Origin of the sequence: Ancylobacter crimeensis (genome assembly GCF_023016805.1) — a bacterium.
Lineage (GTDB): Bacteria > Pseudomonadota > Alphaproteobacteria > Rhizobiales > Xanthobacteraceae > Ancylobacter > Ancylobacter crimeensis.
The window spans coordinates 1-56863 of the sequence record NZ_JALKCH010000004.1 but is presented as its reverse complement, the minus strand read 5'-3'; the positions used below and the strand labels follow the sequence as shown (position 1 = coordinate 56863).

50 protein-coding genes, 1 tRNA gene, 3 pseudogenes, 1 riboswitch and 1 other annotated feature (1 of these 56 cut by a window edge) are annotated in these 56863 nt (G+C 66.0%); of the genes and pseudogenes, 23 read left to right on the top strand and 31 right to left on the bottom strand.

The features are described 5' to 3' along the window. A protein-coding gene (locus MWN34_RS06430; protein WP_247027757.1) for a coiled-coil domain-containing protein crosses the window boundary here: on the top strand, nt 1–472 show its end. The gene continues 677 nt to the left of window position 1, outside the view; 472 of the gene's 1149 nt are visible here — the last part of the coding sequence; the start codon falls outside the window, past its left edge; it ends in the stop codon at nt 470–472. Nucleotides 473–502: 30 nt separating this feature from the next. On the opposite strand, the gene MWN34_RS06425 is transcribed toward MWN34_RS06430, so the two are convergent. After that, nucleotides 503–1342: a DUF2865 domain-containing protein gene (locus tag MWN34_RS06425; protein WP_247027755.1), complete on the bottom strand. Its 840-nt coding sequence runs from the start codon at nt 1340–1342 to the stop codon at nt 503–505. 252 nt (nt 1343–1594) lie between these two features. Further along, nucleotides 1595–1650, top strand: a sequence feature (sul1 is cis-regulatory element that is thought to sense ions involved in sulfur or methionine metabolism; They are found in Alphaproteobacteria). A 68-nt stretch (nt 1651–1718) separates the two neighbouring features. Here MWN34_RS06425 and MWN34_RS06420 point away from each other — a divergent pair. Further along, entirely contained in the window at nt 1719–3200 is a 1482-nt protein-coding gene (locus MWN34_RS06420; protein ID WP_247027753.1) for a SulP family inorganic anion transporter, read from the top strand. Between the two features lie 379 nt (nt 3201–3579). Here the strand turns inward: MWN34_RS06420 and MWN34_RS06415 are convergent, their stop codons facing one another. The 7 genes from MWN34_RS06415 to MWN34_RS06385 form a co-directional block, all read right to left on the bottom strand. Continuing rightward, nucleotides 3580–4185, bottom strand: coding sequence for a thiamine phosphate synthase (locus tag MWN34_RS06415; protein ID WP_247028347.1), 606 nt, complete (start codon nt 4183–4185; stop codon nt 3580–3582). Between the two features lie 365 nt (nt 4186–4550). Beyond that, nucleotides 4551–5354 (bottom strand): thiazole synthase, encoded by an 804-nt coding sequence (locus MWN34_RS06410; RefSeq protein WP_247028346.1) that lies wholly within the window; start codon nt 5352–5354, stop codon nt 4551–4553. Between the two features lie 16 nt (nt 5355–5370). Beyond that, complete coding sequence (gene thiS, locus MWN34_RS06405) at nt 5371–5568, bottom strand: sulfur carrier protein ThiS (RefSeq protein ID WP_247027751.1); 198 nt, start codon at nt 5566–5568, stop codon at nt 5371–5373. Further along, nucleotides 5546–6559, bottom strand: a complete 1014-nt coding sequence (gene thiO / locus MWN34_RS06400) for a glycine oxidase ThiO (RefSeq protein ID WP_247028345.1) — start codon at nt 6557–6559, stop codon at nt 5546–5548. The genes thiS and thiO overlap by 23 nt, the downstream gene beginning before the upstream one ends. Nucleotides 6560–6613: 54 nt before the next feature. Next, a riboswitch (TPP riboswitch) is annotated at nt 6614–6748 on the bottom strand. 79 nt (nt 6749–6827) lie between these two features. Continuing rightward, nucleotides 6828–9164, bottom strand: coding sequence for an MHYT domain-containing protein (locus MWN34_RS06395; protein ID WP_247027749.1), 2337 nt, complete (start codon nt 9162–9164; stop codon nt 6828–6830). A 98-nt stretch (nt 9165–9262) separates the two neighbouring features. Continuing rightward, nucleotides 9263–9454, bottom strand: a complete 192-nt coding sequence (locus MWN34_RS06390) for a DUF3008 family protein (RefSeq protein WP_247027747.1) — start codon at nt 9452–9454, stop codon at nt 9263–9265. A gap of 21 nt (nt 9455–9475) precedes the next feature. Next, nucleotides 9476–9631, bottom strand: a complete 156-nt coding sequence (locus MWN34_RS06385) for a hypothetical protein (protein WP_247027745.1) — start codon at nt 9629–9631, stop codon at nt 9476–9478. 173 nt (nt 9632–9804) lie between these two features. On the opposite strand from MWN34_RS06385, the gene MWN34_RS06380 reads away from it, so the two are divergent. The 3 genes from MWN34_RS06380 (at nt 9805) to MWN34_RS06370 (ending at nt 11418) form a co-directional block, all read left to right on the top strand. Beyond that, nucleotides 9805–10470, top strand: a complete 666-nt coding sequence (locus MWN34_RS06380) for a phosphatase PAP2 family protein (RefSeq protein WP_247027743.1) — start codon at nt 9805–9807, stop codon at nt 10468–10470. A gap of 97 nt (nt 10471–10567) precedes the next feature. Beyond that, complete coding sequence (locus MWN34_RS06375; protein WP_247027741.1) at nt 10568–10780, top strand: hypothetical protein; 213 nt, start codon at nt 10568–10570, stop codon at nt 10778–10780. A gap of 95 nt (nt 10781–10875) precedes the next feature. Next, complete coding sequence (locus MWN34_RS06370; RefSeq protein WP_247027739.1) at nt 10876–11418, top strand: NUDIX hydrolase; 543 nt, start codon at nt 10876–10878, stop codon at nt 11416–11418. A gap of 73 nt (nt 11419–11491) precedes the next feature. On the opposite strand, the gene MWN34_RS06365 is transcribed toward MWN34_RS06370, so the two are convergent. Then, nucleotides 11492–11899 (bottom strand): DUF1236 domain-containing protein, encoded by a 408-nt coding sequence (locus MWN34_RS06365; RefSeq protein WP_247027737.1) that lies wholly within the window; start codon nt 11897–11899, stop codon nt 11492–11494. 178 nt (nt 11900–12077) lie between these two features. Beyond that, a complete protein-coding gene (locus tag MWN34_RS06360; RefSeq protein WP_247027735.1) occupies nt 12078–13277 on the bottom strand; it encodes a multidrug effflux MFS transporter in 1200 nt (399 codons plus the stop codon). A 322-nt stretch (nt 13278–13599) separates the two neighbouring features. On the opposite strand from MWN34_RS06360, the gene MWN34_RS06355 reads away from it, so the two are divergent. Further along, nucleotides 13600–14520: an SDR family NAD(P)-dependent oxidoreductase gene (locus tag MWN34_RS06355; RefSeq protein WP_247027733.1), complete on the top strand. Its 921-nt coding sequence runs from the start codon at nt 13600–13602 to the stop codon at nt 14518–14520. Nucleotides 14521–14523: 3 nt separating this feature from the next. On the opposite strand, the gene hydA is transcribed toward MWN34_RS06355, so the two are convergent. From hydA to MWN34_RS06335, 4 genes are all read right to left on the bottom strand, one after another. After that, entirely contained in the window at nt 14524–15981 is a 1458-nt protein-coding gene (gene hydA / locus MWN34_RS06350) for a dihydropyrimidinase (RefSeq protein WP_247027731.1), read from the bottom strand. Between the two features lie 11 nt (nt 15982–15992). Then, on the bottom strand, nt 15993–17255 hold the full coding sequence (locus MWN34_RS06345; protein WP_247027729.1) for a Zn-dependent hydrolase: 1263 nt from the start codon (nt 17253–17255) through the stop codon (nt 15993–15995). Nucleotides 17256–17367: 112 nt separating this feature from the next. Beyond that, nucleotides 17368–18780: a TRAP transporter large permease gene (locus MWN34_RS06340; RefSeq protein WP_247027726.1), complete on the bottom strand. Its 1413-nt coding sequence runs from the start codon at nt 18778–18780 to the stop codon at nt 17368–17370. Between the two features lie 72 nt (nt 18781–18852). After that, nucleotides 18853–19392 (bottom strand): TRAP transporter small permease subunit, encoded by a 540-nt coding sequence (locus MWN34_RS06335; protein WP_247027724.1) that lies wholly within the window; start codon nt 19390–19392, stop codon nt 18853–18855. Nucleotides 19393–19575: 183 nt separating this feature from the next. Here MWN34_RS06335 and MWN34_RS06330 point away from each other — a divergent pair, with 183 nt between their 5' ends. Next, a complete protein-coding gene (locus MWN34_RS06330) occupies nt 19576–19797 on the top strand; it encodes a hypothetical protein (RefSeq protein ID WP_247027722.1) in 222 nt (73 codons plus the stop codon). Nucleotides 19798–19818: 21 nt separating this feature from the next. After that, a complete protein-coding gene (locus tag MWN34_RS06325; protein WP_247027720.1) occupies nt 19819–19992 on the top strand; it encodes a hypothetical protein in 174 nt (57 codons plus the stop codon). Nucleotides 19993–20047: 55 nt separating this feature from the next. Here MWN34_RS06325 and MWN34_RS06320 read toward each other — a convergent pair whose 3' ends face one another. Then, on the bottom strand, nt 20048–20293 hold the full coding sequence (locus tag MWN34_RS06320; RefSeq protein ID WP_247027718.1) for a hypothetical protein: 246 nt from the start codon (nt 20291–20293) through the stop codon (nt 20048–20050). A gap of 620 nt (nt 20294–20913) precedes the next feature. Between MWN34_RS06320 and MWN34_RS06315 the strand changes: the two genes are divergently transcribed. The 11 genes from MWN34_RS06315 to MWN34_RS06265 all read left to right on the top strand — a co-directional run bounded on the left by MWN34_RS06315 (nt 20914) and on the right by MWN34_RS06265 (nt 36570). Then, nucleotides 20914–22347: a basic amino acid/polyamine antiporter gene (locus MWN34_RS06315; protein ID WP_247027716.1), complete on the top strand. Its 1434-nt coding sequence runs from the start codon at nt 20914–20916 to the stop codon at nt 22345–22347. Nucleotides 22348–22372: 25 nt separating this feature from the next. Then, nucleotides 22373–23608 (top strand): arginine deiminase, encoded by a 1236-nt coding sequence (locus MWN34_RS06310; RefSeq protein ID WP_247027714.1) that lies wholly within the window; start codon nt 22373–22375, stop codon nt 23606–23608. Between the two features lie 74 nt (nt 23609–23682). Beyond that, on the top strand, nt 23683–25113 hold the full coding sequence (locus tag MWN34_RS06305) for a basic amino acid/polyamine antiporter (protein WP_247027712.1): 1431 nt from the start codon (nt 23683–23685) through the stop codon (nt 25111–25113). 23 nt (nt 25114–25136) lie between these two features. Then, nucleotides 25137–25460, top strand: coding sequence for a hypothetical protein (locus MWN34_RS06300; protein WP_247027710.1), 324 nt, complete (start codon nt 25137–25139; stop codon nt 25458–25460). A 146-nt stretch (nt 25461–25606) separates the two neighbouring features. After that, nucleotides 25607–26725: an efflux RND transporter periplasmic adaptor subunit gene (locus MWN34_RS06295; protein ID WP_247027708.1), complete on the top strand. Its 1119-nt coding sequence runs from the start codon at nt 25607–25609 to the stop codon at nt 26723–26725. Further along, complete coding sequence (locus MWN34_RS06290; RefSeq protein ID WP_247028344.1) at nt 26725–29766, top strand: efflux RND transporter permease subunit; 3042 nt, start codon at nt 26725–26727, stop codon at nt 29764–29766. Before MWN34_RS06295 ends, MWN34_RS06290 begins: the two co-directional genes overlap by 1 nt. Nucleotides 29767–29939: 173 nt before the next feature. Next, nucleotides 29940–30347 (top strand): (R)-mandelonitrile lyase, encoded by a 408-nt coding sequence (locus MWN34_RS06285; protein WP_247027706.1) that lies wholly within the window; start codon nt 29940–29942, stop codon nt 30345–30347. 29 nt (nt 30348–30376) lie between these two features. Then, nucleotides 30377–31426 (top strand): NAD(P)-dependent alcohol dehydrogenase, encoded by a 1050-nt coding sequence (locus MWN34_RS06280; protein WP_247028343.1) that lies wholly within the window; start codon nt 30377–30379, stop codon nt 31424–31426. 127 nt (nt 31427–31553) lie between these two features. Then, nucleotides 31554–33740 (top strand): histidine kinase dimerization/phosphoacceptor domain -containing protein, encoded by a 2187-nt coding sequence (locus MWN34_RS06275; protein WP_247027704.1) that lies wholly within the window; start codon nt 31554–31556, stop codon nt 33738–33740. Between the two features lie 207 nt (nt 33741–33947). Next, on the top strand, nt 33948–34400 hold the full coding sequence (locus MWN34_RS06270) for a (2Fe-2S)-binding protein (protein ID WP_247027702.1): 453 nt from the start codon (nt 33948–33950) through the stop codon (nt 34398–34400). 10 nt (nt 34401–34410) lie between these two features. Continuing rightward, on the top strand, nt 34411–36570 hold the full coding sequence (locus MWN34_RS06265) for a xanthine dehydrogenase family protein molybdopterin-binding subunit (RefSeq protein ID WP_247027700.1): 2160 nt from the start codon (nt 34411–34413) through the stop codon (nt 36568–36570). A 99-nt stretch (nt 36571–36669) separates the two neighbouring features. Here the strand turns inward: MWN34_RS06265 and MWN34_RS06260 are convergent, their stop codons facing one another. The 3 genes from MWN34_RS06260 to MWN34_RS06250 all read right to left on the bottom strand — a co-directional run bounded on the left by MWN34_RS06260 (nt 36670) and on the right by MWN34_RS06250 (nt 40966). Then, nucleotides 36670–38667 (bottom strand): pyrroloquinoline quinone-dependent dehydrogenase, encoded by a 1998-nt coding sequence (locus MWN34_RS06260; protein WP_247027698.1) that lies wholly within the window; start codon nt 38665–38667, stop codon nt 36670–36672. Next, the gene (locus MWN34_RS06255) at nt 38664–39044 is read right to left on the bottom strand and encodes a hypothetical protein (protein ID WP_247027696.1); all 381 of its coding nucleotides are present in this window, start codon (nt 39042–39044) and stop codon (nt 38664–38666) included. Before MWN34_RS06255 ends, MWN34_RS06260 begins: the two co-directional genes overlap by 4 nt. 338 nt (nt 39045–39382) lie before the next feature. Then, nucleotides 39383–40966 (bottom strand): malonate--CoA ligase, encoded by a 1584-nt coding sequence (locus tag MWN34_RS06250; protein ID WP_247027694.1) that lies wholly within the window; start codon nt 40964–40966, stop codon nt 39383–39385. A 304-nt stretch (nt 40967–41270) separates the two neighbouring features. Here MWN34_RS06250 and MWN34_RS06245 point away from each other — a divergent pair, with 304 nt between their 5' ends. Next, complete coding sequence (locus tag MWN34_RS06245) at nt 41271–42485, top strand: CaiB/BaiF CoA transferase family protein (RefSeq protein WP_247027692.1); 1215 nt, start codon at nt 41271–41273, stop codon at nt 42483–42485. Between the two features lie 75 nt (nt 42486–42560). Here the strand turns inward: MWN34_RS06245 and MWN34_RS06240 are convergent, their stop codons facing one another. The 9 genes and pseudogenes from MWN34_RS06240 to MWN34_RS19765 form a co-directional block, all read right to left on the bottom strand. Beyond that, nucleotides 42561–43364: an enoyl-CoA hydratase gene (locus tag MWN34_RS06240; protein WP_247027690.1), complete on the bottom strand. Its 804-nt coding sequence runs from the start codon at nt 43362–43364 to the stop codon at nt 42561–42563. A gap of 9 nt (nt 43365–43373) precedes the next feature. After that, entirely contained in the window at nt 43374–44465 is a 1092-nt protein-coding gene (locus MWN34_RS06235; RefSeq protein WP_247027688.1) for an ABC transporter ATP-binding protein, read from the bottom strand. After that, the gene (locus MWN34_RS06230; protein ID WP_247027686.1) at nt 44462–46216 is read right to left on the bottom strand and encodes an ABC transporter permease; all 1755 of its coding nucleotides are present in this window, start codon (nt 46214–46216) and stop codon (nt 44462–44464) included. Before MWN34_RS06230 ends, MWN34_RS06235 begins: the two co-directional genes overlap by 4 nt. Before the next feature lie 116 nt (nt 46217–46332). Beyond that, nucleotides 46333–47286 carry an ABC transporter substrate-binding protein gene (locus tag MWN34_RS06225; RefSeq protein ID WP_247027684.1) on the bottom strand — a complete coding sequence of 318 codons (954 nt, stop codon included), beginning with the start codon at nt 47284–47286 and terminating at the stop codon, nt 46333–46335. A gap of 125 nt (nt 47287–47411) precedes the next feature. Next, nucleotides 47412–48120 (bottom strand): annotated as a pseudogene (locus MWN34_RS06220) (SDR family oxidoreductase). 32 nt (nt 48121–48152) lie between these two features. Then, nucleotides 48153–48605, bottom strand: coding sequence for a MaoC/PaaZ C-terminal domain-containing protein (locus MWN34_RS06215; RefSeq protein WP_247027682.1), 453 nt, complete (start codon nt 48603–48605; stop codon nt 48153–48155). Next, nucleotides 48502–48870 (bottom strand): Zn-ribbon domain-containing OB-fold protein, encoded by a 369-nt coding sequence (locus MWN34_RS19775; protein WP_425532063.1) that lies wholly within the window; start codon nt 48868–48870, stop codon nt 48502–48504. The genes MWN34_RS06215 and MWN34_RS19775 overlap by 104 nt, the downstream gene beginning before the upstream one ends. Before the next feature lie 19 nt (nt 48871–48889). Beyond that, a pseudogene (locus tag MWN34_RS19770) lies at nt 48890–49240 on the bottom strand (thiolase C-terminal domain-containing protein); the annotation flags it as partial. 88 nt (nt 49241–49328) lie between these two features. After that, nucleotides 49329–49511, bottom strand: a pseudogene (locus tag MWN34_RS19765) (thiolase); the annotation flags it as partial. Nucleotides 49512–50369: 858 nt separating this feature from the next. Here MWN34_RS19765 and MWN34_RS06205 point away from each other — a divergent pair. After that, the gene (locus MWN34_RS06205; RefSeq protein WP_247027678.1) at nt 50370–51299 is read left to right on the top strand and encodes a LysR substrate-binding domain-containing protein; all 930 of its coding nucleotides are present in this window, start codon (nt 50370–50372) and stop codon (nt 51297–51299) included. Between the two features lie 476 nt (nt 51300–51775). On the opposite strand, the gene MWN34_RS06200 is transcribed toward MWN34_RS06205, so the two are convergent. The 4 genes from MWN34_RS06200 to MWN34_RS06185 all read right to left on the bottom strand — a co-directional run bounded on the left by MWN34_RS06200 (nt 51776) and on the right by MWN34_RS06185 (nt 54200). Then, nucleotides 51776–52369 carry an IS5 family transposase gene (locus MWN34_RS06200; protein ID WP_247027676.1) on the bottom strand — a complete coding sequence of 198 codons (594 nt, stop codon included), beginning with the start codon at nt 52367–52369 and terminating at the stop codon, nt 51776–51778. 174 nt (nt 52370–52543) lie between these two features. Continuing rightward, on the bottom strand, nt 52544–53530 hold the full coding sequence (locus MWN34_RS06195) for a DUF6538 domain-containing protein (RefSeq protein WP_247027674.1): 987 nt from the start codon (nt 53528–53530) through the stop codon (nt 52544–52546). Nucleotides 53531–53618: 88 nt separating this feature from the next. Continuing rightward, nucleotides 53619–53693, bottom strand: a tRNA-Glu gene (locus MWN34_RS06190). Nucleotides 53694–53801: 108 nt separating this feature from the next. Beyond that, nucleotides 53802–54200, bottom strand: coding sequence for a hypothetical protein (locus MWN34_RS06185; RefSeq protein ID WP_247027672.1), 399 nt, complete (start codon nt 54198–54200; stop codon nt 53802–53804). Between MWN34_RS06185 and MWN34_RS06180 the strand changes: the two genes are divergently transcribed. Further along, entirely contained in the window at nt 54199–55209 is a 1011-nt protein-coding gene (locus MWN34_RS06180; RefSeq protein WP_247027670.1) for an RluA family pseudouridine synthase, read from the top strand. The genes MWN34_RS06185 and MWN34_RS06180 overlap by 2 nt on opposite strands. Nucleotides 55210–55375: 166 nt before the next feature. Beyond that, a complete protein-coding gene (rpoH, locus tag MWN34_RS06175) occupies nt 55376–56284 on the top strand; it encodes an RNA polymerase sigma factor RpoH (RefSeq protein WP_247027668.1) in 909 nt (302 codons plus the stop codon). The last annotated feature ends 579 nt before the right edge of the window (nt 56285–56863 follow it).

Below are 56863 nucleotides of genomic sequence, written 5' to 3'. Positions count from 1 at the left end.
CGCCGCCCGCGAGGAAGCCGCCGAACTCGCCCGCCGGCTCGGCGAGGCGCACCGCCAGCAGCAGGAGGAACGCGCGCCCGCCTTGCCCGATCCCATGGAATCGGCACGGTTGCGCGACACCATCGGCCACATCGCCGCCGAAGTCGCCCGCATGACCGCGACGCTGGAAGGCGAAGGCTCGCCGATCACCGCCATCCTCGACGGCGCCTCTCCGCCCCCCTCGGCCCGCAAGCGCGGACGCGGACGGGGCAAAACAGCGAACAGCGTGGCGGCGAATGGCGCGGCGGCGGACGCCACCACCGACCCGACGCAGGTTGCGCGTCCGTTGAACCTCGTCGAGCGCATCCGGGCTCTCCAGATCCGGGCGGCGCAGGGCATCCGGCCCCCGCATAACGTCGCGCTGCCGGACGAGCCGCATCGCCTCATGCCGCGCGAGGACGAGGCGGCGGCGCCGGCAAAGATGGACATGTGAGCGCCGGCCGGACCCCGGAACGCGGGTCCGCTATGGCTTGAGGCTGGTGCCGCCCGGCGGCACCGGCGTGGAAGGCGCCGAAGTCGGCGCGCCGGAGGGCCGCCCGGCCAGCTTAAGCGCCTCCAGCTCCTTGCGGGTCGAGGCCGAGAGACGGGCATCGCCGTCGGCGGACACGAAATCACCCGGCTGGTGCGGCACCACGGGCGTGCCCTGGAACACCATGGGTCCGGTCTCGGTCATCACATAATCGCCGGGCCGCAGCGTCGCATCCATGTCGACGTCGACGCTGGCGACGCCGAACGGGCTGGTGCCGGTGCACGTGCAGGCGGGATTCATCGCCGTGCGATAGGCGAAGGCTGCCGGCAGCGAGGCATAGGGCCGCCCGTCCGAACCACGCGCGCCGTCGATGCCCGCCTCGCGGCTGTACGACACATAGACCGCCGTTTCGGCCTGCGGGCAGAAGGCCTGGCAGCGCCCCTCGGCAGCTATTCGGGTGTCGCCGCTCACCGGCGTCAGCGGGAAATAGTGGCCGTCGCAGGTGCGCACGCAATAGGCGATGCCTCCGCCAATGCCGTTGGACACCGGCTGCGGTCCGTTGTCCGGCACCATGACCTGCGGCTGCGGCGCCTGCCCGGCGCCATAGCCGCTGGAATCGGGCGCCACCGCGCCATTGCCGCGCCCGAAGAAGCCGCCGCCGCGCGAATTCTCGCGCCGGTTGGGCACTTGCTGGGAACCGCCCGAATCGCCGCCACCACCGAACACGCCGCGCAGGAAATCGGTGAAGGGATTCTGCGCGAAAGCCGGTGCCGAAAGGCCGATCACCAGCCCCACCGCCATCACCGCCCCGATACGCCTTGCCGCCATGCTCATCAAATGTCCCATCCGGCTGCCGTTTCCCGGAGCATCCTGCGATCCGACCGGAAGCCCTCCGATCGTCCCTGACCGCGCTTTAGCCCAAATGCCCGGCGAGCACATCTCTCCCCCGCGCTCGCCGGCCCCGCGCCAAACGCCAACGCCGACCGGCGGCATTCGTTCGCCGTCACGTTCCGTCACGCTGCCCCGGCCCCGGAGTCCTGTCCACATTGCACTGCAGCGAACCTTCGGTTAGGTGTAGGTCATTCGTCAGGACCCGGTGCGATTCCGGGTGGCTCTTCCGGCCGCCGATCCGCCGGACAATGCATGTGCGCCCGTCCCGTCATCCGACACCGCCTCCGGCGGGCGCTCTGCCTTGCGATTTTCCCCGCACATGATCCACCGCTCCCGTTACGTTCGAGACTGGGTCTCGAACATCCGTGCCGATGTCCTCGCCGGCATCGTCGTCGCCCTCGCCCTGATCCCGGAGGCCATCGGCTTCACCGTCATCGCCGGGGTCGATCCAAAGGTCGGGCTCTATGCCTCCTTCGCCATCGCCTGCGTCTCCGCAATCCTCGGCGGCCGGCCGGGCATGATCTCGGCGGCCACCGCCGCGACCGCGGTCGTCATGGTCAGCTTGGTGCGCGACCACGGTGTACAATACCTCTTCGCCGCGACCGTGCTGATGGGCCTCATCCAGATCCTGGGCGGCGCCCTGCGGGTCGGGCGGCTGATGCGCTTCGTCTCGCGCTCGGTCATCACCGGCTTCGTCAACGCCCTCGCCATTCTCATCTTCCTGGCGCAGATGCCGGAACTCGTCGGCGTGCCGTTCGAGACCTATCCGATGATCGCCGCCGGCCTCGCGATCATCTATCTGTTCCCCCGCCTCACCCGCGCGGTACCCTCGCCGCTGGTCGCCATCGCCGCGCTCACCGCCTTCTGCTGGTGGAGCGGCCTGCATCCGCGCATGGTGGGCGATCTCGGCGCGCTGCCCTCCAGCCTGCCGCACTTCGCGTTGCCGGACGTGCCGTTCACGTTGGAGACGCTGAAGATCATCCTGCCCTATTCGATCACGCTCGCCGCGGTCGGCCTGCTGGAATCGCTGCTCACGGCGCAGATCGTCGACGACATGACCGACACCAGCAGCAGCAAGAGCCAGGAGTGTGTCGGACAGGGCGCCGGCAACATCGCCTCCGCGCTGATCGGCGGCATGGGCGGCTGCGCGATGATCGGGCAGTCGGTCATCAATGTCAGCTCCGGCGGGCGCGGCCGGCTCTCCACCTTCGTCGCCGGCGCGTTCCTTCTGTTCCTCATCCTGGTGCTGGACGATCTCGTGCGCATCATCCCCATGGCCGCCTTGGTCGCGGTGATGATCATGGTGTCGATCGGCACCTTTTCCTGGCGCTCGCTGATCGATCTACGCCGCAACCCCGCCTCGTCCTCGGTGGTCATGGTCGTCACCGTGGTCACGGTGGTCGCCACGCACAATCTTGCGCTGGGCGTGCTGGCCGGTGTGCTGCTGTCGGGCGTGTTCTTCGCCGGCAAGGTGGCCCGCCTCGTCGCCATCGAGCGCGACATCGACGAAGCGACGGAGCGCGTCGTCTTTCGCGTGCGCGGCCAGATCTTCTTCGCCTCGGCCGAACCCTTCCAGCGCGGCTTCGAGCTGGACGTGGAGCCGCGGGAGGTGCTGATCGACCTCACTCACGCCCATCTGTGGGACATCACCGCAGTCGGCGCGCTGGACAAGGCGGTGGAGCGCCTGCGCAAGGGCGGCGCGCGCGTCACGGTAGAAGGCCTGAACGAGGCCAGCGCCACCATGATCGACCGCTTCGCGGTGCACGACAAAGGCGTTGCGGGGGCCGGCCCGGGCCACTGAAGCGGCGCAGAGGACGAAACGGCGCGGGCGGGTGGACGGGTGACATCGCCGCCGGCCCGCGCGGCCGGTCACGGCATGGCCCTTCGCTTCTGCCATGCACCGGCGTCACGCATGCCGGAGCCTCGGGGCGGATCGGGTCGAGACGCGATCATGCCCCTGCCCTCGCTCAAGCTTCCGCTGTGGAGGAAGGCGGCGCGTATCTTCGCTGCGATCGCAAGCGCGCCCGCGCCACGCGAGGCTTCCTCGCAGTCCCACGACCCGCCCGCGACACAGCCCTGCCGATCCGGGGTGCGGGCTCCTCGGCCACGAATGACGGGGAAACGCCGGGAGCTTCCTTCCGCAGGTTACGACTTTCCGCAGCTCGGGAAGCGACGTGGGTTCAGGCCGCCACCCGCGTCGCCGCGATCCATTCCCTTGCGCGCTTTTCGGGATCGGCATTCAGCAGCACATCGGTGACCGCACACACGGTATCCGCGCCCGCCGCGAAGCAGCCGGCGGCGCGTTCGATGGTGAGGCCGCCGATGGCGACCAGCGGCACCGCACCGATGCGCGCCTTCCACGCCGTGATCCGCTCCAGCCCCTGCGGCGCCCAGCGCATCGCCTTGAGGATGGTGGGATAGACCGGGCCGAGGGCGACGTAGTCCGGCTCGCAGGCCAGCGCCGTCTCCAGCTCCGCCTCGTCATGGGTGGAAAGGCCGAGCCGCATCCCGGCGCGACGGATGGCGGGAAGGTCCGCGACCTCCAGATCCTCCTGCCCGAGATGAACGAAGTCGCAACCGGCCTCGATGGCCAGCTTCCAGTGGTCGTTCACCACGAGCTGCGCGCCATAGCGCTCGCAATAATCGCGAGCCGTGGCGATCTCGGTGCGCAGGGCGGCTTCGTCCATCTCCTTGGCGCGCAGCTGCACCAGCTTCACGCCCTGCGGCAGCAGACGCGGCAGCCAGGCCGCGCGATCCACGATGAGATAGAAGGGGTCGAGCGTGATATGCGCCATCGGGCCTCTCATGCTGTGCACTCTGCCGGGAACGCTCCCGGCACCGTTCTGGGTCCCGTGCCGGGGTGCCCTGTCCTTCACCCGCCGCCTGGCCGGATGCAAGCCTCACCAGCCCCTTTCCCCGAAGGGTGAGGGCCGGGACCAGGGATCATGGCCACCGGCCATTCCGACACCGCCCTCACCCGAGCGCCGCGCCGGCCTCGTGCCTGAGCCGGCCTCGTGCCTACGAGGCGCCCCCCGTCGCAGGGCGTGCTGCACCGGACATGCCCCTACCTGCCGGCGCAAACGCCCCCTGCCCAATGGGGAGCGGCCGGGTAAGGGGTCGCGTCCGGCACGGACACGCCCCCCGCTCCGGCTCAATCCGCCAGTACCGCCCGCCCCATCACCGGGGTGGAGGGGGCCGCCATGTCGCGGGCTTCCATCGGGTCGGCGACGAAGGCCTCGCGGCCGGCCTCGATGGCGCGGGCGAAGGCGCGGGCCATGCGTGCGGGATCCCCGGCCTTGGCGACGGCGGTGTTCAGCAGCACGGCGTCATAGCCCAGTTCCATCGCCGCCGCGGCGTGGGAGGGCAGGCCGATGCCGGCATCCACCACCAGCGGGATGCGTGGGAAATGGGCGCGCATGGAGCGCAGGCCATAGGGGTTGTTCAGCCCGCGGCCGGAGCCGATCGGCGCCCCCCATGGCATCAGCACCTCGCAGCCGGCGGACACGAGCTTCTCCGCCACCACGAGGTCTTCCGTCGTGTAGGGAAACACCTCGAAGCCGTCGCGGCACAGGATGCGCGCGGCCTCGACCAGGCCGAACACGTCCGGCTGCAACGTGTCGTCCTCGCCGATCACCTCGAGCTTCACCCAGGGCGTGCCGAACAGCTCGCGCGCCATTTGCGCCGTGGTGACGGCTTCCTTCACCGTCTTGCAGCCGGCGGTGTTGGGCAGCACCTTCACGCCGAGATCCTTGATCAGCGACCAGAAGCTCTGCCCCGCCTTGCTGACCCCGGACTCGCGGCGCAGCGACACCGTCACGATCTGCGAGCCGCTCGCCCGGATGGCGTCGGCCAGGATCGCCGGCGAGGGATATTGCGCCGTGCCCAGCAGCAGCCGGGACGAGACCTGCGTGCCGTAGAACTCCAGCGGATCGGCGCCGGGGGTGCCGGCATTCATGTTCATCGCGTCCATCTCATCCTCCCTGCATGGGAGCCAGGATCTCGACCCGGTCGCCGGCGGCGAGCGGGGTCGCAGGTCGGGTCACCGCGCGCACCATCGCGCCGTTCAGAGCGGTGGCGACGATCGCGTCGGCAAGGCCGCGTTCGGACAGAAGCTCGGCGAGGGTGCGCGCCCCCGTTTCCGAGGCCTCACCATTCACGACGATCTTCATCCATCACCTCCGGGAAATAGGCCCCTTCGAACGCCACCTCCGCAGCCCTGCGGGCAAGGGCCGGGGCAGCGAGGAAGCCGTGGCGGTAGAGGCCGTTCACATAGATCGTGCGCCCCCGCTTGCGGATGCGCGGCAGGTTGTCGGGGAAGGCGGGCCGCACATCGGCGCCGATCTCGGTGATCTCCGCCTCGCCGAACGCCGGGTGAAGCTGGTAGACGGCCGAGAGCAGCTCCAGCATGGAGCGCCCGGTAACGCGGCCGCGCTCGTCATTCTCGATCGAGGTGGCGCCGATCATGAAATGCCCGTCGCCGCGCGGCACCACATAGACCGGGATGCGCGGGTGCAGCATGCGGACGGGCCGCTTCAGCGCGATCTCGCGGGTGAAGAGCACCAGCATCTCGCCCTTGACCCCGCGCAGGTCAGCGAGCCGGTCGCGCGCGGCCAGCCCCCGGCAGTCGACCACGATGTCGGCATCGGCGGTGAGGCTGGACTCATCGTCCACCACATCGGACTCATAAGCCATCCTCACGCCGAACTCGCCCGTGAGCTTGGTGGTCAGCGCCGCGAGCGCCTTGCGCGGCTCGAGATGCGCCTCGGTGGGGAAGAACAGGCCCTGATCGAAGCGCCCTTCGAGGTCCGGCTCCAGCGCCGCGATGCGGGCGCCGTCGATCCACTCATAACCTTCGGTGCGGCGGGAAAAGCGTTTCAGATCAGGCAGATCGCGTGGGGGGGCGAGCACGAGGCTGCCTTCCTGCGGCACATCCGGCACAGTGCGCCGCCAGTAGTCGAGCGATTCGAAGCCGAGCTCGGCGATCAGCGGCTCCGCGCTCTCGCGCTCGCACCACGGCGCGAGCATGCCGCCGGCAAACCACGAGCAGCCCTGCCCCGTCGCCGCGCGACGTTCGATCAGGGTAACGCGGGCCCCCCGCTGCGCGAAGGCATGGGCGCAGGTGAGACCGGCCACGCCGCCGCCAACGACGGCAACACGCATCTCATTGGCGACATTGGCCTTTCCGGCCTGGGTCGATTCGGTGTCGTAGCTGTTCGGAGATGTCATCACCCCTCCCTCCGCCAGTCCAAACTGGATCAGGTTCAAAGGGTCGCCATGCCGCTGGGCGTGGGAAACGCCGTCGCGCCGATGGCCTCTCAGCCTCCTGACGAGGCTCCCCCGGACGCGACTGATATAATGTGTTGCCGCCCGGATGTCACCGTGGGCGAAGATGATCGCGTACAAAAACCGCGCAAACCCGGCAGACGGGCTAGTCGCCGCGCCTGAGCTTCTTCTGCAGGCTCACGACATTGTCGCCAAGCGGCCGGCAGGCCTGCAGAATCGCCCGCTCCAACGCATCGCGGCTGAAGGGCTTTGAAAGGCGCGGCTGGGCCGGATCCGCATTCTCGGGCAGTTCGGCATAGCCGGTACCAAGCACGGCCGGGAGCGTCGGGCGGCGCTCGCGGATGGCCGCGACGAGTTGAAGCCCGGTCATGCCCGGCATCGCCTGGTCGGTCAGAACGACATCGAAGGGCGCGCCGGCATCGATGAAGCGCAGGGCCTCCATGCCCGACGACGCCTCCGTCACGGTGTAACCGAGATCCTCAAGCATCGCAGCGGTAGAGGTCAGCACCAGCACGTCATCGTCAACCACGAGCACCCGGACGCCTTGCCCGTCGGGCATTTGCGAGGTCGCGACCACCTCGATCTCCGGCTCCGCGGCCGGCTCCACGATGGCGATGGGCAGGAATATCTCCGCCGTCGTTCCTTCCCCACGCACGCTGGACATCACCAGGCGGCCACCTGATTGCGCCGCAAGGCCGTGGACCATGGCAAGGCCGAGCCCGGTACCCTTTCCTACCCCTTTGGTTGTGAAGAAAGGCTCCGTCGCCCGCGCCAGCGTGTCCTCATCCATCCCTTCCCCGCTGTCGGTGATCGACAGGCAGAAATAGCGGCCGGGCGCCAGAACCGGGCCTTCGGCTGCAGGGTCCCCGGCAAGCTCGTCGCCCGACCCGATCTCCACCTCCCGGGCGCCGATGACGATGGTGCCGCCACCCGGCATCGCATCGCGTGCATTCACCGCAAGGTTGAGGAGAGCCAGTTCCAGTTGGTTGGCATCCGCCCGCGCGAGAGGCAGTCCAAGCGGGAACCGCATCTCGATCCTCACCGTCGGCCCGATGGAACGGCGCAGGAGATCGGCCATGCCGAGCACCAGTTCCGGCACGTCCACCGGCTCCGGCTTCAGATCCTGCCGCCGGGCAAAGGCAAGCATGCGCTGGGTGAGGGCGGCGCCGCGCTGCGCGCCCTGGATGGTATTGTCGATCAATCGGAGCAGCCGCGGGTCGTCCGGCACACGCTTGCGGGCGAGTTCCAGATTGCCAAGGATGACCGCCAGCAAATTGTTGAAATCGTGGGCAACTCCGCCCGTGAGCTGACCAACCGCCTCCAGCTTCTGCGCCTGCCGCAGCGCCGCCTCGGCGCGTCTGCGCTCCGTGACATCGACCAGGCCGCAGAGCGTCGAGGTGATGTGCCCGTCCGCGTCACGTTCGGCCACGGCCGAAAGCATGCAGTCGTGCACCCGCCCGTTCTTGGCCACCAGACGGTATTCCGCCTCGCGCAACTCGCCTTCGTTGAGAAGGCGGGGCCAGTGCTGCTCGTTGCGCTGGCGGGCGGACTCAGGGGTCATGAACTCGGTGAGAGCGTGGCCGATCACCTCGTCCCGCCGATATCCGAACAGTGCCAGCCAACGGTCGCTTACCTGCTCGATCCGGCCTGCGGCGTTGAGTGAATGAAGGGGCAACGGGGTGCGGGCATAAAGATGGCGGAAGCGTTCCTCGCTCCGGCGCAGCGCGTCCGCCTCGCGCCGCGCGAAAACCGAGATGCGGCGGTCATACATGGCTGCCAGAATCGCCGCGCCGAGTACCAGCAGCGTGGCCGCCGTGATGGCGATGCCAAGCAGAACATGATCGAGTGGCATTCCATCGGCTATGACGGGCGGAGCTGACGTAGCCACGTCGAATCGGGTGCCATGCATCGCCATGTAGTGCATGCCGATGACCCCGAACCCCATTGCCAGGGCCGCGGCGCCTTTTTGCAGGAGCGAATTGGCGCGAAATGCCAGCCAGAGCGCCGCCGTAGACGCGCCGGCCGCAATGACCAGCGCTGCGATCACATGCAGGGGCTCATAGAACACCTGGGCTTCCACGCGCATCGCACTGATGCCGAGATAGTGCATGCCGCAGATGCCGAGCCCCATCAGCACGCCGCCAAGGGCATAGGACAGCTGGCCCGCACTGGCCCGACCGGCAATCAGAAAACCGGTGCCCGTGGCCGAGATGGCAACCAGAAAGGAGCCAAGGGTCAGCGTGCCGTCATAGGGTACGTCCCGTCCCATCCGGAAAGCCAGCATCGCGACGAAATGCATCGCCCAGATGCCGCCACCCATGACGACTGCGGCAGCGGCGATCCATCCGAAGCGCGAGGCACGTTCGGCGTCGCGGATCCGGCCGGCCAGATCGAGCGCGGTGTAGCCCGCCGCGATCGCGATGACCGCCGACAGAACCACAAGCAGGGGATCATGAGCCGCGCCGCCGACCATTCTTTCCATGCCCGCAGGATCATGCAGCAGGACGCCGCCCGGCTGTGCGAGCGGCGTCCCGGATTATCCATCAACCACGGCAGGATGCCGCAGTTTGAACCATGTGCCTAGCTGGCCGCCTTCACGTGTTCAGGCTTGCCCTTGCGCTTGGTGGAGGCCAGTTCGTCGAGTTGCTTCTCGCTCATCGATTCGTACATCGATCGGGAAGCACCTTTGAGATCGGAAGGCTTCTCATCGCCCCGCTTGGCGGCGAGCGCGGCACCAGCCGCCTTTTGCTGCGCCTTGGATTTCGCGGGCATGGCCATTCCTCCTCGACAGGATCAGGACAGATAACCCAGCAGCCAGAGGCCGAGAATGATCGGCAGCGGGATGCCAATGAGCCAGAGAAGTCCACCCTTCATCATTTGGTCGTCCCTCCATTGATGTGATGCTGTCTCAACGGCAGACAACGGAGTTTGGTTCCCCATACTGGCCATGGCGATATCCTGTTCCAGATTGAGGTGGGATACATCACGAGAAGGACCTCGCCTTGCCACCCCGCTCCGCGCCACCGTTGTGCGACACCACACCTCCGCACCCTCCGTCTGCCCGGTCCTCGGAAAGCCTGATCCGGCGCTACCTTCCGAACGAATGGGGCCCTCTGCTCGGATTGCTGGCGGCGGCAGGTTTCCTGTTTGGTTTCGCAGTGATCGCGAACGCGGTGATCGAAGGCGACACCCATGCTTTCGACGAGCGCCTGCTGGTCGCCTTCCGCAACCCGGCCGATCCGGCCGACCCGCTCGGGCCGCAATGGCTGAAAATCATGATGCTGGACATCACCGCGCTGGGCAGCGTTTCGGTGCTCAGCCTGACCACTCTGATCGCGATCGGCTATCTTCTGATCGACGGCAAGCGGGCCGTCGCAGGCTTCATCGCCGTCGCGATTGCCGGAGGCGCAGGACTCAGCTTCGCCTTGAAGAGCGGCTTCGACCGCCCGCGGCCGGATCTCGTCTCGCATCTCGTCGACGTGCACACGCTGAGTTTTCCCAGCGGCCACGCGATGCTGTCGGCGGTGACGTTCCTCACCCTCGGCGCCCTGCTCGCCCGCACGCAGGATTCGCGACGACGGCGGAGCTACATCGTGGGCACGGCCATCTTCCTTACGCTTCTGGTCGGCTCCAGCCGCATCTATCTCGGCGTGCACTGGCCGACCGACGTGCTCGGCGGCTGGTGCGCCGGCAGCGCATGGGCGCTGGCCTGCTGGACCCTGGCACTCGCACTGCAGAGGCGCGGCCGGATCGAGGGCCAGGCTCCGGCGGACACTCTGCCGGTCTAGTTGCGAAGCATGTGCACAGACAGTTGTGGACGCTCTCGCCCGCGCTATGATCACCTCCGTGCCGGGGCAACACGGCGGGTCGAGTGGGAGTGAAGGCATGTCGAGGAAGGCACCGGAGGGTCTGCTCATCGCCGAAATGGGCGTGATCGAGACGATCGAGTCGGATAACGTCCTGCGGTGGGACGGCGAGATCCTGTATGTCGAGCAAGACATCTACCACAATGGCCAGCTCGTTCACCGCAAGTACAAGCGCCGCGTAACCAAGGACGTCGCGCGCGCGATCCTGGCAATGGCCGGCCCCACGCATTGAGCAAGGTTGCTGGCGGAGAACGACGCGCGGTGCGGCGGTTCAGGTGACTGTGCGCGATCCGCCGGTTGGCGACCGGGGAAGGACAGAACAGGGATATGAAGTCGAAGCTGCAAAAGGCAGCTGCTCAGGGCGGAAGGCGACAGGTTGCGGCATTGCCATATCGTCTGGATGCGAATGGCAAGGTCGAGGTGCTCGTGCTGAGCTCCCGCGAGACGCGCAGGGCCGTCATCCCAAAAGGATGGCCCATGAGGAACGTCAAGGACTGGAAGGCCGCCCAGATCGAGGCGCGTCAGGAAGCCGGTGCCGTCGGCAGCGTCTCGCGCAAGAAATTCGGCGAATATGAATATTGGAAGCGACTCGAGCAGATCTTCCTGCTGGTCAAGGTCGCCGTCTATCCGATGAAGGTTACCCGCCAGCTCGCCGACTGGCCGGAGCGCCATGAGCGCTCACAGCAATGGTTGCCAGCGCGCGATGCGGCCTTGCTGGTGGAGGAACTGGACCTCTCCAGCCTGATCGTCGACTTTGCCGAGCGGCTGGAACACGGCAAGAAGGAGCCTTCGCCCGGCTCCGGCAAGCACAAGCGCAGTTCGAAGCTGCGCAAGACGAACGCCGAAAAACGGGACCTGCAGACGAGCTGACCGCGCCGCCTTGGTCCCGGCAGAGGGAAGCGATGCCCATCCCGACCCTTCCGCCGGGATGGGCATTCACAGGTCAGTTGATAATCTGGACGATGCGGTGAGTCCGCGGATCCACCAGCACGGTCTGGTCGTTCACCACCGTGTACCGATACTGGGTCTGGCCGTAGTCCGCGGGAACATCGTAATAGCGCACGCCGCTCGCGGGCAGTTCGGAGCCTACGACGACCTGGCGGTCATAGGTGTAGGACGGTACCCGCTCCTCGACGACATAGGTATGGAAGCGAGAGCGCTGGTCGTCGGAAATACCGCCGACAACGGCGCCGGCTACCCCGCCGACAACCGCGCCCACCGGACCGCCGACCAGAGCACCGCCGACAGCCCCGGTCGTCGCCCCGGCAGCAACACCTGCGCCGTCCTGTGCATTGGCGGCCACGGGAATCGCGAGAAGGATCGCACTGGCGAAGATGGCTTGGCGTATCATGATCATCTCCTTGTGAACACCAATTCGGTTCCGCCAATCAACGTCGATCCAACTTCTCCGTTCCATTGACACAAAACAAATCGGCGACGTCTATTTGAAGACATCTTCTCGCCACAAGGAGAACACGAGGGCATTATTTCAGGAACATTCCACCCTGGTCCGCGTTATCGGCCTCCACTCATCGGGGGGGTTGGCCGGCGTGAAACAGCCGGCCCCGCTCAGCAATGAGCACCATCGCCAGCGCACAGCATCCCAGCACGCCGAACCCCACTGTCAGCGGCAGGGTCGTGCCGTCAAAATGCTGGCCGAGCGCAAAGCCGAGCAATGCGCCGCCTACCGTGCTGGCAAAGCCGATGAGCGAGGAGGCGGTGCCCGCCACATGGCCGACCGGCTCCATCGCCACGGCATTGAAGTTCGAGGCCATCAGGCCGAAGCAGAACATCATCGCCGATTGCAGAACGGCGAAGGTCCACAGCGTCTCATAGCCGGCAACCGCCACCGCGCCATGGGCGACGGCTGCGATGATGAAGCCGAAGAGCGCGGTGTGCGAAACCTTGCGCATGCCGAGCCGGCCGACGATGCGCGCATTGAGCAGCGAGGACAGCGCCATGAAGAGGGCGATCAGCGCGAACACCGTCGTGAACAGGTGCGGCGCCTTGAAGGTTTCGGCGAAGATCTGCTGCGCCGAGTTGATGAAGCCGAACAGGCAGCCCATCGCCATGGTCATGGCCAGCGTATAGAAAACCGTCACCCGGCTGCCGAGCACGAGGCCGACCGCATGGCGGATTCCGGCGAGGGAAATCGGCGTGCGGTCCTCAGGGTGCAGCGTCTCCGGCAGGCGCATCACCACCCACAGCAGCGTCACCACCCCGAACAGCACCAGCAGGCCGAAGATGCCCCGCCACGGCGCAACCAGCAGAATGATCTGCCCGATCGACGGCGCAAGGATCGGCACGGCGAGGAAGACGATGAAGGCGAGCGACATCACGCGCGCCATCTGCCGCCCGGAATAGCAGTCGCGCACGATCGACATGGCGAGCACCCGCGTCGCCGCGGCGCCGACGCCCTGCACCACCCGCGCCACCATCATAACCTCGAAGGAGGGAGCGGACATGGCGAGGAGTGATGCAAGAACGAACAGCACCAGCCCGACGATCAGCACCGGACGCCGACCGAAGCGGTCCGACAGCGTGCCATAAATGATCTGCGCGGCGCCGAAGCCGAGCAGATAGGCGGTCACGACGAGCTGGACATGGTTGCCAGCCTCGATGCCCAGCGCCTGCCCGATCTGCGGCAGGGCCGGCAGCATCGAGTCGATGCTGATCGCATTGGTCGCCATCAGCATGGCGATGAAGGCCACGAACATGCGGAAGCTCATGCCGTGGGCCGGGGGCGGCGATCCGCTGGTATCGGGCGTTGCGGCAGCGGCGGGACGGACGATCTGGGAACGGACAGCGGACACGGGCGCGGGACTTTCTGTGACGGCAGGCGACGGCCCAACAGCCGGCGATCGGCGCCTTATGCCGCAATTCGCGCGGAAACCCTATGCCCGCTGCGCCACATCCGCGTAGATCGGCAGGAGACGGGCGCAGGAGATGGGCACAGGACAGGGGCTCGCTTCCCGCAGGCCGCGCCCCATATCCTTCCCCGATACCGCCCGCGCTTCGCCTGTCCGCGTCGCCGTCCAAATGGAGAGTTCCATGGCCCATCCCGCGCTGTCCCCCTCGCATGTCGCCGTCGTCACCGGCGGCGCTTCCGGCATCGGGCTTGCCGCCGCCAAGGCCTTTGCGGGCGTCGGAATGAAGGTCGTGCTGGCCGACCTGCCGGACGCGGCGCTGGAACGGGCGCGGATCGAGGTGGCGCGCGCGGCGCAGGGCGAGGAAGCGGCCGTGCTCGCGATCGCAACCGATGTCGGCAACCGCTCCAATCTCGAATGGCTGCGCACCCAGGTCGAGGCGGCGTTCGGACCGGTGCATGTGCTGATGAACAATGCCGGTACCCAGCCCGGCAGCGACATCTTCGGGCCTTCGGAGAACTGGGAGAAGGTGCTGGGCACCAATCTGTGGGGCGTCATCCATGGCACGCAGGTTTTCGGCCCGGCCATGGCGGCCTCCGGCCTGCCGGGGCTCATCATCAATACCGGCTCCAAGCAGGGCATCACCACGCCGCCTGGCGATCCCGCCTACAACGTCTCGAAAGCTGGGGTGAAGGCCTTCACCGAGGCGCTGCAGCACGAATTGCGCAACACCCCCAGCTGCCAGGTAAGTGCGCATCTGCTCATCCCCGGCTTCGTGTTCACCCCGCTCGCCGCCAAGGGACGCACCGAAAAGCCGGCCGGCGCATGGACGCCGGAGCAGACGGTGGATTTCATGCTGGGCGCGCTGGAGCGGGGCGACTTTTATATTCTGTGCCCCGACAACGAGGTCGACCGCGCGCTCGATGAGCGCCGCATCCTCTGGGCGGCGGGGGACGTGGTGGACAATCGCCCCCCGCTCTCGCGCTGGCACCCCGACTATCAGGGCGACTTCGCCGCCTTCGCCGCCTTCGCCTCCGCCGGCCCGTCGACAAGGCCGGACGAAGGCACGCCCGTCGAGCAGCTGAACGCTTCCAACGACGACTGACGCCTATACGCCGATCGGCATCAATGCCGGATCCCGCACCACGGCCCGCGGTGCGACGATCTCCTTCCACGTCGACAGCGCGCGGTGCGGCGCAGGAAAAGAGGGGCGCGGCACGAAGCGCCCACGCCCGGGCCGGGGCGCCTCGTTGCGGCCGGCGGAATGTACCACCTCGCCGCGCGACAGCGTGTAGCGCGGCAGCCCCCGCACCTCGACGCCCTCGAACACATTGTAGTCGATGATCGAGGCCTGTCGCGCCGCCGAGATGGTCTTGCCGAGCTTCGGGTCGAGCACGACGAGGTCGGCATCGGAGCCGGGAAGGACGGCGCCCTTGCGCGGATAGATGTTGAGGATCCGGGCGATATTGGTGGAGGTCACTGCCACGAACTCGTTGGGCGTCAGCCGGCCGGTTTCGACGCCCTTGGTCCACAACACCGGGAGCCGGTCCTCCAGCCCGCCGGTTCCGTTCGGGATGCGGGTGAAGTTATCGAGCCCCATGCGCTTCTGCTCGGCCGAGAAGGCGCAATGGTCGGTCGCCACCACCTGGAGCGAACCCGCCGCAAGCCCGGCCCACAAGCCGTCCTGATGTGCCTTGTCGCGGAAAGGCGGCGACATCACGCGCTGTGCCGCGTAATCCCAATCGGCATTGGCATAGACGCTTTCGTCGAGCACTAGGTGCTGGATCAGGGGCTCGCCATAGACCCGCATCCCCTTCTGCCGCGCTCGGCGGATGGCTTCATGCGCCTGCTCGCAGGAGGTGTGGACGATGTAGACCGGCACTCCCGCGGCGTCGGCGATCATGATGGCACGGTTGGTCGCCTCGCCCTCCACTTCCGGCGGGCGTGAGAAGGCATGCCCTTCCGGCCCGGTGATGCCATCCGCCAGCAGCTTCTGCTGGAGCGCGGCGACGATGTCGCCATTCTCGGCATGGACCAGCGGCAATGCGCCGAGCTCGGCGCAGCGCTGGAACGAGGCGAACATCTGGTCGTCATTGACCATGAGCGCGCCCTTGTAGGCCATGAAGTGCTTGAAGCTGTTGACGCCACGCGCCACCACCTGCGGCATCACCTCGAAAATGGCCTGCGACCAGCCGGTGATGCACATGTGATAGGAATAGTCGGAGGAGGCCTGCCGGGTTGCCCTTTCCTCCCAGATATTCAGCGCGCCAAGCAGATCGTCGCCTTCGGGTATGACGAAGTCGACCACCATCGTGGTGCCGCCCGCCAGCGCCGCTGCCGTTCCGCTTTCCCAGGTCTCGGCCGCCGTGGTGCCCATGAAGGGCATTTCGAGATGGGTGTGCGGGTCGATGCCGCCGGGCATGATGAAGGCACCCTCGGCATCGAGCACGGTGTCACCCGCAAGGTCCGGCCCGATCGCCGCGATGGTCTCGCCCTCGATCAGCACGTCGGCGGCATGGGAGCGGTCGGCGGCGACGACCGTGCCGCCCTTGATCACAATGGACATGGCCCCCTCCCTCAGACAATGCCGGCGGTCTCGATGGCGGCGTGCAGCAGAACCTCGGTTCCGGCCGCGGCCCATTCCGGGGTGATGGCCTCGTCCTCATTGTGGCTCAGGCCGTCCACGCAGGGGCAGAAGATCATCGCCGAGGGCACCACCTTATTCATCCAGCAGGCATCGTGGCCCGCGCCCGAGACGATGTCGCGATGGGAGTAGCCGAGCCGGCCCGCCGCATCGCGGATGCTTTCGAGCAGGGCCGGGTCAAAGGCGACGGGATCGAAGCCCTGCACATCGTCGATGGCGAGGCCGAGTCCCATCTCCTGCGCGATCGCCGCCGCGCCTTCACGCAACTCGGCCTCCATCGCCCTCAGCACGGCGAGGTCGGGATGGCGGAAGTCGACGGTGAACACCGCCTTGCCCGGAATGATGTTGCGCGAATTGGGCGAGATATCCAGCCGGCCCACCGCACCGACGCCGAGCGGCGCATGGCTCCAGGCAATCCGGTCGACCAGCTCGATGATGCGCGCCGCGCCGAGCCCGGCATTCACCCGCTTCGGCATTGGGGTGGAGCCGGTATGCGCCTCCTTTCCGGTCAACGTCACCTCGATCCAGCGCAGCCCCTGGCCATGGGTGACCACCCCGATGTCGATGCCTTCATCCTCGAGGATCGGTCCCTGCTCGATGTGGAGTTCCAGATAGGCATGAGCCTTGCGGGCGCCGACCGGCTCCTCGCCCTTGAAGCCGATGCGCTCCAGCTCCGCGCCCAGCGTCTTGCCCTCCGCATCGGTGCGCCCATAGGCCCAGTCAAGTCCATAGGCGCCGGCATAGACGCCCGAGGCGACCATGGCCGGGGCAAATCGGGCTCCCTCCTCATCGGTCCAGTTCACCACCTCGATCGGCCGGCGGGTACGGATGCCGAGGTCGTTCAGCGTGCGCACCACCTCCAGCGCGCCGAGAACGCCGAGCACGCCGTCGAACCTGCCGCCCGTCGGCTGGGTGTCGAGATGCGAGCCCAGCATCACCGGCAGGGCGTCGGGATCCGCTCCTTCGCGGCGGGCGAACATCGTGCCCATCTGGTCGACGGCGAGCGTCAGTCCCGCCTCCTCGCACCAGCGCGCGAAGAGAAGACGTGCCTCGCGGTCGGAATCGGTCAGCGTCTGGCGGTTGTTGCCTCCGCGCAGGCCGGGGCCGATGGCCGCCATCTCCATGAGGCTGTCCCACAACCTCTCCCCGCGAATGCGGAGATTGTCGCGGGGCGCGGGCGGGCTGGACGCGGACATGAAGCACTCCTGAACCGATTGCCGCTGATTTGGGCGTGGGCAGGAGATTGGCAAAGGCAATGGGAAGCCGGCAAGCCCCCCATTGCTCGAAGAATGGATATGCACCGTCCCGTCAGAACTTCGGCGGCTCCATGTCGAGCGGCGGCTGGTCCATGGCAGGCAGGTTCAGCTCGATCGTGGCGGGATCGACCGTGGGACCGCTGCTGATCCAGTAGGTCACCGATTCCGGCCACATGATAACGATCACCACGAGGATAAGCTGCATCACCAGCCACGGGATCGCACCCCAATAGATCTGCGAGGTGCGGATCGAGGCCGGGGCGATACCGCGCAGATAGAACAGCGCGAAGCCGAAGGGCGGGTGCATGAAGGCGGTCTGCATGTTCACGCAGAGCAGCACGCCGAACCAGATGAGGTTGATGTCGAGCTTCACCGCCACCGGCACCAGCAGCGGAATGATGATGAAGGCGATCTCGAAGAAATCGAGGAAGAAGGCGATGAAGAACACGAAGACATTGACGAAGACCAGGAACCCGACCCGTCCTCCCGGAAGCTGGGAGAGCAGATGCTCGATCCAGCGCGAGCCGTCCATACCCTGGAATACCAAGCTGAACACGGTGGCGCCGATGAGGATGAACACCACCATCGCGGTGAGCCGCATGGTCGAGGCCATCGCCTGACGGATCAGCGGCCAGGTCAGCCGCCGGTGCATCGCCGCCAGCACGATGGCGCCGACCGCGCCCATGGCACCAGCTTCCGTCGGCGTGGCGAGGCCCAGAGCCAGCGTGCCGAGCACGAGCGCGATGAGCACGACCGAGGGAATCATGCCCCACAGGACCTGCCGGATCAGCGGCCATCCGCCCTCCCCGATCGCCTCGGGCGGCAGTGGGGGCATGGTGCTCGGCTTGACCACCGAGAGGATCGCGACATAGGCGAGGAACAGCAGCACCTGCAGGATCGAGGGGCCGATGGCACCGAGATACATGTCGCCGACCGGCTTGCCGAGCTGTTCGGCCAGCACGATGAGGACCAGCGAGGGCGGGATGAGCTGGGTGATCGTGCCGGACGCTGCGATGACGCCGGTGGCGAGCTTCTGGTCGTAGCCATAGCGCATCATCACCGGCAGCGAGATCACGCCCATCGCGATGACCGATGCCGCCACCGTACCCGTGATGGCCCCAAGGATGGCGCCCACGATGATGACCGCATAGGCAAGGCCGCCCGGCACCTTGCCGAACAGCTTGCCGGTGCCTTCGAGCAGATCTTCCGCCAGCCCGCACCGCTCCAGGATCGCGCCCATGAAGGTGAAGAAGGGAATGGCAAGCAGAAGGTCGTTCGAGATGATGCCGTAGAAGCGCAGCGGCAGCGCCTGCAGGAAGCTCGGGTGGAAATGGTCGGTCATTATGCCGATGCTGCCGAAGAACAGGCCGACGGCAATGAGCGAGAAGGCGACCGGGAACCCGGCCAGCATGAAGCAGATCATGCCGCCGAACATCAGCGGGGGCATTATGCCGTGTGAAAACATGCGCGGGCTCGCTGAAATGTCCGGGAAGGGTCGGGCGAGAGGCCGGGTTACGGGCCGGTCGATGGAAGGCCGTTACTGCAGCGGCTTTTCGTAATCGGTCTCGATCTCGATCGCTCCGCACAGACCGGCGATGCGCTTGATCAGTTCGGAAAGGCCCTGCACCGTGAGCAGCGCGAAGCCGAGCGGCAGCAGCAGCTTTGCCGGCCACAAAGTGAGCCCGCCGGCGTTCTGCGACACTTCGTTCGAAACGAAGGCCTGCCAGAAGAAGGGCCAGCACAGAAATGTGAGATAGATGCCCGCCGGGATCAGGATGAGAAGGAAGCCGGCGGCATCGAGCAGCAGCCGGCCGCGCGGGGGCAACATCATGTAGACGAGGTCGACGCGCACATGCTCGTTCATCTTGAGCGTATAGGGCGCACCGAGCAAAACGACCGCGCCGAACAGGTACCACTGGATTTCCAGCAGTCCGTTGGTGCTGTAGCTCAGCAGATAGCGGACGGTCGCGTTACCTGCGCTGATCAGGCAGGCGGCGAGCACGCAATAATCGGCGATCCGGCCGAAGCGTTCGTTGAACCAGTCGATACCCCTGCTCAGCGCAAGCAGCGCATTCATCCCGGCGCTCCCCCAGCGTCATTATCGTTGGCCTGTTGCATCAGGCTTGTCTATCGCTGCAGCAAGATAGACGATCGTCGCACCGGCGATAAGCCGCGCGATGCGGTTTCTGCGCACACATGCGGAAACATCCTGCGCCGGCCGCGTTCTCCTCGGAAGCTGCACCGAACGAGGAGCACGGTCATGAGCGCCCGATCCCCTGAGAAGGATCTCCAGCACCTCAAGGCGGACGAGACCCCACCGATCGCGGGCTCGCCCTTTCCTTCAGCCGCCAAAGCCGCACCGAAAAGCCGGGACGAGAAAAAGCGGGAGGATGAGGCGGTCGACGAGGCACTCGAAGACAGCTTTCCTGCCAGTGACCCGCCAGCCTTCACCCGCACGACCGGCGTCAAGGTCGATGACTGAGGAAACAGAGGAAGCGATGCGATGAAAGACGAACTGAATGGCCACAAGGGCAACGACGGCACCTTCAGCGACGACAAGGATCGCGGAAAGGAGGCGGGCGCAAAGGATGAGGGCAAGAAGTCGCCGAAATCGGTTCCGGCGGGCAACCCAACCAATAGCGGCGAACAGACAAAGCCTGTCGGCTCCAGCCGCTGATCAAGGCACGATCGATGAAGCAAGGCGCGCCCGGCCCGGCGCGCCTTGCTTGCGTTCAGGCGGCGCGACGCGCCGGATCTGACTGATGACCGCCTACGACCTCTTCTTCGATATCGACGACGACCGTCCGACCCTCATCACGCTGGTCGCTGAACCAGCGCGGATCCGGGGCGAAGCTGCCCTCGCGCGCCATCTGGCGGGCAATGAGCTCGGCGGCCCCGAAATCGGCGGCCTCGACGCTGATCTCGGCGCGCTGGCGAATCGTGATGGTGCGCTCGAGCGTCACGGTGAAATTCGGCATGGGACTTTTCCTTCAGGTCTCTACCGCGACGACGCCGACGAATGGCATGCGACGCGTCTCCCGTCTTTCCGCAGGATGGCCGCGTCAGACGGCCACGTACCGACTCCATGCCCCAGGGAATCGGCACTGAAACGGGATGTGAACAAGGCGCCGCAACGGGCGCCGGCATCTCTATCGGTGGAATTCTCGTGAGTCCGGGCTTGCGGGTCTCCTGCGCTGGTCATTGGGCCGCGCTGCTATAGGGCGAGCCGTGCCGGGCTGTCCACATGACGTTACGGAGCGTCAAAATCCGGCCACATGCAGGCTGGTACGATGATGCGGCGCAATATGAGCACCCTCAACCCGCCATTCGGACGGATCGTACATCCCCTTCCAGAATCGCGACGTCGCGCCTGTTTCCGGTTCGAAAGGCCGCCAAGCTCGGCAAGCCCTCGACATGCGGCAGCGCAATATCATTTGCCGGCACCCTAATTATTTCAAATATTTAACCAAGAAACGAATGGACTGAGGCGAAATTTCTGAGATGGTCCTAGGACAAATCGCCGGCGCGCATCGCCGCGCGCTGCCGGCCGCCAGGGCCGGTAATGACAAGAATCATCCTTGCGCCTGAGGGATCAGCCATGGCGAACGTCTCTTCCGACAAGATGTCGCTGCCCGCATTGACGGCCATGGTCGTCGGCTCGATGGTGGGTGCCGGCATCTTCAATCTGCCGGGCCGCTTCGGCGCGGCCACGGGCCCGTTCGGCGCCATTATCGCCTGGGCCATCGCTGGCACCGGCATGTACATGCTGGCCCGCGTGTTCCAGTCCCTGGCGGAACGCCGCCCCGACATCGACGCCGGCGTCTTCGCCTACGCGAAGGCCGGGTTCGGCGACTATATGGGGTTTCTGTCCGCCTTCGGCTACTGGCTGGGAAGCTGCCTCGGCAATGTCTTCTATTGGGTGCTGATCGGCTCGACGCTCGGTCGCTTCTTTCCCCAATGGTTCGGCGACGGCAGCACGGCGTTCGCCATCATCGTTTCGCTGGTCGGCGTGTGGGCCTTCCATTTCATGATCCTGCGCGGCGTCGAGCAGGCCGCCTTTATCAATGCCATCGTGACGATCGCGAAGATCGTGCCGATCGTGGTGGCGGTGCTCGCCTTCATCGTCTTCTTCAAATACGACCTGTTCCGCGAGAATTTCTTCGGCGGCGTCGGCATGCCGGACAAGTCGCTCATCTCGCAGGTGCGCGACACCATGCTGATCACGGTGTTCGTGTTCCTCGGCATTGAAGGCGCGAGCGTCTATTCCCGCTTCGCGAAGAAGCGGTCGGACGTCGGAACGGCGACCATTCTCGGCTTCGTCGCGGTGACCGGCCTTATGGTGGCCGTCACGCTGCTGCCCTATGCGAACCAGCCGCGCGCTGCCATCGCCGGCATGCAGCAGCCCTCCCTCGCCGGTGCGCTGGAAGCGGTGGTCGGCCACTGGGGCGCTGTCTTCATTTCCATCGGCGTGCTCGTCTCGGTGCTCGGCGCCTATCTCGCCTGGTCGCTGATCTGCGCCGAGGTGCTCTTCGCCGCCGCCAAATCAAAGGACATGCCGAAGCTCTTTGCGGCCCAGAACGGCAACCGGGTGCCGGCGAACGCGCTCTGGCTCACCAACATCGTCTGCTCGATCTTCGTCATCTCCACATATTGGTCGCGCGACGCCTTCAACTTCATGCTCGACATGACCAGCGTGACCGCGCTGCTGCCCTACCTTCTGGTTGCCGGTTATGGACTGCTTCTGGCGCGCAGCGGGCAGGGCTATGAGGGGGTGCCGGAGAAGCGCGGCCGTGACCAGATCTTCGCCGGCATCGCCGTCGTCTACACGCTGTTCATGTTCATCGCCGCCGGCCTGAAATACGTCCTCCTCGTCGCGGTTCTCTTCGTGCCCGGCACCATTCTCTATGTCTGGGCGCGGCGCGAGCAGCAGGCGCGACTGTTCAGTCCTGTCGAGACCATTATCTTCGCAATCACTGCGATTGCCGGTCTCATCGGTTTCTACGGTCTCCTCTCCGGAACCATAACCCCCTGAAGAAACAGGCTCGGGAGCCCTCGTCATGCAAACCCAATTCGGCGTCCATTCGGAGGTCGGCCAGCTCCGCAAGGTCATGGTCTGCGCGCCGGGACGCGCTCACCAGCGGCTGACCCCCAGCAATTGCGACCAGTTGCTGTTCGACGACGTGCTGTGGGTCGACGTCGCCAAGCGCGACCATTTCGACTTCATCAACAAGATGCGCGAGCGCGGCATCGACGTGGTGGAGATGCACAATCTGCTCGCCGAGACCGTCGCGGTGCCCGAGGCCAAGAAGTGGATCCTCGACCACCAGGTCGTGCCGAACCAGATGGGTCTCGGCTTCGTCGACGAGGTGCGCTCCTATCTGGAAGGCCTGTCGAACCGCGAACTCGCGGAAACCCTCATCGGCGGCCTGTCGACCTATGAGTTCCCCGAGACCATCGGCGGCTCGACCCTGCAGCTCATCCGCGACGCCGCAGGCGTGAACGAATATCTGCTGCCGCCGCTGCCGAACACCCTCTACACCCGCGATACCACCTGCTGGATCTATGGCGGCGTGACGCTGAACCCGCTCTACTGGCCGGCGCGTCACGAGGAAACCATCCTCACCACCTCGATCTACAAGTTCCACCCCGACTTCGCCGGCAAGGTGAATGTGTGGTGGGGCGACCCCACGCAGGACTGGGGCCTCGCCACGCTCGAGGGCGGCGACGTGATGCCGATCGGCAAGGGCAATGTCCTGATCGGCATGAGCGAGCGCACCTCGCGCCAGGCGATCAGTCAATTGGCCGCCTCGATCTTTGAGAAGGGCGGAGCGGAGCGCGTCATCATCGCCGCCATGCCCAAGCTGCGCGCCGCGATGCATCTGGACACCGTCTTCACCTTTGCCGATCGCGACTGCGTGCTGCTGTATCCAGACATCGTCAACAACATCGAATGCTTCTCCTACCGCCCCGACGGCAAGGGCGGCATCGAACTTTCCAAGGACAAGGGGCTCGTCGAGACGGTGCGCGAAGCGCTCGGCCTCAGCGAGATCCGCGTCGTGGAAACCGGCGGCAACGACTATATGCGCGAGCGCACCCAGTGGGATTCCGGCGCGAACCTGGTCTGCGCATCGCCGGGCGTCGTCTTCGCCTATGACCGCAACACCTATGCCAACACCCTGCTCCGCAAGGCCGGCATTGAGGTCATCACCATCGACGGTTCGGAGCTCGGCCGCGGGCGTGGCGGCGGCCATTGCATGACCTGCCCGATCATCCGCGATCCGGTGGATTTCTGATCCACCGCGCTCATTGCGCGTGAGGGGCCGCATGACGGCCCCTCACCGCTCGTCTCCTGCCTGTCGGTAATGAAATGGCTGAAACGGCGCCGTCGAAATTTGCCCTGCCCACCCTCACCGCCATGGTGGTGGGGTCCATGGTGGGAGCGGGCATCTTCTCGCTGCCGCAGACCTTCGGACGAGTGACCGGCGGGCTCGGCGCGCTCATCGCCTGGGCGATCGCCGGCGGCGGCATGCTGATGCTGGCCTTCGTGTTCCAGAGCCTGTCGCGCCGCAAGCCGGAGCTCGATGCCGGTGTCTATGCCTATGCCAAGGCCGGCTTCGGCAATTATCCCGGCTTTCTCTCGGCGCTGGGCTACTGGACCGTCTGCTGCCTCGGCAACGTGTCCTACTGGGTGCTGATCAAGTCGACCCTCGGCGCGCTGTTTCCCGTCTTCGGGGACGGCAACACCATTCCCGCCGTCGCGATCTCCTCTGTTGGCGTATGGGTGGTGCACTTCCTCATCCTGCGCGGGGTAAAGGAAGCCGCCTTCATCAACACCCTCGTCACTGTCGCCAAGATCATCCCCATCCTCATCTTCCTGGTATTCGTCGGCATCGGCTTCAAGGCCGATGTGTTCGCCGCGAATTTCTATGGCGGGCCGGGACTGGAAGATGCGGGCCTGTTCTCGCAGGTGCGCGGGACCATGCTGGTGACGGTGTTCGTGTTCGTCGGCATCGAAGGGGCAAGCGTGTATTCGCGCTATGCCCGCCGCCGCGAGGATGTCGGTATTGCCACGCTGCTCGGCTTCCTCGGCGTGCTGTGCCTGCTGGTGCTGGTCACCATGCTGTCCTACGGCGTGATGCTGCGCCCTGATCTGGCGGCGCTGCGCAACCCGTCCATGGCCGGCGTACTGCAGGCGGTGGTCGGACCGTGGGGCGCGGTCTTCGTCAGCGTCGGGCTGATCATCTCGGTGCTGGGCGCCTATCTGTCGTGGTCGCTGCTGGCCGCGGAGGTGCTGTATTCGGCGGCGCGCATGGAAAGCATGCCGGCCTTCCTCGCCGCGGAAAACCGGAACAAGGTGCCGTTCGCGGCGCTGTGGCTGACCAACCTTCTGATCCAGACCTTCCTGATCCTGACACTGTTCGCCGAGCAGGCCTTCCTTCTCGCGTTGAAGCTCACCTCCTCGATGATCCTGCTGCCCTATCTGCTTACGGCGGCCTATGCGCTGAAGCTGGCATGGACCGGGGAGAGCTATGGCGCGCGGACCAAGGGCCGATCGACGGATCTGATGCGGGCAACGCTTGCGACGGTCTATACCGCCGGGCTCATCTATGCCGGCGGCCTTTCCTTCCTCCTGCTGTCGCTTACGATCTACGCCCCCGGCACCGTGCTGTTCGTCATCGCCCAGCGCGAGCGCGGACACCGGGTGTTTCAGCCCTCCGAGATGCTGCTGTTCGCCGTGGCCGCGGCCGGAGCCGTCGTGGCGGTGGCAGGCCTTGTCACCGGCCGCATCCTCATCTGAATGCGTTGCCCAAGGAGTTGCCCATGATTGATCGCCGTTCCCTCCTGGCTGGTCTGCTGGCAGCCGGGGCCCTTGCTCCCCTCGCCTCGCTTGCCATCTCGACCGACGCCGAGGCACAGGGCCGTCCCCCCGGAGCGCCCCCCGCACCGCGCCGCGAGCCGGTTCCGCCGCGCCGCCGCGGCTATACCTGGGTGCCGGGCCACTGGAACTGGAGCCACGGCCAGTGGCGGTGGTCGGACGGGTATTGGGACCGCAACCGCGCCGGCCATCATTTCGTCGGCCCCCGCTGGGTCCTGCGGCGTGGCGCCTGGGTCTATGAGCCCGGCCGCTGGGTCCGGACGCGCTGAAGACGACGCTCACCAGTGGCGGCATCCACGCATCCGGGTCATCTGGATTGCGCATGCCATCCTGCGTTAAATGGGTGCAATATGACGGTTCCATCGTAGGGACGATGGTCACCGATGCCGCGCCGGCGAATCTGAGCAGGACTTACATGAACGAGATATCCCGCCTTCCGTCCGGTTCGTTTCGGCCGGCCACCCGGCTGCCTGCGGGCATCGTGCTTGCTCTTGCATTGCTGGGAGCCGGCTGCTCGGACAACCAGGAGGCGGCCAAGCCCGATCCCCGCCCGGTACGAACCGTCACCGTGGAACAGGGGCACAATGGCGACACTGTCTCTCTCACCGGCGACGTGCAGGCCGAGGACGAGGTGTCCCTGGCATTCCGCGTTTCGGGACGCATGATCGAACGGCTGGTGAATGTCGGCGACACGGTGAAGGCCGGTCAGGTCATCGGCCGCCTTGATCCCCAGAATGCCCAGAACAGCCTGCGCTCGGCGCAGGCCGCGATCAGCGCCGCCGAAGGACGGCTGGTGCAGGCGCAGAATCATTTCGACCGCCAGCAACGCCTGCTGAGCAGCGGGTTCACCACGCGGGCGAATTTCGACGACGCGCAGCAGGGCCTGCGCTCGGCGACCGCGGCGCTGGACGATGCGGCCGCCCAGCTCAAGATCGCACAGGACAATCTCGGCTACACCGAATTGCTGGCCGACGCTCCCGGCGTCGTCACCGGCAGGGGTGCCGAACCTGGCGAGGTGGCGCAGGCGGGCCAGATGATTGTCCAGCTTGCGCGCAAGGACGGCCGCGACGCGGTCTTCGACGTTCCCGCCTCGCTGCTCCGCGCCGCCCCCGCCGATCCGGTGGTCACGGTTTCGCTCACCGACGATCCCTCGGTGAAAACGACCGGGAGGGTGCGGGAAGTGTCCCCGCAGGCCGATCCCGTGACCCGCACCTTCCGCGTCCGCGTCGGTCTCGACAACCCGCCGGCCGCGATGCGCCTCGGCGCCTCGGTGGCCGGCCGGGTGGAGCTCGAGGGCAGCGCCGGCATTTCCGTCCCCGCCTCCGCGCTGACCGCGGTGAATGATCGCCCCGCCGTCTGGGTCGTCGATCCCAAGGCGAACACGGTCGCCCTGCGCAACGTGGAGATCGCGCGCTTCAACCCGGCCACCGTCAGCATCGCCTCCGGCCTTGCGCCCGGCGATGTGGTGGTGACGGCCGGCGTGCAGGCGCTGCATCCGGGCCAGGCGGTCCGCCTTCTCGGGGCGGGTTCGTGATGCGCTTCAACCTGTCGGAATGGGCGCTGCGCCAGCGTTCGCTGGTCGTGTACTTCATGCTCGTCGTGGTGGCGGCGGGCGTCATGTCCTATGTCCGGCTCGGCCGGAGCGAGGATCCGTCCTTCATCATCAAGACCATGGTGGTGCAGGCCGCGTGGCCGGGCGCGGGCATCGACGACACGCTCCAGCAGGTGACGGAACGGCTTGAGCGGACGCTGCAGGAAACCCCGCAGCTCGATTTCCTGCGCAGCTATACAAGGCCGGGCCTGACCACGATCTTCGTCAACCTGAAGGGTTCCACCACGGCCGACGAGGTGCCGGACATCTGGTACCAGGTGCGCAAGCGCGTCGCCGATATGCGCCGGACCTTGCCCGCCGGCGTCGTGGGGCCCGGCTTCAATGACGAGTTCGGCGACACGTTCGGCCTGATCTATGGCTTCACCGCCGACGGCTTCACCCAGCGTGAACTGCGCGATCAGGTGGAAGCGGCGCGCGACCGCCTGCTGCACGTTCCCGATGTCGAGCAGATCCAGATCCTCGGCGCGCAGGACGAGCGCATCTTCGTCGAGTTCTCGAACCAGCAGCTCGCCGCCATGGGCATTGACCGCACGGCGCTGATCGCGGCCCTGCGCAGCCAGAACGTGGTGCAGCCCTCCGGCGTCATCCAGACCGGCGACGAGAAGCTCGCCCTCGAAGTCTCGGGCGCCTTCGGTTCCGAACAGGACATCGCGAACATCAATTTCGCCGTCGGCGGCCGCATGCTGCGGCTCTCGGACATCGCGACGGTGCGGCGTGGTTTCGTGGATCCGCCGCAGCCCATGTTCCGCGTCAATGGCCAACCGGCTCTCGGCCTCGCCATCGCGATGAAGGAGGGCGGCGATATTCTCGCGCTCGGCGCCAACATCGAACGCGAGATGGCTGCCATCACGGCCGATCTGCCCATCGGCATCGAGCCCCACCTCGTTGCCGATCAGGCCGTCACGGTGAAGGGCGCGATCTCCGAATTCATGGAATCGCTCTGGCAGGCCATCGCGATCATTCTCGTCGTCAGCTTCATCGCACTCGGCGTGCGGCCCGGCCTGATCGTCGCGCTGTCGATCCCGCTCACGCTCGCGGCCGTGTTCTCGATCATGGAGCTGGTCGGCATCGACATGCAGCGCATCTCGCTGGGTGCGCTGATCATCGCCCTCGCCCTCATGGTCGACGACGCGATGACCACGACCGACGCCACGATCAACCGGCTGGCACTCGGCGAGCCGCCGGAAAAGGCAGCGACCTACGCCTTCAAGGCCTATGCCTTCGCCATGCTCGCGGGCACGCTGGTGACCATCGCCGGTTTCGTCCCGGTCGGCTTCGCGAAGAGCTCGGCCGGCGAATACACCTTCTCGCTGTTCGCCGTGGTCAGCATCGCGCTGCTGGTGTCCTGGCTGGTGGCGGTGCTGTTCGCCCCGCTGATGGGCATCATGATCCTGCGCCCGCCCAAGGCCGGGGCCAGCAGCGAGCCCGGCCGGATCATGCGGGTCTACCGGTCCTTCCTGTCGAAGGCGATTGCCGCGCGCTGGATCACCATCGCCGTCACGGTTGCGGCCTTCGTCGGCTCGGTGCTGCTCATCCCGCTGATCCCTTCGCAGTTCTTCCCGTCCTCGGACCGGCCGGAACTGCTGGTCGACCTCAGCCTGCCGCAGAATGCCTCGATCCACGCGACGCAGACCGCCGTCGAACGCTTCGACGCCGCGCTGAAGGGCGATCCGGACATCGAGCGCTGGAGCGACTATGTCGGCGAGGGTGCGATCCGCTTCTACCTGCCGCTGAACGCGCAACTGCCGAACGACTTCTTCGCCCAGGCCGTGGTTGTGGCGAAGGATCTGCCGGCGCGCGAGCGGCTGCACAAGCGGCTCGAAACCCTGCTCGCCGAGCAGTTCCCCAATATTGTCTCCCGCGTCTATCCGCTGGAGCTCGGGCCGCCGGTCGGCTGGCCGGTGCAGTATCGCGTGCTCGGCGCCGATCTCTCGCAGGTGCGCGACATCGCCTACAAGCTCGCCGCGGTCATGGCGTCAGATCCGCGCGCCGTGCATGTGAACTACGACTGGATCCAACCGTCCCGCGAGATCCGCATCCGGGTGAACCAGGACGAGGCGCGCCGCCTCGGCCTCTCTTCGGAAGCGATCGGCACCGTGCTCAATACCATGGTGACGGGCGTGCCGGTGACGCAGGTGCGCGACGGCATCTATCTGGTGGACGTGATGCTTCGCGCCACCGGGGAGGAGCGCGTCTCGCTCGAGACGCTGCGCTCCGTGCAGGTGCCCGTTGCGGGCGGCCGGACGGTGCCGCTCAGTCAGTTCGCCACCTTCGACTATGAGCAGAGCTATCCGCTGGTCTGGCGTCGCGACCGGGTACCGAGCCTCACGGTGCAGGCCGACGTCGCCCCGGGCGTTCTGCCGGACGAGGTGGTGAGCACGCTGCAGCCGAAGATCGACGCGCTCGCCGCCACCCTGCCGCCCGGCTATCGCATCGAGGTGGGCGGTACGGTGGAGGAGAGCGCCAAGTCGCTCGCCTCGGTCGTCGCCGTGGTGCCGCTGATGCTCTTCATCATGCTCACCGTCCTGATGTTCCAGCTCCGCGGCTTCACCCTGCTCAGCCTCGTCATCTCGGTCGCTCCACTCGGCCTCATCGGCGTGGTGCTGGCGCTGCTGGTCTCGAACCGCCCGCTCGGCTTCGTCGCCATCCTCGGCGTGCTGGCGCTGATCGGGATGATCATCAAGAACGCGGTGATCCTGATCGGGCAGATCGAGGCGGAACGGGCCGACGGCAAGAGCGTGCGCGATGCGGCGATGGATGCGAGCCAGTCCCGCTTCCGGCCCATCATGCTCACCGCGGTCTCCACCGTGCTGGGCATGATCCCGATCGCGCCGACGGTGTTCTGGGGTCCGATGGCCTTTGCCATCATGGGCGGCCTGCTCGTGGCGACCCTGCTGACGCTGATCTTCCTGCCGGTGCTGTATGTGACCCTGGTGCGCGAGAAGGAGCCGGCCTCCACATAAGGCGCGCGATGCCCCGCTTCACGGCTACATCGGCCATTCATGAAAGTGCCGCATAAGTCCATGCGCCGTGCTGCGGCTAATCCCGCGGCGCGGTGCCCGGTAGAGTGCGCCCTGCGCCATCAGGCGACAGATCGGCCATCAGGCGACAGATCGAAAGCGTGCGGAGCTTGATCATGAACATCACACGCAGCGGCACCGAATCGTCCAGGTCCGGTCCGGAGGCCTACTTCACCGGCACCGTGCGGATCGACGCACCCTTCACCGGAAGCGGAGCGCTCAGCGGGGCGACGGTCACCTTTGAACCGGGCGCCCGTACCGCATGGCACACCCATCCGCTCGGCCAGACCATTCTGGTACTCTCCGGCGTCGGCCGTGCCCAGCGAGAAGGTGGTCCGGTCGAGGAGATCCGGCCCGGCGACATCGTCTGGTTCGCGCCGGGCGAAAAGCACTGGCACGGCGCCGCCGCCCACTGCGCCATGAGCCACCTCGCCATCGCCGAGATGAAGGACGGCAAGGTCGTCGACTGGTTGGAGAAGGTCGCCGACGCGGACTATCTGGGCGAAACGGCGCCCCGTTCCTGATCATGGCCTGAAAGCACGGGATTCAGATGATGAAGACATTCGGCTTTGCCGCCCAGAGCAACACGACCCCTCTCGCCCCGTTCGAATTCGAGCGCCGCGACCTGCGCGCCAATGATGTCGCGATGGAGATCCTCTATTGCGGCGTCTGCCATTCGGACCTGCACCAGTCACGCAATGACTGGGGATTTGCGACCTATCCGCTCGTGCCCGGCCATGAGATCGTCGGCCGGGTGACCGCGGTCGGCTCGGATGTGAGCCGCTACAAGGTCGGCGATGCGGTCGCGGTCGGGTGCATGGTGGATTCGTGCCTTGAATGCGACCAGTGTCGCAAGGGCCGCGAGCAGCTCTGCCGCAAGGGCATGACCCAGACCTATGCCGACAAGGACCGCATCACCTGCGAGCCGACCTATGGCGGCTATTCCAAGCATCTCGTCTGTCGCGAGGAATTCGTGTTGAAGGTGCCGGATGGCCTCGACATCGCCAAGGCCGCACCCTTGCTCTGCGCCGGCATCACCACCTATTCGCCGCTGCGCACATGGGGCGTTGAAGCCGGCAACCGGGTCGGCGTCGTCGGGCTCGGCGGCCTCGGCCACATGGCGGTCAAGCTCGCGGCCGCCATGGGCGCGGAGGTCACCGTGCTGAGCCGCACCAAGGACAAGGAAGCCGACGCGCTGGCGCTGGGCGCCACCCGGTTGCTCGTCTCCTCCGACCCCGAGGCGATGATGGCGGCGGGGTCGAGCTTCGACCTCATCATCGACACCGTGCCGGTGAAGCACGACATCAACCCCTATCTCCCGCTGCTCGACATCGACGCGACTCTGGTGCTGGTCGGCCAGCTTGGGCTGCTGGACGAGCCCAGCACCCTTCCTTTGCTGTTCGGTCGTCGCCGTATTGCCGCCTCCCCGATTGGCGGCATCGCGGAAACGCAGGAAATGCTCGATTTCTGCGCCGCGAAGGGCGTGCTGCCCGAGGTGGAGATGATCCGCATGGATGAGATCAATCACGCCTTCGAGCGGATGGAGCGCGCCGATGTGCGCTACCGCTTCGTGATCGACATGGCGACGCTGGCCGGCGCCTGATCATCTTTTCACGCCGCCGCGCCTCCCGCGCGGCGGCGTCGACCTGCGTCATCGCTCTGCGAACAGCCATCGCGCTTCGCCTGCGAATATGCGAAGAGGTGAAAAGCCCGAGCTGCGTGATGATGGGATGACGACGCAAACGGACGACATGGCACCATCGGCCCCGGCGCTCCTCGCCTCGGCCTGTGACCGCGAGCCGATCCACATTCCCGGCTCGATCCAGCCACACGGCCTTCTGCTTGTTGCCGACAGCGCGACATTGCGCATCTTCGCCGTGGCCGGCGACGTCGAGGGACGGCTGGCGACGGACTGGTTCAATCAGCCTTTGTCACGCCTTCTCGGCCAGAGCGTCGAAGCCATCGTGCAGAAGCTTCCGCCGGGCGTCGGCCAGCGGCTCGCCGGAATACGCGGTTCGCGCGAGATGTTCGACGCCGTGCTGCGCCGGACCTCGCAGGGCATCGCGGTCGAGCTGGAACCCGCTCCCGCCGAACGGCTTTTCGCCGCCGAAATGCTGGGGGAACTCGACACGGCGGCCATGCTGTTCGAAACCGCGCCGGATCTGCCCAGCCTGTGCGATGAGGCTGCGAAGGCGTTCCGCACGCTCACCCGCTTCGATCGGGTGATGATCTATCGCTTCCTCGACGATGAATCCGGCGTGGTGCTGGGCGAGTCGCTCGGCGGCGAACTGGGCTCGTTCCTGAACCATCACTTTCCGGCTTCCGACATTCCGGCCCAGGCCCGCGCGCTCTATCTGCGCAACCGCGTCCGCGCCATTCCGGACGTGAACTACGCGCCCTCCCCGCTGCGTACCGCTACGGCAGTCGGCAGGCCGTTCGACATGAGCGACATCGCCGTGCGCAGCGTGTCGCCGATCCACCTGCAATATATGCGCAACATGGGCGTGGGCGCCTCGGCGTCGATCTCGATCGTTGTGAACGATCGGCTGTGGGGTCTTGTCGCCTGCCACAACCGCACGCCCCGCGCGCTGGCCTATGAGTGGCGCCTCGCCGCCCAGACCCTCGCAAGCGGCTTTGCCCGGCAGCTGCGCATACGCGACGAACAGGCAGAACCGCAGGAGCGCAACGCGCTTCGCGCCATTCTCGATCTGCTCGATCGCGATCTCGGCGGCGACATGTCGATTCTCGACATACTGCTACAGCAAGCCGAGCGGCTGTGTTCGGCCTTCGAAGCCGACGGGTTCGTCATCGTCACCCGGGATCAGGTCCATGCCACCGGCCATGTGCCGGATGTCCAGGCGCTTCGGGAACTGGCGGATTGGGTCGCTCGGGCTCCCGAGGGCGAGATCGTCTGCAGCCATGAACTTCCGCAGCTCCATCATCCCGCCGCCGCCTATGCGACGCATGCCAGCGGGCTGCTCGCGACGAAGATTGCCGGGCATGCGCCGCTGACGCTGCTCTGGCTGCGCGCGGAAAGCCCGGAAATCGTGAAATGGGCCGGCAACCCGCACAAGGCGCTGCAGGTCGGCCCGGGTGAAATCCTCAATCCCCGCGCGTCCTTCGAAGCGTGGAGCGAAATGGTGCGCGGGCGCTCCCGCCCATGGTCCACCGTCTCCCGCGAAGGCGTGGCACGGCTGGTCGAAGCGCTCGTCGAAGCACAACGCAACCGCTGCATGCGCGAACTGAACCGGCAGCTCACGGCCACGGTGGCGGAGAATGAGCGGCTGCTGCAGCACAAGGATTACCTCATTCGCGAAGTGAACCATCGCGTTCAGAACAGCCTGCAGCTCGTTTCCGCCTTCCTGCGGCTGCAGGCGCGCGGCGCGGGCACGAGCGATGTTCATGCGGACCTGGAAGAGGCCCAGCGGCGCGTCGCGGCAGTCGCGCTCGTTCATCGCCAACTCCACAGCTCGCATGCGCTCGAAGAGGTCGATCTCGCCGACTATCTCGGTGAGCTGGCGCGGGAGCTGGCGTCATCCATGGGCGGGGAATCGTGGCTGGACCATCTCACCCTCGCCCTCGAGCCGATCCACCTCAATCCCGATCGCGCGGTGAAGCTGGGCCTCATCGTGACCGAGCTCATGCTCAATACCGCCAAATACGCCTATGGCGGGGCGCCCGGACCGGTGCGGCTGGATCTCGGCCTTGAGGGCGAAACCGTCGCGCTCAGCGTCAGCGACCAGGGGGGCGGCAAGCTGGGCACCCGCGAGGGTTTCGGCAGCCGCATGCTGCGCGCCATGGTCGGCGATCTTCAGGGCACCATGGACGAAAAGGCCAACGCACCGGGGCTGACGACCTGCATCACGCTGCCGCTCGAACAAGAGCGTTATAGCCGACCAAATATAGCCGAAGCATGAGATAGACTAAGCGATTCCTTACGCAACCGCCCGCTTCTCGCGATCAAGTATTCGTTCCCGACCTCTTGGTTGCCATGCAAAGACGGTCTGTGCCACCATGGAATGGAAACATTCAAAGGTGTTGCTCGCGACCCGCCCCTGGCGCCTTTCCTCGCCATTGCCCTCCAGAAGCGCGGCCGGCCCGGGCGAATGCCATGGGAGAAACAGATGACGACCCTCACCATCAATGGACAGGATCATCAGTTCGACGTGCCGGACGACATGCCCCTGCTCTGGGTCCTGCGTGATGTTGCCGGCCTCACCGGCACCAAGTTTGGCTGCGGCGCGGGCCTGTGCGGGGCCTGCACCGTCCATCTCGACGGGCAGGCAGTGCGTTCCTGCCAGACCCTGGTGAGCGATGCCGTCGGCCACAGGATCGCAACCATCGAGACCGTGGGCCAGACCCCGGCCGGCGCCGCCGTGCAAAAGGCGTGGCTGGATCTCGAGGTGGTGCAGTGCGGCTACTGCCAGTCCGGGCAGATCATGCAGGCGGCGGCTCTGCTCGCCGGCAACCCCAAGCCGTCGGACGGCGACATCGACAGCGCGATGAGCGGCAATATCTGCCGATGCGGGACCTATCCCCGCATCCGGGCCGCCATCAAGCAGGCCTCGGCCGCGTGAGGAGCCGAACATGACCCGTATCCCCGATCCCGCCGGTTTCCGCCCCGATCGCCGCTCCTTTCTCACTGGCAGCCTCGCGCTGGTGGTGGCAGCCTCCCTGCCGCTCGGCTCGCGCATGGCCCGCGCCGCGGCGGCCGGCCCGTTCGCACCGAATGCCTTCATCCGCATCAGCGAGGACGGCCGCATCGTGCTCATCATGCGCGATGTCGAGATGGGCCAGGGCATCTGGACCGGCGCCTCGATGCTGATGGCCGAGGAACTCGATGTCGGCCTCGACCAGGTCGAACCGGACTTCGCTCCGCCGGACGACAAGCTCTATGCCAATCCCCTGCTCGGCCAACAGGCCACGGGTGGCTCGACCTCGATCCGCGCCGACTGGGAAGGCCTGCGCAAACCCGCGGCCATTGCCCGGCGCGCTCTGGTGGAGGCTGCGGCGCGCGAATGGAAGGTGGCGCCCGCCGACTGCACGGTCGAGCGTGGCGTGGTGCGCCACGCCGCCTCCGGCCGCAGCGCGTCCTATGGCTCGCTGGTCGCGCTCGCCGCCACGTCGCCGCTCCCGCAGGACGCCCCGCTCAAGGACCGCAAGGACTGGAAGCTGATCGGCACCAGCCAGAAGCGCGTCGACACCCGCCACAAGGTCGATGGTGGCGCCACCTATGGCATCGACGTGAAGCTGCCGGGCATGAAGATCGCCCTGCTGGCCCGCTGCCCGGTGCTGGGCGGCAAGCTGGTATCGGTGGACGAGGCGTCGGCGCTCAAGGTCAAGGGCGCCCACGCCGTGCTGAAGCTCGAAGATGCCGTCGCCGTGGTGGGCGATCACTACTGGGCGGCGAAGCAGGGACTCGACGCACTCGCCGCCAAATGGGACCTCGGCCCGAACGCCCGGCTGACGCAGGCCGACATCGTGCGGGGCCATGAGGAGGCCTCGAAGGGCGAAGGCGTCGTGGCGCGACAGGAGGGCGACCCCGACGCCGCCATCGCCGGCGCCGCGAAGAAGCTGAGCGCGGTCTACCAGCTTCCTTTCCTGGCCCATGCGACGATGGAACCGGCGAACTGCACGGTCCATGTGACGCCCGACGGCGTCGAGGTGTGGTGCGGCACGCAGGTGCCGACCCGCGCGCAGGCCGCCGCGGCCGAGGCCACAGGCCAGCCGGTGGAGAAGGTTCGGCTGCACAACCACCTGATCGGCGGCGGCTTCGGGCGCCGGCTCGAATGGGAATATGTCGGCATCGCTGCCGCCTTCGCCAAGCAGGTCGACTATCCCCTCAAGGTGGTCTGGTCGCGCGAGGAGGACATCCAGCACGACCGCTTCCGCCCCTATTATTACGACCGGCTGTCCGCCGGCCTCGATGCGGACGGACGGATCACCGGCTGGACCCACAAGGTGACCGGCTCCAGCGTCATGGCGCGCTGGGCGCCTCCCGGCATGCGCGAGAACGGCATCGACCCGGATGCGGTCGAATGCGCCGAGGAGACGCCCTACGACCTCGGCCCGGTACGGGTGTCCTGGGTACGACACGAACCGCCGGGCGTGGTCACCGCCTGGTGGCGCGGCGTCGGCCCGGCGCACAATGTCTTCGTGGTCGAGAGCTTCATCGACGAACTGGCCCATGCCGCCGGCAAGGATCCCGTCGCGTTCCGGCGTGGCCTGCTGGAAAAGAACCCGCGCGCTCGCGCCGCTCTCGACCTCGCGGCGAAGGAAGCGGGCTGGGGCACGCCGCTCCCGGCCAATACCGGCCGGGGCATCATGGTGCAGCACGCCTTCGGCTCGTTCCTTGCTGTGGTTTGCGAGGCGGAAATGTCCGGCAGCAACATCCAGCTCAAGCGGCTGGTCGCCGCCATGGATTGCGGACAGGCGGTCAACCCGGATTCGGTGCGCGCCCAGATCGAGGGCGGCCTCGTCTTCGGTCTCACCGCCGCGCTCTATGGCGAGATCACTTTGGACGAGGGACGTGTCGAGCAGACCAATTTCGACACCTACCAGATCCTGCGCATGAACGAGGTTCCGCCGATCGAGGTGCATCTGGTCGAGAGCAGCGAGAGCCCCGGCGGCCTCGGCGAAACCGGCACGGCGGCGGCCTTCCCGGCCATCGCCAATGCGGTGTTCGCCGCTTCCGGCAAAAGGCTGCGAAAGCTGCCGCTCAATCTCGACAAGGCATCAAGCGGCTGACGCTCGCGGGCATCGAGCGGCCGGCGCCGACGGAAGAAAGAGCCGCCGGCCGGCCCCTCGCTTCTGCGAGAGGTCGGCCAGCGTGCCGACGCTGCCCGCTCAGTCGGGAAGTGCATAGGCCGCGACTTCGTCGCCCACCTGCTCCTTCAGGATGGAATTGCCGCCCGCGGTGAAGACGACATATTCGCGGCCCTTATATTCGTAGATCGCCGGGTTCGACACCGCGGGTGCCTGCACGATATCGGACCACAGTTCCTTGCCGTCGGCGAGCGAATAGGCCCGCACCTTGGCGTCCATCGACGCGCCGATGAAAATGACGCCGCCCGCCGTCACCGCCGGTCCGCCGATGGTCGGCGATCCCATGCTTTCGGGCATGTAGAAGCCCCATTGCTGCGAGGCGCCGATGGGCCGCCGCCATTTCACACCGCCGGTCTTCATGTCGATCGCCACCAGTTCGCCGAAGGGCGGCGCCCAGCAGGGCATGCCGAGCCAGTTCAGCGCGTTGACCAGCGACATGCCGAACGGCGCGCCTTCCTGCGGGTAGAAGCCGTTCTCATTGCCGTTGCCCTTGGGCGCCTTGTCGTAATCCGCGCGGGCCCAGAGCTTCAGCGCCTGCACGATATGCGAGGTGTTGACGACCGCCGTCTGGGTTTCGGGATCGAAGGCGACCCCGCCCCACTGCACGCCGCCCGCGCTGTCCGGATAGGTGAGCGTGCCCTCCCTGGTCGTGGTGGGCGGGGTGTACATGCCCTCATAGTTCAGGTTCTTCCACATGCGCGAGCAGGAGCCGAGCCCGACAATGTTCGCCACCGTCCAGATCGGCGGCTTCTTCGACTGGTCGAGCAGCGGCGCCGGCTTGGTGGGGAAGGGCTGGGTCGGCGAATAGACCTCTCCCGCCACGTTTCCCTGCGGCACCGGGCGCTCCTCGATCGGCCACACATCGGCGCCGGTGCGACGGTCCACCACGAACAGGAAGCCCATCTTGCTGGCCTGCACGAGCGCCGGCACCGGCTTGCCGTCCACCGTGAGGTCCATCAGGGTCGGGGCCGAATTGATGTCGTAGTCCCAGATGTCGTGATGCACCCACTGCCGCGACCAGACCACCTTGCCGGTGTTGATGTCGAGGGCGGTGGTGGAGGTGGCGAGCGGAATGGGCTTCGTCCGGTTTCCGCCCCAGTAATTGGGCGAAGGCGAGGAAACGGGCACATAGACCAGTCCGAGCTTGTCGTCATAGGAGACGCCGGTCCACACATTCGCGGTGCCGGTCTGCGCGGCGACATCGTCGGGGATCGGCCGGAACGTCCATTCCAGCGCGCCGGTCCGGGCATTGAGGGAGAACAGCGAGCCCGGCGGCGCTTCCTGATACGCCCAGTCCTTGCCCGCCCAGCCCAGCACGAGATGATCGCCGATCACGGTCGGCGGCTGCAGCAGGGACAGCGGATATTTCGCGTTGACGGTGTTCCACTGGTTCACGTCCAGCACGCCGTCCTTGCCGAATCCCGGGCACGGCTTGCCGGTATCGGCATCGAGCGCGAAGAGCTGCGCGTCCATCGTACCGAGATAGACGATCTTCTGGCAAACCTCGCCGGCGGTTGGGCTCTGCGCCTGCCAATAGGCGACCCCGCGCGATTTGAGCGCCGGCTGGGTCAGCGCCTTGAGCGTGGACTTGGTGTCGAAGGTCCACTTCTCCTTCCCGCTCGCGGGGTCGATCGCGATCACCCGGTAGAAGGGCGTGCCGATATAGACCGTGTCATTGGCGAAGATGGGCGTTGCAGACCAGACGGTTTCCGGCACCGCGCCACTGCCGCTGGACATGTCGCCGGTGTGGTATTCCCAGACCTTTCTGAGCTTTCCCACGGTCGAAACGTCTATTTGCCGGAGAGGGGAATATTTCTGCGCGCTCAACTGGCCGTGAAAGGTGTTCCAGGCCGATCCGCTCGCCGGGGGCAGCATGGCCGGCGCATCGGAGGCCGGCGCCGGGGCCAGTTGGGGAGCGGGCAGGACATAGGCGGGCTGCGCCGCCAGCGGCGAAGCGGCCGCTAGAAGTCCGGCCACGGACAACGACGCCGCGGATGACAGACGAAGCTGGCGGCTCATGACGCAACCCTCCGGGCGGGCGGAGTGAGGATTTCGACCGCGATGGCGATCACGGCGACCGCGAGCGCCACGGACGCCCCCCATCCATGCAGGAAAAGCTCGGCGATCAACGTCAGCGCCACGCCGAGCGCGCTGAGACCGAGCAAAAGGCTGCGCCACCTGCCCCGCGGCACGCGCAGCAGCATGAGTCCGGCGAGAACTAGGATGAACGCCCCGAACATGGCCAGCAGCGCGCCGCCGGCTCCCGTAACTCCGGAAAGCGGCGTCAGATAGCGCCATCCCGTGAGGCCCAGCGCGACCAGCGCCGCGAGGGCGAACATCAATGCCCCGGCCCGAAAACGCCTCTGGCCGGTGTGAACCAATGTGGGATCATGCATCGGACCCCCCTCCTGCCTTGCCTGGTTGCCCGCCCCGGCAAGGAAACGCGAGCGAGGGGAAGCGGTTCCGGTACGTGGATCAGGCAAGCATCGCATGCGCATCGACGCGCGGTGCAAAGCCCGGCGCCACAGCGCCGGCATGGGGTGTGGATAGACAAGGGAGCATCGGGAGAAAGAAGGAGGTCCGGCAAACCCTCAAAAGGATTGGCGCGCTGACCAAAGTGAAACTGCGAACACCTATGTTGTTGAGTTCGAATGGTTTTAGTAGGACTTGGAAGTGCAGGCGATTTTCGTGACGCACACCACAACCGCAGCTTCTACATCTCCGGCCGACGAGCCTAATAGACGTCAAGATAGCGAAATAGGCTGGCACAAACAGCATCAACGCATGCTGACGTCGCCCTCCCCGTACCCCCGTATAGCCCCTTATACTGCTCGCGCAGCAGGTTCTTCTGCACCTTGCCCATGGTGTTGCGCGGCAGATCGTCGAGGAAGATGACGCGCTTGGGCAGCTTGTAGCGGGCGAGCCGCCCCCCCAGCGCCTCCAGCACCGCCGGCTCGTCCAGTGCCGCGTCGGGGCGGGCGATCACCACCGCCGTCACCCCCTCGCCGAAATCGGGGTGGAGCAGGCCGATCACCGCGCTCTCGATTACACCGGGCAGCGCGTCGATCTCGGTCTCGACTTCCTTGGGATAGACATTGTAGCCGCCCGAAATGACGAGGTCCTTGCCGCGCCCGACGATCTGCACATATCCGTCCGGCCCGACGAGGCCGAGATCGCCGGTGACGAACCAACCATCATGAAACTCCGCCGCCGTCTTCTCCGGCATGTGCCAATAGCCCTTGAATATATTGGGGCCGCGCAGCTCGATCATGCCGATCTCGCCCGTGCCGAGCACCTCCCCGCTCTCGGGCGACACGACACGCAGTTCCACGCCCGGCAGCGGGAAACCCACCGTGCCGGCGATGCGCTCGCCCTCATAGGGATTGGAGGTGTTCATGCCGGTCTCGGTCATGCCGTAGCGTTCGAGAATGGCGTGGCCCGTGCGGGCGCGCCATTCGCGGTGCGTCTCCGCCAGCAGCGGCGCCGAGCCGGAGATGAACAGCCGCATGCCCGCCGCCGCCTCGGGGGTCAGCTCGGGGGATTTCAGCAACCGGACATAGAAGGTCGGCACGCCCATCAGCACGCTCGCCCGGCCCGTGAGCGACAGGATGTACGCCGGATCGAACTTCGGCAGGAAGATCATCGACGAGCCGGCCGCCAGCGTCACATTGATGGCGACGAACAGGCCATGGGTGTGGAAGATCGGCAAGGCGTGGATCAGCACGTCGTCGGGCGTGAAGTGCCAGGCCTCGACCAGCGCCTGCGCATTGGAGGCGAGGTTTTCATGGGTGAGCATCGCCCCCTTGGAGCGGCCCGTAGTGCCTGAGGTATAGAGCAGCGCGGCGAGGTCGTCGGGCCTGCGCGGCACATCGGTGAAGCTGGGACGGCAGGCCTCGGCCGCCTCGCGCAGCGTGCCCTGTCCGTTCGCATCCATTGTGACCACCTGCGCCACGCCACGGGCGCAGGCGATGGGGGCCAGCACCGCTTCCGCCGCGGGATCGCAGATGAAGATCGCCGGTTCGGCATCACCGAGGAAATAATCGATCTCGGGCGGCGTATAGGCGGTGTTGAGTGGCAGGAACACGCCACCGGCCCGCACCGTCGCGAGATAGACGAACACCGCCTCCAGGCTCTTTTCCGCCTGCAGCGCCACCCGGTCGCCGGGCGCGAGGCCCATCGCCACCAGCGCATTGGCATATTGCGCGGTGCGCCGGTCGAGTTCGGCATAGGTGACAATGGCGCCCTCCGCCGTTTCGGCGAAGACGCGGGAGGGGACAGTGACGCCGGCGCGCAGGCGGTCGATCAGGTAATTGGGCATGGGTCGCAACATCCAGAAGGCAGGCGGCAAGATTACCGGCCTCCGACACAACCGACCATCAGCTTCGGTCTACGCCATTGGTTGTCGTAATGCACAAATGCTCCGCGTTCGCGGATGCCGTTGTGATGCTCAACTTATGGTTCACCGGCGTGACGTCGGCGCCCACCCTGCTCACTGGTGCATCTTATGCACGCAACGCGGGCGAAATAGCTGATTGTCCCCCTATCGGCATTTGATGAAGGTTGGGCTTCAAGCGTCGCGCGCAGCACAGCGCGCGGCGGCGGTTCTGAGGAGTCCTACTTTCATGAGCGCAGACGCCACGTCTCCCGCAGACAAAGGGGCGTCCGGTCCCCTGTCCGGCCTTCGCGTGATCGATGCCACGCACATGCTGGCCGGGCCCTATTGCACATGGCTGCTGGGCGCTCTCGGCGCGGACGTGGTCAAGATCGAGCGGCGGGGCGCGGGTGACTTCACGCGCATCATCGCTCCCTTCAAGGACGAGAAGAGCATCTATTTCATGAGCGTGAACCGCAACAAGCGCAGTCTCACGCTCGACCTCAAGCATCCTCGCGGCAAGGCGGTGATGACGCGTCTGCTCGCGGGCGCCGATGTGTTCGTCGAGAACAACCGTGCCGGCGTCATGGACCGCCTCGGCTTTGGCTATGAGACGGTGGCGGCGTTCAACCCACGGCTGGTCTATGCGTCGATCTCCGGTTTCGGCCAGACCGGGCCGTATCGGCACAAGCCCTCCTTCGACGCCATCGCGCAGGCCCTTTCCGGCATGATGAGCATCACCGGCGAAGAGGCGGGCCCCCCTGCACGGGTAGGCGCCTCCATCGGCGACATCGGCTCCAGCCTCTTCGCCACGATCGGCGTGCTCTCCGCTCTGCAGCAGCGCGAGCGCACCGGGCGCGGCACCTTCGTCGATGTCGCAATGCTCGACTGCCAGTTGGCGCTGATGGAGAATGCGATCGCCCGCTTCCTGAATGCCGGCGAAACGCCCCGGCGACTGGGCAGCCGTCATCCCCTCATTGCTCCGTTTCAGGCCTTCGCGACGGCCGACGAGCCGATCGCGGTCTGCGTCGACACTGCCGAGCAGTGGGAGCGGCTTTGCGGCGCGCTGGAGCGGCCGGACCTTCTGGCCGATTCGCGTTTCCCCACCGGTTCGGTACGCGCCGACCGGCATGCCGAGCTTGAACCGATCCTTGCCGAACTGTTCCGCGCACGCGGCCGCGGCGAGTGGCTGGCGATTCTCGACGAGGCCGACGTGCCGGCCAGCGCCATCAATTCCGTACCCGAGGCGCTGCAAGATCCTCAGGTAATCTCGCGCAACATGGTCAAGGAGGTTCCCGCCGGCTCGGGGCTGCGCTTCGTCTCCATGCCGATCCAGATGCCGCACACGCCGCTTCCCGACGAGAAGGCGCCTCCGGCGCTGGGCGAGCACAGCGAGGAAATCCTTGCCGATTTCGGTTTTTCTCCGGAAGAGATCGACACTCTCCGTGGCGAAGCGGTAATCTGAGCGATGCGGGATGCGCTCGCCATCCTGCTTAAAAAACGCCGCAACCTAGCGGCCAAGTAGTAGGTCGCTGCGCGCTCAGCGGCCCTTCCAGACCGGGGTGCGCTTGCCCAGAAAGGCGGCGATCGCCTCCTGCATGTCCTGCGAGCCGTAGCAGGCGGCCAGCAGGTCGTCGTCGGCATCGGCGGGCACGCCATGGTCGCGCAGGCGCAGCAGCGCCTGCCGCGTCGCCCACAGCGTGAGCGGCGCGAGTTGAGTCAGCGCCTCCGCGACCTCTTGCGCCTTTGCGTCGATCTCGTCATCGCCCACCACCGTGCGGATCGCGCGAACCGCAAGTAGGTCCTCGGCGCCAAGCAGTTTGGCGCTGAAGATCATCTCGCGGGTCATGGCGGTGCTGGTCATGACGATGAGGCGCGCATAATTGGTAAGGCTGAGGCAGTTGCCAACGGTGCGTGCGATAGGGAAGCCGAAGCGCAGCGACGATGCGGCGATCCGTACATCACAGGCTGAGGCGATGAGCGCGCCCTGGCCGACGCAGGCGCCGGCCATCGCAGCGACGGTGGGAACCCGCAACTGCTCGATGGCCACGATCAGGCGCTCCGCCTCGCGCTCCAGTGCGACGGCAGCCACGGGATCCGCCGCCTGACTCAGCGCGCCCATGTCTGCACCTGCCATGAAGGCCGGTTTTTCGCCGCGCATGCCGGTGAACACCACGGCCCGGACCGTGTCGTCATCGGCGATCTCCGCGAGCGCGGCAACGAGCTCATTCTCCATGCGCGCCGACATCGCGTTACGTACGCGCGGCCGGTCGAAGACGAGCCATTCAACGGCTCCTTCGCGCCGACGGGCGAGATGGGGCGTATCCATGTCTTGAAAGGTCATCGGGACGTCCTAAAGGGGTCTAGCTCGCGGTGCGTCGTCGGGTGCCGCGAAGATCTGGCAGTGCTCCGGGGGCAGATGCACAAGGACGGGCTCCCCCGGCTGAAAGTGAAGATGCGGACTGACAAAAGCCCGCAGCGTCGTGTTCGGCGCGATCTCGACAAGCACATCGCGATACTCGCCAAGATAGGCCGAGCGACGCACCACGCCGTTCAGATTGTTGGTGGCCCCACCGGCCTCACCCAGCCTGACGCGCGAGGGACGGATGCAGAGCACCGCCTTCCTGCCGGGGCCGGATAGTCCACTGCGATCCTGCGCGTGAAGGAGCGTGTCCGCGACCCTTAGCTGGCCCGGAGCTTCGTGTTGCCCCGGGATCTCGTTGTTGCTGCCGATGAACGAGGCGACAAAGGCATTGCTCGGCCGTTCGAAAATGTCCTCAGGCGAGCCCAGCTGCTGGACGATGCCGCCCTTCATCACTGCTACCTCGTCGGCCGTGACCAGAGCCTCGCCCTGGTCATGGGTGACGTAAACCGTTGTGATGCCGAGTTCGTCGTGCACGCGTCGGATTTCGAAGCGCATTTCCTCGCGCAAATGGGCGTCGAGGTTGGACAAAGGCTCGTCGAGCAGCAGGATTCGCGGCTCCACGGCCAGCGCCCGCGCCAGCGCGACGCGCTGCTGCTGTCCGCCGGAAAGCTCAAAGGGATAGCGATCGCGCAGCGGCGTAAGACGCACGGCTTCTAGCGCCCGGGAGAGCCGCGCCTCAAGCTCGGCACGCGCCAGCTTTCGCAGTTGCAGCCCGAAGGCGACATTCTCCGCGACCGTCTTGTGCGGCCAGACGGCGTAGTTCTGAAAAACCAGCGAGATGCCCCGCCGCTCGGGGGGAACAACGCGCTGCGGGCTGGAGATGAGCTCCCCGCCGGCGCGGATCTCGCCGCCGCTCGGCGTGTCGAAGCCGGCCAGCAGTTGCAGTGTCGTCGACTTGCCGCATCCCGAAGGCCCCAGCAGTGCCAGCAGGGCGCCATCGGGAATATGCAGATCGATAGACTTGAGGGCCTGGTAGGCACCGTAAGACTTGGACAGTTGGCGAATGTCGATATCGCTCATGGGACAGCTCCGAGGCTGGCCGCGTTGCGGCGGCGATAGGCGGCGCCCTCGGTGACGAAACGCGCGAGAAGGACGACGATGAGCGTGGCAAACAGGAGCAGGGCGCTGGCGGCGCAGACGGCCTCATAATTGCCCCCGTCCTTGTAGTTGTAGATCAAGGTCGTCATGACATTGGTCCGGGGAGAGACGAGGAAGATCGCCACCGACAACTCCCGCATGATCGGGATGAAGACCAGCAGCCAGCCCGCGACGAGCCCGCCACGCATCAGCGGCGCGGTGATGGAGGCGAAGGTGCGGGCCTCTGTGGCGCCGACGCTGCGCGCCGCGCGTTCGAGATCGGGGCTTATGCCCTTGAGGATCGACCCGGCCTGCGAATAGGCGATCGGCAGGAACGTCGCCACGAAGGCCGCAATGATGATGGTGGCCGTGCCGTAGAGGGTCAGCGGCTGCCGCGTATAGGCGGAGAAGAAACCGACCGACAGCACGATGCCGGGAATGATGATCGGGATGGTTACGAGTGCGGCGATCAGGCCAGCGCCGCGGAGGAGCTTCCGCTCGACGATGTAGGCGACCAGAATGCCGATGATCATGCAGAAGCTGGCGGCGCCCCCGGCATAGAGCAGGCTGTTGACGATGGCGCGCTGGGTTTCGGCATTTTCGAAGATCGCCCAGCGATACCAATGCAGCGTGAGATTGGAGGGGATGGGCCCAAGGCCCCATGCTCGGCTCAGCGATACGAGCACGATGGCGATATAGGGCAGCACGACCGCCGTGACCGGAACGATCAGGGCAAAGGCGAGCGCCGGCAGACGCCAGCCTTTCAGCCGTATCTTCCGCCCGGCTCGTCCCTTGCCGCCCACGGTGGTGAACTGCCGCCGGCCGAGAATGCAGCGCCTGGCGTAGAACAGCATGCCGGTGATCGCGATCAGCGGCATGCAATAGGCGGCAGACATGTAAAGCGCGGGCGGGAAGAGCTGGTAGAACTCGGCCAGCTTGGTGGTGACCACCAGTGTGCCGCTCGGCGTCAGCAGGAAGGCCGGCACGCCGAACAGGGTCATGCCCTGGATGAAGGAGAGGATAAAGCCCACCAGTACGGCTGGCATGACCAGCGGAATGGTGACCGAAAACATGGTCTTTACGACGCCGGAACCCAGGGTTGTGGCCGCGTCTTCGAGTTCGACCGGCATTTCCTCTAGCGCGCTGGAGACCAGCGTGAAGGTGTAGGGCACGGTATAGATCGAGCAGACGAAAATGGTGCCGATCATCGAGTAGATGCTCAGCAGCGGCCAATCCGCACCGCTCAGCGCCCGCCAGCCGACATTGAGCCAGCCCGAATTGGGTGCGGCGAGGAGAATCCAGCCAAGGGCGCCGATGAAGGAGGGGGTGACAAAGGCCGCCATGGTGAAGAGGCGGACGAATCCGCGCATGGGCATATCGGTGCGGGCGACCAGCCATGCCAACGGTACGCCCAGCAGCGTCGAGATGACGGCGACCGCCGTTGCCAGAACAAGCGAATTGAATAGCGGGGCCCACAGCGATGTGGGGGTGAAGATCTGCACATAGTTGCGCAGGGTCCATTGGCCAGTGACATCATCATGGAAACTGTTGAATACGATCCAGCCGAGCGGCTGGACGATCAGCAGCGCCAGCACCGCAAGCAGGATGACAAGCACGATCAACCGGAACGCATGGTGGCATCGATAGCCGACCGAGGCGGAGCGCGCCGCGCTCACCGAGCGTGATGAGGCCATGGGTACATTTCCGGTTTCATCAAAAAGGGCAGCGTACCGCCGTGACGTGAGCCAATCCGAGGTGGATACCGGTCCGGCGACATGAAGGGCACCGGACCGGCGCGACCGGCCGGATGTCAGCCGACGATTTCCTTCCACTTGGCAATGCCTTCCGCCACTTCGGCGGCCAGATTGTCCACCGGGTTGCGGTACCATTTGATCGATTCGAGCGTGCGCCCCTCGGCCCAGGGAACATCGGTGCGCAGGGTCGGCCAGAAATTCTTGGCGAGGATGTTCGACACTTCCACCGAATACAGGAAGTCGGTGAAGAGCTTCCCGGCATTGGGGTGCGGCGCCTTGGTGGGAACCGCAGTAAGGCCCAGATTGAGGATCGCGTCATCGGAGGGAACCGTGACGCCGATCGGGTTGCCCGCCGCCTGCTGGGTCAGCGAGTAGCTGAACGGCGCGGCGGAACCCACCTTGCGCTCGCCCGAGAGAATGTCGGTCACCGTGTCGACATTGGATTGACCGACCTTCGGCTTTTGCTTGGCGAAGGCCCGGAGGAAGTCGTCGCCGTACTTCTTGCGGATGGCGACGACCCAGCTCGCCACATCGCCGGAGAAGGCCGGGCTGCCGGTGGTGATCTGGTTCGCCCATGGCGCGTCAAGCAGCGCCGTCCAGGAGGCCGGCGGCGCGGTAACCGAGGTGGACTGATTGATCGTGGTCAGGCTGATGGCGCCGACATGATAGGTGTTCTCAGGGTCAATGTTACGGAACGCCTCCGGCACCATGTTGATATTGGTGGGCTTGAACGGCTGGATGGCGCCGAGCTTCTGCAGGTCCTTGTAATGCAGCAGGTTCGTCGTGCCGATGGAGTCGCACTGCACGGCGTCATTCTGAATTTCAAGGCGCAGGCGCGTGAAGATCGTCTGCGACGCCTGGCGCAGCAGGCTCACCTCGATGCCGGGGTACTTCGCCTTGAAGGCATCGCGGATCTCCTCGATGGTCTTCTGCTCATAGGAACCCCAGTACAGATTGAGGGCGCCCTCCTTTTTCGCGGCCGCGTACAGCGCATCGTCCGCGGCGCTCACGGGAGAGATCCGGAGTGCCGAGGCGGCCAAGGCGGCGGCGCCACCCATCAACACGTGTCGTCTGCTAAAAGCTGCCATCAGTCGGTTCCCCTCATTCTTATGAACCAAGCGCCTCTGGAAGGCGGTCAGTAGTCTCCCGTGGTCGCGCCACCATCGACGACGATCACCTGCCCGGTGACGTAGCTGGCGTCATCGGAGGCGAGAAAGGCCGCGACGGACGCAATCTCGGAAGGTCGCGCGGTCCGGCCCAGCGGCATCTTTGCTATCCAGCTGTCGCGCAGCTCCTGCGGCACGCCCTTGAGGATCGTGGTTTCGACGATGCCCGGGGTAATGGCGTTGGCGCCGCGCGCCTTCCAGCGCCACGGTCCGGGTCAGGCCAACGATGCCGGCTTTCGCGGCGGCGTAGTTGGATTGGCCGAACGCACCGAACATGGCGGTCGAGGCGGTGTTGATGATGCGTCCCCAGCCCCTCTTGCCGACAAGCGAGAAAGCGACCTGGCAGCCGAGCCAGGTGCCGCGCAGGCTGATGTCGATGACCTGGGTCCATTCCTCGTCGGTCATCTTCGGCAGCGAGCGATCCCGCACGATGCCGGCGACGTTCGCAACGACATCGACGCCGGCGAATTTCGGCGGCAGCGCCGCTACAGCGCTTTCCCAGCTCGCGCGGCTGGCCACGTCCAGCGCCAGCGCGCAGGCCTCATGCCCTTTAGCCGTCAGATGCTCGGCCCGGGCGACAGCCTGATCGAGCACAAGATCTGCCACGACGACCCGCGCGCCTTCGGCGGCGAAGCGTTCGCAGATCGCGCTGCCGATACCCCCGGCGCCGCCGGTCACCAGCGCGACATGTCCTTTAAGGCACGGCGATGTCACGAAGCTTTCTCCTGCTCGCCGGGCCCGATGAGGAAGACGTCTTCGCCTTCCTGAAGCGGTTCCCCGTTCTGATTCTTGAGCGACAGGGCGACGCGAACGATTCCGGTCCCCGGTCGCGATCGGCTGGCGCGCGTCTCCAGCACATTCGCCTCGTAGTGCAGCGTATCGCCGGCGAAAATGGGGGCCACAAAGCGCCGCCGGGTTTCCAGGAATGCCTCGATCGCCCAATCGTCGATGAGCGAGCGCAGGCCCGTGCTCAACGCGTGGCCGAGCATGCCGTGGGCGACGCGCTTGCCAAAGCCGTGCGCCGCGGCGAATTCAGCGTCCATGTGCAGCGGGTTGAAATCACCGGTCAGCCCGGCGAACTGAACGATATGCGCCTCGGTAATGGTCACGCGGGCCGATTTCAGCTGCTGGCCGACCTCGATGGCGGCGAAGGCAACGCTCATGGACGTTCCCCCTTGATACGGAACAGCGGCAGATCCGGCGTTCCCGCGACGGTGCCGAAAAAGACCTCGACCGGCATTCCCCCCGGATATCGGTACCCGGCTCCGTCTCTAGTCGCGAGAGGACGAGCACTCCCTCGTCCAGCATCACCAGAGCGCAGGTATAGGGCGTCTCGAACGCACTTGTGCCGCGCCGGATGGTGGTGAACGAAAAGATGGTGCCGTGCCCGCTCGCCTCGACCCATTCCGGCGAAGCGCCGGGGGGCATAGATGGAATGGGCGCGCGGATACCATTGATGTTTACCGGTGACCGGGCAGACCTGGATCATCAGTTGTCCCGCGCGTGCCCCCTCCCAGAAGGGATCGGCCGTTACATCGGTCACTGGAGGCATGCCCTTCGTCATCGCTGCGGCCTCAAACCGTGAGAATGGCGGTAGCGGCGGCGCAGAATGTGCCTCCAGCCCATGGACCAGAGCCTCCTCGGCATCGGGAACCTGCAAGCCCGGTCCTTCGCCGCGCAACTGCCGCACCCCTTCGATAAGCGTGAAGATGCCGCGCTTGCCGGGATGGTTCGAGGACAGCCCGCCACCGTCGGTATTGGTCGGAAGCCGCCCGCCCAGCGTCAGATGCCCCGTCATCGACAAAGCCGCCGCTTTCCCCGCGCCCGCAGAAACCCAGATCTTCCAGCGCGAGCATCGGCGTGATCGTGAACGCGTCATAGATCTGCGCGACGTCGATATCGTCGTGCCCGATACCGGCCATGGCGAAGGCGTGGGGGCCAGAGATCGCCGCCGGCGTCGAAAGATCGGGTGCGATCTGGCTGAGCTGGGTGCGGGCCGCCGCGCTTCCGAAGCCGGAAAGATGAATTGGACGGCGGCGGCAATTTTCTGCGCGTTCCGCGCTGGTCATCACGATGGCGCCGCCGCCATCGGTGACGACGCAGCAATCGAGCTTGCGCAAGGGCGACGCGATTGACGTGGAGGCTAGCACATCGTCGATGGTGATCGGAGCGGTGAAGCGGGCATGGGGATTATTAGCCGCATGCTGGCGGAAGGTGACGGCGACCTTGGCAAGCTGTTCGGATGTCGTACCGTAAAGCGCAATGTGGCGCTGGGCGAACATCGCATAGGTCGAGATCAGGGTCGGGCCGTAGGGAAGCTCGAACTGGCCTGGGCCCGCCGGCAGCACGAAGGGATCGAAGGACGGCGTGTCCAGGGGCCACCAGCGCGGACAGGCGGCATAGCTGATGACCACCACATCCGCGAGGCCTGTCGCGATTGCCGCCGCCGCGTGGCCGGCATGGACGATGTAGGAACAGCCGCCGACATCGGTGCTGTCGAAGAAGGTCGGCGTGATGCCCGCATATTCGGCGAACTCGGTGAGGCTGCTGACGCCGCCGCCTTCCCAGTCACTGGCGACCACACGGAGCCCGTCCACCTCGGAGAGCGCGATGCCGGCGTCGTCCAGCGCCCCGGCGAAACATTCCATCTGAAGCGCAAAGGGGTGAAGGCGCGGCGCCTGCCGGCGTGGCGACTCATATGCACCGACGATTGACGCTTTGCCCGAGATGCTGGCCACGCGAGATTTCCCATCTGTCCTGCCATCGAGCCTAGGTCGTTTCACCCCTCCGACAAGCAGTTTGAAGCCTGCCCATTGGTGCATTACGCGCATCTATTGCCCGCTTGACGGGGGCCGAGCGACGCGCGTCATCTAAGGCGCAACGAAAGCGTGAACGCGGTCGTTCATTCGTTGTAGGAGCTGCTGCCCATGTCTGAGGCCTTCCGTCGCCGCCTGCCGCCTCTTTTGGCGTTACGTGCATTTGAGACATTCGGCCGGAACGGAACGGTCAGAGGCGCCGCAGACGAACTCGCCGTCTCTCACACGGTGGTTTCGCGTCATATCCAGAACCTTGAAGCGGCGATCGGCGTGAAGCTTGTTCAGAAATCCGGGCGCGGCCTCAGCCTCACCCGAGAGGGCAAGCGCTATTCCGGGCAACTCAGCCGCGCGCTGGACCTGATTGCCAGCGCTACGAGCGAGCTGTGGGGAGGCAGCAGCGATGCACTTCATATCTGTTGCATGGCAGGGCTTGCCTCACGACGGCTGCTGGCGCGACTGCCGGAAATCGAGCGTTTTCTCGGCGGCCGCGAGATCATTCTCCAGCCTATTTCCGCACGACCAGACTTCAGCCAGGGGGAGGTCGATGCCGAGATAAACTACCTCGAATATCCCAATTTTCCGCCGGACCTGCGCGGGGAAATTGTCTACCGGCCCCGAATCCTCGCAGTTGCGAGCCAGGCGTTCAACGAGGCTCACCGGCACATCCGCACGGCGAGCGATCTGGTGAAGCTGCCGCTCCTCCACGAGCGTTCGACGCGGCAGTGGGAAAACTGGCTGGAGCATGCCGGGGTCGTCAGCGTTCCCCCACTGAAGGGGCCAAAGCTGTGGCACGGGCATCTCGCCGTAGAGGCCGCAAGGCTGGGGCAAGGCGTGGCTCTGGTGAGCGATCTCATGGCCGGGGAATTGCTCACGACTGGCGAGCTGGTCGAGATATGCCGGGCCAATGTCCGGCTGGGCGCGTACTATTTCATCGCACCAGCGCGCCGATGGAATGACCCGGCCATCTCGGCACTACGCGACTGGCTTCACGGCTTTGTCCGGCAGTGCATGGTTGAACCTGCTGCTTCGCCCTCACGTTGAGCGACGGGTTGTTGCCACGAGATGCCTGGACGAAATCTGTAGGGCCACTAACAACTTCAAAAGTACCATAATGTACGATTGAGAAGGTTCAGAAATATGAAAATTATATCTCCGATATCGATACCGAAAATAATACGATAAATGTCTTTATATTAGGATAAAATTATATTAAGATAATGCGTAATTACTGAACGTTGTTGAATATTATCTCAATTATTCTGCAGCAAGAGAGCCGATGCGTGTCCTGGCGCGCAAAAGGGATGGCGTGCCGATCGAGGTGAAACTGTGAACACCTATGTTATTGAGCTTCCTATGATTTAAGCTGCGGGCCAGTCACCGCAGGTGAGCGTACAATGCGGCGGCCTCGGGGTCGCCTCTGCTGTACGGCGGCATAATCTCGGCTTTGCGGAGGCCGTGCATCCTTGTTCCAGCGAGCGCGAGAGCGGCATAAGTGCTGCCCGAGCGTGCTCACACGACTAGGCGGTGTGGACGGATTTGATGAGGATGAAGCTGAAGGCGAGCGCGACGATTGCGGTGAAGCTGCGCTCTGTTTTCTCGCAGCGTGGGGCAACGCGCTTGAAACGCTTGAGCTTTCCGAAGCACTGCTCGATGCGGACCCTGCACTTGTAAAGCACCTTCGGGAAGAAGGCGGGACGATCCTTCTCGTTTGATTTGAACGGGATGGCGGGCGCGATGCCGCGCGCTCGGGCCAGCACTCGATTGGCCTTGGCGTCATAGCCCTTGTCGGCGAGCGCCGCGCGGGGCTTCACATCGGGACCGAGATCCAGCAGCTTGAACAGCGGGCTGTCGCTGGCCTCGCCGCCGGTCAGGTGGAAGGTGATTGGCAGGCCCTCGAAGCCACTCTTGAGGTGGATCTCAGTGGAGAAGCCGCCGCGTGAGCGCCCGAGGGCGGCGTGGCCCGGCTGCCCCCCTTTGCCTCGGCGGCGGAGACGTGGGCACGCACCACGGTAGAATCGAACATCTGGACCAGATGCGCGGTGCGGCTGAGCGAGGCCAGCGTTTCGAAGAACAGCTCGAACACGCCGGCCTGGCGCAGCCGCCAGAACCACTTCCAGACGCTGTTCCAGGATCCAAACTTCGCCGGCAGGGCCGCCAGGTGATGTTGTGCACGGTAAAATAGCGCATCACCTCGAGGAACTTGCGATCGTCGCGCCCCTTGTCGCCCCGCCGCGAGCGGCAGGCATGGAACACATCCAGCGCCACCGCCCAATCCTCAGGGGCCTTCACGCCTTTGAGCACGGATGCACCGGCACGATACGTTTGGCGTTCACGGTCTTCCCTGCGGCGAGGACGTAGCAGTCTATGCCCTCAATCTCCTCCCGCTGCGCCCGGAGGCACTCGGACAGTCGCATACCGGAATAGAGCGAGATGAGCGCCAACGCCTTCAAATCCGGCTGATCCTTCAGGACGCCAAAGACCGCCTTCAGCTCTGCCTCTGCGAACGCCTCATAGCTCTCTGGCGCCTTCCCGATCACCCCCATGCTTTGCCGGAGGCCCTCAAAGGGGTTCGCAGGAGGGGCCTCCTCTTTGCGGTGCGCCCATGCCCACAGAGCCGCCATGTGATTCACATAACGCTTGATGGTTTCCCGAGAGCGCCCTTCCGAGACCTTCTCAAGCCATTCCGTAGCCTGCTTCTTGGTCACACCGTTCAGCGGCCGGTCTTTCCGTTCCCCTATCCAGAGGCTTACCGTTCCACGATAATTCGCGGTGGTGGTTGGGTTCGCCTTCGGGTTCTTCGCGAGGTAGTCGTCCAGAAGCTCGGAGACTGGCAAGCGGTCCTTCACGTGGTCGGAAAGGGCGTTCCATCCGGTCTCTACGTGCTCCCCGCGCTCCTCAGCCGCCTCCAGCTCATCCGCAATGGCCTCCAGCGCAGGATTGTCCATCTCCTCCCCGTCCAGCGCATTGACGACCTTAGGAGGCCCGACGGCAGCAAGGCGCGCGCGAAAGGCGGCATAGTCCGTGGAGCGTGGGGCGAGCCTCCCGGTCTTGTTTCCCGATGCCTTGGCCGTCCTACGTTCGAACTCGGCGCGCGCGATGGCAAGGACATCCCAACGGCGATGCCGCGCCTCCTGCAAATCAGTGGTGCCGAGTGCCTTTCGGAAATACGGACCCATCTCCTCCCGAAGCGCGTAAGGCACGGGGATGCGGGCATACCAGCGCGCGCCGATACGTTGCAGATAGAGGGTATCTGAAGAGGGTTTCTTGACCATCGCTTCAGGTTGCCACTCAGGAGCGCCTGTAGGCAAGAGCTGTAGTCAAGACCTGTAGGCAGCCGAAGTTCTTGATTCATAAGAACTTTGGCGCTCCCATGGGGAATCGAACCCCAGTTTTCGCCGTGAGAGGGCGACGTCCTGACCGCTAGACGATGGGAGCGTGCGCGGAATGGCGGCTTATTAGTGCCAAATGCCCTGCCGATCAAGTGCCCGCAAGACAGATATCGCCCCGCCGCACCTCAGGCTGGGGATAACCGGTCACGCCGTTTCACGGCTCCGCCGCATAGCCGATGGTGCCCCGTGGGGTATGGTCCTTGATATCGAAAAAGCGGGTCTCGACCGCGCCCTGCCGCTCGATCGTCACAGCGATCGTGCCTTCCGACAGCGACGCCGACAGCACGCGGGCATCCTTCGGCAGGCGAATCGTGCCCTCTATAGTCGCCGGCGTGCTTTTCCAACCGCTCACGACCCTGTATCCGATGGCACCGAACAGGGCGAGAAAGCCGAAGGCCATCAGCAGGCCGGAAAACGCCGCAAAACCACGCAGCTTGCGCAGCACGCGCTCCTGCGCGGGGTCCAGCTTCTCGTCAGAATCGGGAGGGGTCATGAATGCACCGTCGGAGGAATCGCTGAACGGCGTCCCCCTGGAAGAGGTGGAGGACGACATGCCCGCATCCGATGCGGGCGAGACCGTCACTATCACCGTCGCGCCGCAGGATGAAGGCCAGAGGCTCGATCGCGTGCTGGCGCGCCATTTGCCGGACCTCAGCCGCACGCGCATCCAGGCGCTGATCGCGGCCGGCCATCTCGCGCGGCTCGGCCAGCCGGTCGCGGGCGGTTCGGCCAAGGCGGCGGCCGGCGATCGCTTCGAGCTCACCCTGCCGCCGCCGGAGCCGGCCGCGCCCCTGCCCCAGGCGATCCCGCTGGTCATCGCCTATGAGGATGACGACCTCATCGTCGTCGACAAGCCCGCCGGCATGGTCGTCCATCCCGCGCCCGGCAACCCGGACGGCACGCTGGTGAACGCGCTTCTCCACCATTGCGGCGCCAGTCTTTCCGGCGTCGGCGGGGTGCGCCGGCCCGGCATCGTGCATCGGCTGGACAAGGACACGTCCGGCCTGCTGGTAGTGGCGAAGAACGACGCCGCCCATCGCGCGCTGGCCGCCCAGTTCGCCGACCATGGCCGCACCGGCCCGCTGGAACGGGCCTATGTCGCCTTCGCCTGGGGCGCCCCGGAGATGCCGCGCGGCACGGTGGACGCGCCGATCGACCGCCATCCCATCGCGCGCGACCGCATGGCGGTGCGGGCCGGCGGGCGCTTCGCCATCACCCATTGGGAGCGGGAGGCGGTGTTCCTCGATGCCGGCAACCGTCCGCTGGCCTGCCGCATCGCCTGCCGGCTCGAGACCGGGCGCACCCACCAGATCCGCGTGCATATGGCCCATATCGGCCATCCGCTGCTCGGCGACGAAACCTACGCCACCGGCCACAAGACCAAGGCCGCGCGGCTTTCCCCCGAGGCGCGCACGGCGCTGGAGGGGCTCGGCCGACAGGCGCTCCATGCCGCCCGGCTCGGCTTCGAGCATCCGGCGACCGGCGCCTTCCTCAGCTTCGAAAGCCCGCTCCCGCCCGATCTCGCGGCACTGGAGGCGGCGCTCGCCGGCATGGAAAAGTGAGCCTTCCGGCCGCAAGACGGCACATCTCAAGCCATCGTGACCGTCCTGACGTTGCGCTTTCGCCTTTTGTGTCCGTTCCTGTATGATGCATCGGCGGTCGGCTGAATGCGGCCGCTCACAGGCTGCCCGGTGAGGGGGCCTTCGGACGGATGAAGGAGGGTGCTACATGGCCCGTTCCGCAATGTCTATTCCTTCCGCGGAAGGCGGTCTGTCCCGCTATCTGGAGGAAATCCGGCGGTTTCCGATGCTGGAGCCGCAGGAGGAATACATGCTCGCCAAGCGCTGGCGCGAGCATGAGGATCCCGAGGCCGCCCAGCGCCTCGTCACCAGCCATCTGCGCCTCGTCGCCAAGATCGCGATGGGCTATCGCGGCTATGGGCTGCCGATTTCCGAGGTCATTTCCGAGGGAAATGTCGGGCTGATGCAGGCGGTGAAGCGGTTCGAGCCCGAAAAGGGCTTCCGCCTCGCCACCTATGCGATGTGGTGGATCAAGGCCTCGATCCAGGAATACATCCTGCGGTCCTGGAGCCTTGTGAAGATGGGCACCACGGCGGCGCAAAAGAAGCTTTTCTTCAATCTTCGCAAGGCCAAGAGCCAGATCTCGGCGCTGGAGGAAGGCGACCTGCGCCCCGACCAGGTCGCCACTATCGCGACCAAGCTCGGCGTCTCCGAGCAGGACGTGATCGACATGAACCGCCGGCTCGGCGGCGATTCCTCGCTCAACGCGCCCATCCGCGGCGATGTCGAGGGCGGCGGCGAATGGCAGGACTGGCTCGCCGACGATCGCGAGAGCCAGGAAAGCTCGCTGGTCGAGCACGAGGAGCTGGACAATCGCCGCACGGCACTGTCGGGCGCGCTCTCGGTGCTGAACGATCGCGAGCGCCGCATCTTCGAGGCCCGCCGCCTGAGCGACGACCCGATGACGCTGGAGGACCTCGCCTCCGAATTCGGCGTCTCGCGCGAGCGCGTCCGCCAGATCGAGGTGCGAGCCTTCGAGAAGGTGCAGAAGGCGGTGATCGACCGCGTGCAGAAGATGGAAGCCCCGGCGGCACGGGAAACATCGCCGGCGGCGTAGGCGCGCCGGCGACATCGGGCAGACGGCCCTCGATTCTCCTGCCACCCGCGATCCCGTCCGGTGCGCAGGGCCGGGCCGGGATCGTGTGGGCCTCCGGGAACATGCGCCCCCGCGCGTCCGGTTCTCCAGACCGGGCACCCGCCGTACCTGATCCCGCCTCGCGGTTGCGGCTGCGGCCGGTATGACGGATGAACCGAGGCCGGGCCGGACACACCGTCCAACGACGCGCAGGCCACCCGCTATGCCTTGCCTTGCCTTGCCTGCCCCTCACCACCCGCCGTCATCCCGGCCCGGCCCGGCCCGGCGCGCAGCGCAGGGCCGGGATCGCATGGGCCTTCGGGAACCTGCGCCCCCGCTCGCCCGGCTCTCCAGACAGGGCCACCCGGCCGTACCTGATCCCGCCTCGCGATTGCGGCTGCGGCCGGGAGGACGGATGAGCCGGGATCGCATCGGGCTGCGGGCGCAGGTCTCCCGCCTCTCCGCGGCCGGGCATTGATGTGTGAGGAATATATTCCTTGACATATGCCCCCCCTCGCGCCATCCTTCCCTCACTCGTCCCGCCTCAGAAGGTCACGCCGG

Bases quoted from the DNA above. Each gene is read 5' to 3' on its own strand.
- MWN34_RS06270 (WP_247027702.1), top strand. From the start codon at position 33,948: ATGACGACCCTCACCATCAATGGACAGGATCATCAGTTCGACGTGCCG.
- MWN34_RS06325 (WP_247027720.1), top strand. From the start codon at position 19,819: ATGAAAGACGAACTGAATGGCCACAAGGGCAACGACGGCACCTTCAGC.
- MWN34_RS06310 (WP_247027714.1), top strand. From the start codon at position 22,373: ATGCAAACCCAATTCGGCGTCCATTCGGAGGTCGGCCAGCTCCGCAAG.
- MWN34_RS06410 (WP_247028346.1), bottom strand. From the start codon at position 5,354: ATGAATGCCGGCACCCCCGGCGCCGATCCGCTGGAGTTCTACGGCACG.
- thiO (WP_247028345.1), bottom strand. From the start codon at position 6,559: ATGCGTGTTGCCGTCGTTGGCGGCGGCGTGGCCGGTCTCACCTGCGCC.
- thiS (WP_247027751.1), bottom strand. From the start codon at position 5,568: ATGAAGATCGTCGTGAATGGTGAGGCCTCGGAAACGGGGGCGCGCACC.
- hydA (WP_247027731.1), bottom strand. From the start codon at position 15,981: ATGTCCATTGTGATCAAGGGCGGCACGGTCGTCGCCGCCGACCGCTCC.
- MWN34_RS06390 (WP_247027747.1), bottom strand. From the start codon at position 9,454: ATGCCCGCGAAATCCAAGGCGCAGCAAAAGGCGGCTGGTGCCGCGCTC.
- MWN34_RS06235 (WP_247027688.1), bottom strand. From the start codon at position 44,465: ATGAGCGATATCGACATTCGCCAACTGTCCAAGTCTTACGGTGCCTAC.
- MWN34_RS06305 (WP_247027712.1), top strand. From the start codon at position 23,683: ATGGCTGAAACGGCGCCGTCGAAATTTGCCCTGCCCACCCTCACCGCC.
- MWN34_RS06265 (WP_247027700.1), top strand. From the start codon at position 34,411: ATGACCCGTATCCCCGATCCCGCCGGTTTCCGCCCCGATCGCCGCTCC.
- MWN34_RS06335 (WP_247027724.1), bottom strand. From the start codon at position 19,392: ATGAATGCGCTGCTTGCGCTGAGCAGGGGTATCGACTGGTTCAACGAA.
- MWN34_RS06215 (WP_247027682.1), bottom strand. From the start codon at position 48,605: ATGAGCGTTGCCTTCGCCGCCATCGAGGTCGGCCAGCAGCTGAAATCG.
- rpoH (WP_247027668.1), top strand. From the start codon at position 55,376: ATGGCCCGTTCCGCAATGTCTATTCCTTCCGCGGAAGGCGGTCTGTCC.
- MWN34_RS06295 (WP_247027708.1), top strand. From the start codon at position 25,607: ATGAACGAGATATCCCGCCTTCCGTCCGGTTCGTTTCGGCCGGCCACC.
- MWN34_RS06340 (WP_247027726.1), bottom strand. From the start codon at position 18,780: ATGTTTTCACACGGCATAATGCCCCCGCTGATGTTCGGCGGCATGATC.
- MWN34_RS06250 (WP_247027694.1), bottom strand. From the start codon at position 40,966: ATGCCCAATTACCTGATCGACCGCCTGCGCGCCGGCGTCACTGTCCCC.
- MWN34_RS06375 (WP_247027741.1), top strand. From the start codon at position 10,568: ATGTCGAGGAAGGCACCGGAGGGTCTGCTCATCGCCGAAATGGGCGTG.
- MWN34_RS06420 (WP_247027753.1), top strand. From the start codon at position 1,719: ATGATCCACCGCTCCCGTTACGTTCGAGACTGGGTCTCGAACATCCGT.
- MWN34_RS19775 (WP_425532063.1), bottom strand. From the start codon at position 48,870: ATGCCCCCCGGCGCTTCGCCGGAATGGGTCGAGGCGAGCGGGCACGGC.
- MWN34_RS06240 (WP_247027690.1), bottom strand. From the start codon at position 43,364: ATGACCTTTCAAGACATGGATACGCCCCATCTCGCCCGTCGGCGCGAA.
- MWN34_RS06195 (WP_247027674.1), bottom strand. From the start codon at position 53,530: ATGGTCAAGAAACCCTCTTCAGATACCCTCTATCTGCAACGTATCGGC.
- MWN34_RS06360 (WP_247027735.1), bottom strand. From the start codon at position 13,277: ATGAGCTTCCGCATGTTCGTGGCCTTCATCGCCATGCTGATGGCGACC.
- MWN34_RS06345 (WP_247027729.1), bottom strand. From the start codon at position 17,255: ATGTCCGCGTCCAGCCCGCCCGCGCCCCGCGACAATCTCCGCATTCGC.
- MWN34_RS06285 (WP_247027706.1), top strand. From the start codon at position 29,940: ATGAACATCACACGCAGCGGCACCGAATCGTCCAGGTCCGGTCCGGAG.
- MWN34_RS06290 (WP_247028344.1), top strand. From the start codon at position 26,725: ATGCGCTTCAACCTGTCGGAATGGGCGCTGCGCCAGCGTTCGCTGGTC.
- MWN34_RS06275 (WP_247027704.1), top strand. From the start codon at position 31,554: ATGACGACGCAAACGGACGACATGGCACCATCGGCCCCGGCGCTCCTC.
- MWN34_RS06260 (WP_247027698.1), bottom strand. From the start codon at position 38,667: ATGAGCCGCCAGCTTCGTCTGTCATCCGCGGCGTCGTTGTCCGTGGCC.
- MWN34_RS06180 (WP_247027670.1), top strand. From the start codon at position 54,199: ATGCCCGCATCCGATGCGGGCGAGACCGTCACTATCACCGTCGCGCCG.
- MWN34_RS06370 (WP_247027739.1), top strand. From the start codon at position 10,876: ATGAAGTCGAAGCTGCAAAAGGCAGCTGCTCAGGGCGGAAGGCGACAG.
- MWN34_RS06280 (WP_247028343.1), top strand. From the start codon at position 30,377: ATGAAGACATTCGGCTTTGCCGCCCAGAGCAACACGACCCCTCTCGCC.
- MWN34_RS06255 (WP_247027696.1), bottom strand. From the start codon at position 39,044: ATGCATGATCCCACATTGGTTCACACCGGCCAGAGGCGTTTTCGGGCC.
- MWN34_RS06330 (WP_247027722.1), top strand. From the start codon at position 19,576: ATGAGCGCCCGATCCCCTGAGAAGGATCTCCAGCACCTCAAGGCGGAC.
- MWN34_RS06185 (WP_247027672.1), bottom strand. From the start codon at position 54,200: ATGTCGTCCTCCACCTCTTCCAGGGGGACGCCGTTCAGCGATTCCTCC.
- MWN34_RS06355 (WP_247027733.1), top strand. From the start codon at position 13,600: ATGGCCCATCCCGCGCTGTCCCCCTCGCATGTCGCCGTCGTCACCGGC.
- MWN34_RS06315 (WP_247027716.1), top strand. From the start codon at position 20,914: ATGGCGAACGTCTCTTCCGACAAGATGTCGCTGCCCGCATTGACGGCC.
- MWN34_RS06425 (WP_247027755.1), bottom strand. From the start codon at position 1,342: ATGAGCATGGCGGCAAGGCGTATCGGGGCGGTGATGGCGGTGGGGCTG.
- MWN34_RS06245 (WP_247027692.1), top strand. From the start codon at position 41,271: ATGAGCGCAGACGCCACGTCTCCCGCAGACAAAGGGGCGTCCGGTCCC.
- MWN34_RS06230 (WP_247027686.1), bottom strand. From the start codon at position 46,216: ATGGCCTCATCACGCTCGGTGAGCGCGGCGCGCTCCGCCTCGGTCGGC.
- MWN34_RS06205 (WP_247027678.1), top strand. From the start codon at position 50,370: ATGTCTGAGGCCTTCCGTCGCCGCCTGCCGCCTCTTTTGGCGTTACGT.
- MWN34_RS06365 (WP_247027737.1), bottom strand. From the start codon at position 11,899: ATGATACGCCAAGCCATCTTCGCCAGTGCGATCCTTCTCGCGATTCCC.
- MWN34_RS06385 (WP_247027745.1), bottom strand. From the start codon at position 9,631: ATGGCCAGTATGGGGAACCAAACTCCGTTGTCTGCCGTTGAGACAGCA.
- MWN34_RS06320 (WP_247027718.1), bottom strand. From the start codon at position 20,293: ATGCCGAATTTCACCGTGACGCTCGAGCGCACCATCACGATTCGCCAG.
- MWN34_RS06300 (WP_247027710.1), top strand. From the start codon at position 25,137: ATGATTGATCGCCGTTCCCTCCTGGCTGGTCTGCTGGCAGCCGGGGCC.
- MWN34_RS06395 (WP_247027749.1), bottom strand. From the start codon at position 9,164: ATGGAAAGAATGGTCGGCGGCGCGGCTCATGATCCCCTGCTTGTGGTT.